We start from the raw sequence: 57,397 nt of genomic DNA on the forward strand, positions 1-57,397 counted from the left end.
TATGCCCATGGGTAGATTATGGCTTCATTTCCTGTAGTGGCATCTCACCAGATGAAACCAAAGAAAAAATAAATAAGCTTTACCAATACGGTTGTCGACATATTATTGCAACCTGCGGGCATGAACGTGTTTATTATTTTTCCGCTGGTGGTTTTCTTGACTGGACGCCGAAATATATTGAGCCAGTAGATACCCTGGGGGCAGGTGATGCGTTTTTAACCGGATTTATGCTCTCCATTATCCAATCAGGTACAGCTGAGCCCGATCGAGAAAGGGTGCTGTGCGCCATGCAGGCTGGTGGTAAATCTGCAGCGAATGTTTTGTCTGATTACGGTGCATTCGGTTTTGGTAAACCGTATTAACCCTGTTAACGCTGTTCCACTCATGTAACCCAACATTCACTCCAGATAAGCCAGGAGGAAGTATGTTTTGGACGGAATTGTGTTTTATTCTTTTAGCCTTAATGGTTGGCGCCAGGATTGGCGGTGTGTTTTTAGGCATGGTCGGGGGACTCGGTGTTGGCGTCATGGTATTTGTTTTTGGCCTGACCCCATCCACACCGCCGATTGACGTTATTCTTATTATTCTTTCGGTTGTTTTAGCTGCCTCATCATTACAAGCCGCCGGTGGTCTGGATTTACTGGTTAAACTGGCAGAGAAAATTCTGCGCCGTCATCCTCGTTATATTACGCTGCTGGCGCCTTTTATTTGCTATATCTTCACTTTTATGTCCGGAACGGGGCATGTTGTTTATAGTTTATTACCGGTTATTTCTGAAGTCGCCCGTGATTCGGGGATCCGTCCTGAGCGGCCATTATCCATTTCTGTTATTGCATCGCAGCAGGCTATCACAGCCAGTCCAATATCGGCGGCGATGGCGGCAATGATTGGTTTAATGGCCCCGTTAGGGATATCCATTTCTACAATTATGATGATCTGCGTTCCCGCTACGTTAGTGGGTGTCGCGATGGGGGCCTTAGCGACCTTTAATAAAGGCAAAGAGCTAAAAGATGACCCAGAGTATCAACGCAGGCTTGCGGAGGGTTTAATAAAGCCTGCTCAGAAACAACACGATAAAACTGAAGTTACCTTTCGCGCTAAGCTCTCTGTCGTACTGTTTTTGATGAGTGCCGTGGTGATTGTGCTCTTAGGGATTATTCCTCAATTACGACCGGTAGTGGAAACGGCAAAAGGGCTGCAACCGTTATCGATGTCGGCAGCGATCCAGATAACAATGCTCTCTTTTGCCTGTCTGATAGTCTTGATATGCCGACCTCCGGTGGACCAAATTATCAGCGGGACTGTGTTTCGCGCGGGGGCACTGGCGATTGTCTGCGCCTTTGGCCTTGCCTGGATGAGCGAAACCTTCGTCAATGGGCATATTGATCTGATTAAGGCAGAGGTTCAGACGCTATTACAGCAACATACCTGGTTAATTGCCATCATGATGTTTTTTGTCTCTGCGATGGTCAGTAGCCAGGCGGCAACAACGCTCATTCTTCTACCGTTGGGGCTGGCATTAGGCTTACCTGCATATGCGCTCATTGGTGCATGGCCTGCGGTGAATGGATATTTCTTCATTCCGGTGGCGGGTCAATGTCTGGCTGCGCTTGCTTTTGATGACACGGGAACTACGCGCATAGGCAAATATGTATTTAACCATAGTTTTATGCGGCCTGGTTTAGTGAATGTTATTGTTGCTGTCGTCGTTGGCCTTATTATCGGGAAAATAATCCTGGCTTGATTTTTTTGAAGCATTTCCTGTATCCCTAATTAATTAAATTCAGAGGATGAAAATGAATATTAAAATATTCATCGCGGCGGCGATGTTATTTATCAGTTCAAACGTTTTTAGTGCGATAACGCAACCTCACATAATAATTCTGGCGACGGGAGGAACCATCGCTGGTACCGCTGAAAATAACACCCAAATATCGGGATATAAATCTGGTGAAATAGGTGTTCAGACATTAATTAAAGCGGTGCCTGAAATTAATAAGATTGCCAGTGTTGATGGTCAGCAAATATCTAATATCGGCAGCGAAAACATGACCAGTGACATTATTTTAAAGCTATCTAAGCAGGTGAATGCGCTGCTCGCGCGTGATGACGTTGACGGTATCGTTATTACCCACGGAACCGACACGCTTGATGAAACGGCCTACTTTCTCAATCTGACGGTTAAGAGCGATAAACCCGTGGTGTTCACTGCGGCGATGAGACCCGCGACGGCCATTAGCGCAGACGGTGCAATGAATCTGCTGGAAGCGGTCACGGTGGCCGCCGATCCGAATGCAAGGGGTCGGGGGGTTATGGTGGTTTTAAATGATCGCATAGGTTCTGCAAGGTTTGTGACCAAGACAAACGCGACCACGCTGGATACCTTCAAAGCCCCTGAGCAGGGGTATTTAGGGGTTATCGTCAATGGCAAACCAGAGTTTGAAACTCGCATTGAAAAGACGCATACCCTGCGTTCCGTTTTTGATGTAAGAAATCTTAAAAAGCTGCCGCAGGTAGCGATTATTTATGGTTACCAGGACGATCCTGAATATATGTATGATGCTGCAATTGCGCATCATGTAGATGGGATTGTCTATGCCGGAACCGGTGCCGGGTCGGTTTCTGTCAGAAGTGAAGCTGGAATTAAAAAAGCAGAGAAAGCGGGAATCATTGTGGTGCGTGCATCCCGAACGGGTAACGGCATTGTTCCACAGGATAAAGGGCAGCCGGGATTGGTGTCTGATTCATTAAATCCTGCGAAAGCCCGGGTTTTGCTGATGACAGCCCTGACAAAAACGAAAAATCCTGAGCTCATTCAGCATTATTTTAATACCTACTAAGATCGGTTGTTTAACGCGCTCGTTTGTATGCAAAATGGGCGCGTTTCCTCCCATCCGGATATTTTGTTACCTCTGCTCGCCCACGAATATTTCCCACAATTCTTCTACCGCTCTGGACATTCTGCCCGCAGGCCGAAACAGTCGGATATCAATGGGTATCCATAATCCGCTCTTCTGTGGGGCCGCCGCGGCAATCGTCCCGGCCTGAACATCCGGAGCCGCCAGACTTTCCGGCAGCCAGGCAATGCCGTCCCCGGCTTTGACCATCGCCAGCAGCGTGGCGGCCAGATCGGCGGTGAAGGCGATGTCCATACCGCGTCGGGCATGATTCACCGGTGACGTGTTCGAGAGGATCCTCCCCAGACCGGATTCTGCAGAGAAGGAGAGGAACGGAAATTTTTTGCCCCCCGTAGCCTGCCAGAGCGGCTGATGAGAGCCGGGATCACATTTGGAGTAGGGTAATAACGTTTCTTGTCCAAGGCGAACGCTGAGATATTTCGTCTGATCAAGATTGATGTGCATGTGAGGGTGGTAATAACACAGCAGAAACTGCGCATCCCCATTTTCAATCATCCTTTCACAGGCGCTGAGCGTGTCTGACAGCAGGCGAAATGAGCCGAAACGGGCGATTTTTTCGTTATTACGCATCAGCGCCGGAAAAAATGAGAACGACAGGGAGTGCGTTGCGGAGAAAATAACATCCGGTCGTGTATTTCCCGCCGCTTCAATGGTTTCATTTCTCAGGGTATATAGCGCCCGGATCAGTTCGGGCACTTGAGCGACGAAAACTTCCCCCGCACGAGTCAGGCTAACGCCACGGCGGTTACGCTCAAAAATCGGCGTTCCCAGCCACTCTTCCAGCGAGACAATGCGCCGACTGAATGCGGGCTGCGTCACATATCGGGAAGCGGCTGCGCGAGAGAAATTGAGTGACTGCGCCAGCGCAACGCAGTCTTCAAGCCAGGTGAGTTCCAGGTGATGCCGATTTTGCATTACAGTCAGCCTCTTTGGCATTAGATCAGCAGATGAGCACTGCTTAAGATGGAGAAATAGAGGACGATGGCGTCCTTAAATGCTGCCTGGATGCATTATGCCAATAATAAACCGGCATGAGTTATCACTTTTTACAGGCGTGTAAGTGCGAGCATAACTGACTAAGAACCCGCCGGAGAAAACATGCGTATCCTCGATGTTGTAGAAATTACCAAACCCATCGCTTCCCCTATTCGTAACGCCTATATCGATTTCAGCAAGATGACGACCAGTCTGGTGGCCGTTGTGACTGACGTTGAGATAGAGGGTCGTCGCGTGGTGGGATACGGATTTAACTCTAATGGTCGTTACGGCCAGGGGGGGTTGATCCGCGAACGCTTCCGTAACCGCATTCTGGACGCTGACCCGGAAAGTCTGCTGAATGCCGAAGACGATAACCTGGATCCGCATAAAATCTGGGACGTCATGATGAGTAATGAAAAGCCGGGGGGCCATGGTGAGCGCTCGGTGGCTGTTGGTACGCTGGATATGGCTATCTGGGATGCGGTTGCCAAAATTGCCAACAAGCCGTTGTTCCGTCTGCTGGCTGAGATGAAGGGCGTTGAGGCGAATCCACGCGTCTTTGTCTACGCGGCGGGGGGTTACTATTATCCGGGTAAAGACCTGAGCGCGCTGCGTCAGGAAATGCGAGGCTACCTGAACCGCGGCTACAACGTAGTTAAAATGAAAATCGGCGGCGCATCGTTGGAAGAGGACCGTCGCCGTATCGAAGCGGTATTGACTGAAATTGGCGACGAAGCGCGTCTTGCCGTCGATGCCAATGGTCGCTTTGATCTGGAAACCAGTATTGCCTATGCCAAAATGCTACGGGATTATCCATTGTTTTGGTACGAAGAAGCCGGCGACCCGCTGGATTATTCTCTCCAGGCCGCGCTGTCAGAATTTTACCCAGGCGCGATGGCGACAGGTGAAAACCTCTTTTCTCATCAGGATGCGCGCAACCTGCTGCGCTACGGCGGCATGCGCCCGGATCGCGACTACCTGCAATTTGACTGTGCGCTTTCCTACGGTCTGGTCGAATATCTGCGTACCCTGGACGTACTGGCGCAGTTTGGCTGGTCTCCATCACGCTGCATACCGCATGGCGGTCACCAGATGTCGCTGAACATTGCGGCGGGTCTTGGCCTCGGTGGGAATGAAAGTTACCCGGATCTGTTTCAGCCGTACGGCGGTTTCCCGGATTCAGTGAAGGTGGAAGAGGGTCATATCGTCATGCCAGAACTGCCGGGCATCGGTTTTGAAGGGAAATCTGATCTGATTAAAGAGATGCGTGCGTTGGCCGAATAGCGCGGGCGGAGGTGACATAACACCCCTCCGGTTGCCGGAGGGGTGTGACTTGAGCGTGTAGTGAATAGCGTCTACACCTGTGCAATTAGCGCATAGTGACGAATTCTTCTGCCGCCGTTGGGTGAATCGCAACGGTGTTATCGAAGTCTTTCTTCGTCGCGCCCATTTTCAGCGCCACCGCGAAGCCTTGCAGCATTTCGTCCATGCCAAAACCGATGCCGTGAATACCAACAATCTTCTCTTCCGGACCCACGCAAACCAGTTTCATGCGGCACGGCTGGCGGTGTGAAGTCACGGCAGTGTACATCGCGGTAAACGAGGATTTATACACTTTCACCTGGTCATCGCCGTGCTGTTCGCGAGCCTGCTGCTCGGTTAAGCCCACGGTGCCAATTGGCGGGTGGCTGAAGACCACGGTCGGGATGTTGTTGTAGTCCAGATGCTCGTCCGGTTTGTTATTAAACAGACGCTCGGACAGGCGACGGCCCGCGGCAACGGCAACCGGCGTCAGCTCAACGGCGCCGGTGTTATCGCCAACGGCATAAATCCCCGGCACGCTGGTGTTCTGGTATTTATCAACGACGATGTAGCCTTTTTCGTTGGTTTTCACGCCAGTAACGGCCAGGTTAAAGTTATCCGTGGCTGGTTCACGACCGATCGCCCAAATCAGGCAATCCACCGTTTCGCTACGGCCATCTTCCAGTTGCAGGGTCAGACTGCCGTCGGCGTTTTTAATGACCGCTTGCGGAATTGCGTGAGTATGCAGAGTCGGACCTTCGGTGTTCATCACCTCGACCAGCGTCTCGACGATCATCGGATCGAAGCTGCGCAGCGGCGCGTGTTTACGCACGAACAGGTGAGTTTCTGCGCCCAGGCCGTTAATCACGCCCGCCAGTTCAACGGCGATGTAGCCTGCGCCAACAACGGCTACACGTTTTGGCAGCGCTGGCAGCTCAAAGAAGCCATCGGAGTCGATACCGTATTCCACGCCTGGAATGTTCGGATGGCTCGGGCGCCCGCCGGTGGCGATCAAAATATGATCGGCAGTAATGGTTTCACCGTTCACTTCAATGGTTTTGGCATCAACGAAGCGGGCAAAGCCTCTAATCACATCAACGTTATTTTTACCCAGCACGTTGTCGTACGAGGTATGAATGCGATCGATATAGGCGGTACGGCTGGCGATCAGTTTATCCCAGTCGAACTTATTAATGGTGGTATCGAAACCGTAATCCGGGCCGTACATATGAATCGCTTCACGGATTTGTGCGGCATGCCACATCACTTTCTTCGGTACGCAGCCAACATTAACGCAGGTGCCGCCTAGCTCTTTGGCTTCAATCAGTGCGCATTTCTGGCCGTACATTGCCGCACGGTTAATGGAGGCAATACCGCCGCTGCCGCCGCCAATAGCGATGTAATCATAGTGCTTGGTCATGACCGCTCCTTCATGTTCATTGTAGGGCGGAGAAGCGTTACGCCATCCGCCAAAATATTCGCGATTGTATACCTGAAATTAAAAGGTTCCACCGATGGCTGCGATTACTCCGGCACGATCCAGCTTACGGAAGTGTGTCCGGTTCCTGCGGGAACCAGCTTGCTATGTAGCCACGGCAGGACATTGTTCATCTGCTGCTCAAGCTTCCACGGCGGGTTAATCACAATCATGCCGGACGCCGTCATGCCGCGCTGATCGCTGTCCGGGCGCACCGCCAGCTCAATTTGCAGAATTTTGCGGATACCGGTGTCTTCCAGATCGTGGATCATGCGCTTGATTTGCTGGCGCAGGACCACCGGATACCACAGCGCATAGGTGCCCGTTGCGAAGCGTTTGTAGCCTTCATTAATGCCGGTCACTACCGCCTGGTAGTCGGTTTTGATTTCGTATGGCGGATCGATAAGGATCAGCCCGCGGCGGGAAACCGGCGGTAATTTTGCTTTTAGCTGTTGATAACCGTCAGCCTTGGCCACACGTGCGCGTTCATCTTTCTGAAATTCGCCGCGCAGCAAAGGAAAGTCGCTTGGGTGCAGCTCGGTTAATTGCAGGCTGTCCTGTTCGCGCAGCAACTGACGAGCAATTAACGGAGAGCCCGGGTAGTAGCGCAACTGGCCGCTACGGTTGAAATGCTGCACCACGGAAATATAGGGTTCAAGTTCGGCAGGCAAATCGTCCTGCTGCCAGATACGGGCGATACCTTCCAGGTATTCACCGGTACGTTCGGCATGCTCACTGCTCAGCTGATAACGGCCAGCGCCAGCGTGGGTGTCCAGATAGAGAAACGGTTTTTCTTTCTCTTTGAGTGATTCAATGATCAGGCTCTGAACGGTGTGTTTAAGGACGTCGGCGTGGTTGCCTGCGTGATAACTGTGGCGATAACTGAGCATGGGTAATGAAATTCCGCTGAAATGACGATTTGCCACAGTTTACAGCAGATCGGCACAGATTACCCGCAGGCCCGGTAAGCGCAGCGCCACCGGGCGTCTTTCCGTCACGGTTAGCATTGAAATCCTCTACACTTAACCCCATTGTACAAATTAATATGCACAGCGCCGGATACGCGCTTCATTCACTCTTTTCAACAGGACCGCGCTAATGACCAATCCATTGCTGACTCCCTTCGAACTGCCGCCATTTTCTAAAATTCAGCCCGAACATGTTGTGCCTGCCGTTACTAAGGCGCTGAACGATTGTCGCGAAAACGTTGAGCGAGTCGTTGCGCAGGGCGCGCCGTACACCTGGGAAAATCTCTGCCAGAGGCTTGCGGAAGTGGACGATGTGCTGGGGCGTATTTTCTCTCCGGTCAGCCACTTGAACTCGGTGAAAAACAGCCCGGAACTGCGTGAAGCCTACGAGCAAACACTGCCGCTGCTCTCCGAGTACAGCACCTGGGTTGGGCAACATGAAGGTCTGTACAAAGCGTACCGCGACCTGCGTGATGGCGACCATTACGCCACCCTGAACACTGCACAGAAAAAAGCGGTCGATAACGCGCTGCGTGATTTTGAACTGTCCGGTATCGGCCTGCCGAAAGAGAAACAGCAGCGCTACGGCGAAATCGCCACCCGTTTGTCCGAACTGGGTAACCAGTACAGCAACAACGTGCTCGACGCCACCATGGGCTGGAGCAAGCTGGTGACCGACGAAGCTGAACTCTCCGGCATGCCGGAAAGCGCCCTGGCGGCGGCGAAAGCGCAGGCCGAAGCCAAAGAGCAGGAAGGCTACCTGCTAACCCTGGATATCCCAAGCTACCTGCCGGTCATGACCTACTGCGACAACCAGGCGCTGCGTGAAGAGCTGTATCGCGCCTACTCCACCCGCGCCTCCGATCAGGGGCCGAACGCGGGCAAGTGGGACAACACCCCGGTGATGGAAGAGATCCTCGCACTGCGTCACGAGCTGGCGCAACTGTTGGGCTTCGAAAGCTACGCCTTTAAATCTCTGGCCACCAAAATGGCGGAAAACCCGCAGCAGGTGCTCGACTTCCTGACCGATCTGGCGAAACGCGCCCGTCCGCAGGGGGAAAAAGAGCTGGCCCAGCTGCGCGCCTTCGCCAAAGCCGAATGTGGCGTTGAAGAGCTGCAGCCGTGGGATATCGCGTACTACAGCGAGAAACAAAAACAGCATCTGTACAGCATCAGCGATGAACAACTGCGTCCGTACTTCCCGGAAAACAAAGCCGTTAACGGCCTGTTTGAAGTGGTAAAACGTATTTACGGTATCACCGCGAAAGAGCGTACCGATGTTGACGTGTGGAATCCGGAAGTGCGCTTCTTCGAACTGTATGACGAAAGCAACGAACTGCGCGGCAGCTTCTACCTCGACCTGTACGCCCGCGAACACAAACGCGGCGGGGCGTGGATGGACGACTGCGTCGGCCAGATGCGTAAATCAGACGGCACGCTGCAAAAACCGGTTGCCTATCTGACCTGTAACTTCAACCGCCCGGTGAACGGCAAACCGGCGCTGTTTACCCATGACGAAGTGATCACTCTGTTCCACGAATTTGGTCATGGCCTGCATCACATGCTGACCCGCATCGAAACTGCCGGTGTTTCCGGTATTAACGGCGTGCCGTGGGATGCGGTCGAACTGCCAAGCCAGTTTATGGAAAACTGGTGCTGGGAGCCGGAAGCGCTGGCGTTTATCTCCGGCCATTATGAAACCGGCGAACCGCTGCCGAAGGAACTGCTGGATAAAATGCTGGCGGCGAAAAACTATCAGGCAGCGCTGTTTATTCTGCGTCAGTTGGAGTTCGGCTTGTTCGACTTCCGCCTGCACGCGGAGTTTAACCCAGAGCAGGGGGCGAAAGTCCTTGAGACGCTGGCCGAAATTAAGAAACAGGTCGCCGTGGTGCCGGGCCCAACCTGGGGCCGCTTCCCGCACGCCTTCAGCCACATTTTTGCTGGCGGCTACGCAGCGGGTTACTACAGTTACCTGTGGGCCGACGTGCTGGCGGCGGACGCATTTTCCCGCTTTGAAGAAGAGGGCATCTTCAACCGTGAAACCGGTCAGTCGTTCCTCGATAGCATCCTGACTCGCGGTGGTTCGGAAGAGCCGATGACGCTGTTCAAACGCTTCCGTGGCCGCGAACCTCAGCTCGACGCCATGCTGGCGCATTACGGCATCAAGGGCTGATTGTTCGCGTGAAAATTTGTTTACTGGATGAAACGGGCGCCGGAGACGGCGCCTTATCTGTTCTGGCCGCCCGCTGGGGGCTGGAGCATGATGAAGACAGCCTGATGGCGCTGGTGATGACGCCGGAACATCTGGAATTGCGTAAGCGAGACGAACCGAAACTCGGCGGCATCTTCGTCGATTTTGTCGGCGGGGCAATGGCGCACCGGCGCAAGTTTGGTGGCGGTCGCGGCGAAGCGGTGGCGAAAGCCGTCGGCATTAAAGGCGATTATTTGCCGGACGTGGTCGATGCCACTGCCGGGCTGGGGCGCGATGCGTTTGTGCTGGCCTCCGTCGGCTGCCGTGTGCGGATGCTGGAACGCAATCCGGTGGTCGCCGCGTTACTCGATGACGGCCTGGCGCGCGGCTATGCCGATGCGGAAATTGGCGGCTGGCTTCAGGAACGTTTACAGCTGATTCATGCCTCGAGTCTGACAGCGTTAACCGATATTACCCCACGCCCGCAGGTGGTGTACCTCGATCCGATGTTCCCGCATAAGCAAAAAAGCGCGCTGGTAAAGAAAGAGATGCGCGTGTTTCAGTCGCTGGTGGGGCCGGATCTCGACGCTGACGGCTTGCTGGAACCGGCGCGTCAGCTAGCGACTAAACGTGTGGTAGTGAAACGCCCGGACTACGCGCCGCCGCTGGCTGACGTGGCCACGCCTAACGCGGTGGTGACCAAAGGGCATCGGTTTGATATTTATGCCGGAACCCCTCTGACGGAGTAACGGATTGCCCGATGGCGCTACGCTTATCGGGCCTACGATTCTCAATTATTTGTAGGCCGGATAAGGCGGTTGCCGCACCCGGCATTACGGCTTAAACAAACGGCGCCAGCGGGTCCGCAATCTCAAACGCCGCTTCGCGCTCCGCCTTCGGCGGGTAAATCAGCTCGCTGACAATCGATAACTTCAGCTTTTTCGCCTCTTCACGCGTCAGTTTCACCTGCTGATCCCATCCTTCGGTGTATACCGCCCCCCACGCGCCGAGATCCAGACAGGTGACATACATCTCCTGACGATACGGCAGCGGCGCGACGTTCAGCAGACTCGCCGCCGCGTTATTACCGGCAAATTTCCCCAGCAGAATGGCGTGCTGGCATGTCATCAGCGCATGATTGCCTTTGTCATCGGTAGCCGCATAGGCGACGTCGCCGGTGGCGTAGATATCCTCATGACCCAGTACCTGGAGGTTCTTGTTCACATGCAGGCGTCCCTGACGATCGCGTGGGGCGTTAATCTGTGCGGTCAGGTCGCTCGCCTGGACGCCGACGGTCCAGATCACCGTTTGTGAAGCGATAACCTGCCCATCTTTCAGCGTTACGCCAGCCGCGTCGACGCTCTCTACTTCCGCGTTGACCAGCCACTCCACGCCCAGCTCGGCGGAAGCGTCGATAATCACATCGCGCAGCGCCTGACTCCAGCGTCCGCCCGGTTGTGCACTGCGTTCAACTACGACTACTCTGGTCTTAGCATCAGCCCCTAAAATTTCGCGCAGACGGCCGGGTAATTCCAGCGCCATCTCAATTCCGGTAAAGCCGCCGCCGCAAACTACCACGGTATTGCGGGCCTCACTCTCCGGCTGTAAGGCCAGATCTTTAATGTGCTGCTCAAGCACCGCGGCGCTCTCCAGTTGGTCGAGATCAAAGGCGTGTTCGGCGGCACCGGAAACGGCGTCGCGGTTAACGTGGCTACCGCTGGCCAGTACCAGGCGGTCATAGCGATGCAGATGGTTTTCTCCGTTGGTATCTTGCCAGCTAACTTCGCGGGATCCTGGCAGAATCTGTTCTACATGCCCTTGTAAAAAGTGTATGCCAGTGACCTCGAACAGCGGCTGTAGCGGAGCGACCAACGTTTGAACGGCATTTTCATAAAAGCGTGGACGCACGCGCAGCTCGGGCTGCGGTGCAATCACAGTGATATCAATATGTTGCTGATTTTTATCCGCTAAACGCGCGGCGCTCAGCGCTGCCCACATCCCGGCAAAGCCGGCGCCCACGATCAGAATTTGTTTTTGCATGATGCTTATCTCACTGGTGACTCCGATTTATTTACTCGGATTTTATTGGTCGTAGTTATAGATTGCAATGAGATTTCAGTCCTGTCGCGGATTGAGTCCGGCACTTTGTTATTATCTTTATGATAAATATAGTTTTTAATTTTAATCTATTTGCAGGTGTTATCCGGTATCTGGAATGCGTGATGCGAAAAAGCTACAATATACTCAGATTCTTTTTGGCTGAGATAAGAGCATGGCATTTTACAGTTCCGGGGTTGAGTACGGCATCCATAGCCTGATGTGTATGGTGGACAGCAAAGGCGACGCACGTGATATGAGCGTGCGCGAAATCGCCGAGCTGCAGCGCGTACCGTATGACTATCTGGCCAAAATCTTTACCCGTCTGTCGAAGGCCGGGCTGGTACGGAGCAGCGAAGGGAAGGGCGGCGGTTTCCAACTGGCGAAACCGGCGGAGGAGATCACCGTGCTGGACGTGGCCAACGCCATTGACGGCGATAAACGCATCTTTGAGTGCCGCGAGATCCGTCAGCGGCTGGCGGTATTTGAGGAGCATCCACCGCAGTGGGCCTGTGAAGGCATTTGCGGTGTGCGTTCGGTGATGGATATGGCGCAGCAGCGAATGGAAGAAGCGCTCGGCCAGCATACGATTCTGGACCTGGCGCGCAAAATGTACCGCAAAGCACCGGACACCTTTGTGGTGGAAGTGCAGGAGTGGATAGACGCGCGCAAAGGGTAGTGAGTGAAAATGCCCTATAGCGCGAGGTAATCGGGCTTGTTGAATGTAGGCCGGATAAGGCGGTAGCCGCATCCGGCACTGAGTATTACTGTTCGGTACTTGGCGTATTAATCATTCGGTTCAGCCATGGCACCATAATCGCCATCACTACCGTTACCGCCAGCGTCACCAGGCCTATCTTACTGAAGACATTGGTATAGATAGGCAGCGTTTGCAGTGGGTCGGTGATGTTTTCCGGTACTGCGGTGAACGTCGCGACATAACCTCCCATCAGGAAAGCGGCGGCCTGGGTCAGGAACCACATCCCAAGAATGAAGCCCATCAGGTGCTGCGGTACCAGCGCGGCGACCATCGCCAGTCCCAGGGCGCTAATCAGCAGTTCACCCAGACTCTGGAACAGATACACCAGCACGATAAACCACGGCGACGTCAGTCCCTGCGCATCGGCAAACCACATTCCGGCAGCAGCGGCGGTCAGGAAACCCAGCGAGCACAGGAACATACCGAGCGTAAACTTCATCGGCATGGTCAGATCTTTGCCTTTGTTTCCCAGACGGGTATAAATTGCGGCCAGTACCGGGCTTGCCACTACCACCCAGAACGGGTTCAGCGCCTGGAAGCTTACCGGGTTGATGGCGAAACCAAGAATTTCATGGTGTACGTTATTGATAGCAAAGAAGTTAAGTGACGTTGGCATCTGTGCGTACAGCACATAGAACACTACCGCTTCCAGCATCAGGATAAAAGCCACGAACATTTTGTTGCGCCCGGTTTTATCCAGTTTGAAGGCCTGGCGGAAGAAGATGATCGTCACGGCAATCGACAGGACAATCAGCACCAGGTTGGCAATCTTCACGTTATGCATCAGCCAGGCGCAGATAAATATCGTCACTACCGTACCGGCCAGCACGCAGAATAGATTACGGAAATTCAGCGGCTTATGATCTGGCTCAGAACCGATATTCTTCACCATCCCACGGCAGGCAAAGTAGACCAGCAGCGCGACGATAAGCCCGGCCCCGCACAGGTTGTAGGTCACCGCGTAGCCAAACTTATCGGCAATCACCGGCGCCAGCGACAGCGACAGCAGCGAACCGATGTTAATCGACATATAAAACAGGGTGAAAGCGCCATCCAGTCGGGCGTCTTTCGGTGGATAGCATTTTGACAGCAGGCTTGCCGGGTTGGCTTTAAATAACCCGTTACCCACGGCAATGGTACCCAAAGCAATAAAGATCAGATCGGGCTTGAGCAGCGACATCCCGGTCATGAAGTAGCCGATCGCCAGCACAATCGCACCGAGTACCAGCGTGCGCTTGGTCCCTAACAGGTGGTCGCCGACGTAGCCGCCGATCGAGATCAGGCCGTAGACCAGTGCGGCAAAAGCACCAAAGGTGACGAATGCCTGTTCCTGAGAAAAACCGAGTTGCTTAACAAAAAATACCGCCAGGATGCCCTGAACGCCGTAATAGCCAAATCGTTCCCATAATTCCACAAAGAAGATCATGAAGAACGGACGAGGTTGCTGCAGCAAGCCCGTAGGTGCAGTTTTATTCATATTCCATCGCCTTTCAAAGCCATCCCGAAAAGTATGAACGCGTATACTTAAACGCGCCGAAAAAGTCTTATTTTGTTATAGACTGCGGCGATTAGCCGTGCGGGTAGAGTATTATACAGATAGTTTTCGATCCAATTAGTTGATCACACTAATTATGATTTATTTGTTGGGTTGATGTACTAATTGTGTCCGAATGATAAAAACAAAAACGCCCGCGCGGGCGGGCGTTTACAGGCTTTACTGTTTGCTGCGGGACGGGTTATCTCCCGGCGGCAAGCATTTTATGCTTCTTCGTCGTCACGCAACGGAACAATCAGCATGTCGACGTGGACGGTGTTGATCAGTTGACGTGCGGAGGACATCAGTTTGCTCCAGAAATCCTGGTGGTGACCACAAACGACCAGATCCATGTCGTATTTTTTGATGGCATCAACCAGAACCTGGCCCAGGTCGCCGCTACCGCTCAGGGTTTCGGTGATAGGGTAGCCTGCATTGGTGGACAGCTCGGTTAACGCGTGGTGGGTTTCTTCAGAAATACGTTTCTGCATGTCGCCCAGATTCACGTCGATTAGCCCGGTGTACAGGTCGGAATAGTTTACGTCAACGTGGATAAGGGAGACTTTAGCATTGTAAGGCCGCGCCATAGAGACCGCTTTTTCAACCAGAACTTTGCTTTCCGGAGAAAGATCAACCGCGATAAGAATGTGTTTATAAGCCATAGTGTTACTCCTTCCATAAGTTGTCGATGACTAGCCTGCTGGCGTTTATTTGCCGCCGCGTCATTCGCGTCCTGCGAACCTTATGCGCGGGGCTAGCCCAGTCGTAAAAACGTACCATATAAGGACTATCCTTACATTATAGCGACCAGGATAATCCGTCAATCCGCCTTGCTTGCCAAGCAGTTAAACAAATTTTTTAGTTAATTGCATTGATAGCGATTAACCTTCTGGCAAAAAAATTAACTAATCTCCTACACTATTTAGAGAGGCGCTCGGATGCTTGATACTAACACGAGCGGTTTCGGTAGCACTCTTCACTGAATGATTGGTAGGGTATCGGGGAGCGGTAGTCCCGGAAAGGAGTTCCGTGGGCGGGTCGCCGGGGAGGAGATATGATAAGCACCATTGCGTTGTTCTGGGCTTTGTGTGTCGTTTGCATTGTTAATATGGCGCGCTATTTTTCTTCGTTACGCGCACTGTTAGTGGTACTTCGTGGTTGCGATCCATTACTTTACCAGTATGTCGATGGTGGGGGATTTTTTACCTCGCATGGGCAACCCAACAAGCAGATGCGTCTGGTGTGGTATATCTACGCTCAGCGTTACCGCGATCACCATGATGATGAATTTATTCGCCGCTGTGAGCGGGTTCGCGGCCAGTTCATTCTTACCAGCGCGTTATGCGGACTGGTGCTAATCAGCATGGTTGCGCTGATTATCTGGCACTGATTACCAACGACAGATACAAAAAAAGCGGGTCAGTTTCCTGACCCGCTTTTTTACCGTGCATCCGCTTAGATAAGCTTCAGGGAGAGCCAGTACAGCACCCCGGAAAGAATAATCGCCGCCGGCAGGGTGAAGACCCAGGCCATCAGAATGCTGGTTACCGTCTTACGCTGTAAACCGCCACCATCAACAACCATCGTTCCCGCAACGGAAGAGGAGAGAACGTGAGTGGTGGAAACGGGCATACCGGTGTAGCTGGCAAGACCGATAGAGACTGCGGCGGTCATCTGCGCCGACATCCCCTGGGCATAGGTCATGCCTTTCTTACCGATTTTCTCACCAATGGTGGTGGCTACGCGACGCCAGCCAATCATCGTACCAATACCCAGCGCCAGTGCGACGGCCATAATGATCCAGATAGGCGCGTACTCAATGGTGCTCAGCATGTCAGCTTTCAGTTTTTTCAGCAGACGTTGATCGTCAGCGCTTACGCCAGGCAATTTCACCACTTTATCCGTGGTATCAGAGATACACAGCATAATACGGCGCAGCTGGCCACGCTGTTCAACGCTTAACTTGTCGTAGGTTTCCAGATTCGCCAGCATACCTTTCGCACGCTCAAGCGCGTTGATGGTATTCGCTGGGTGGCAATGGAACTCTGTCGATGCCGTTGTGACCGTTTCCGTCGGGGACGGAATCAACTGGTCTACGCCAGTCGCCTGTTTGAGCAGGTCTGGGCGTTGCTGGAAGAAGACTTCGACGTTATTGATAGCATCGCGGGTACGGGTAATTTCGTAACCGGAAGCATTCATATTCACCACGAAGCCTGCAGGCGCTACGCCAATCAGCACCAGCATCACCAGACCAATGCCTTTCTGGCCATCGTTCGCGCCGTGAGAAAACGCCACGCCGATAGCGGAGAGGATCAGTGCGATACGCGTCCAGAACGGCGGCTTTTTCTTGCCATCTTTCTTTTCACGTTCTGCCGGTGTCAGGTGGATACGGGCACGTTTTTTCGTACCACTCCAGTAGCGACGCAGAATGAATATAAGGCCGCCAGCAACCACCAGACCGACAATCGGCGAGATGATTAGCGAGGCAAAAATACCCATCACTTTCGGGATGTTAAGTGCGTCCACCACCGAGGTGCCGTTCATCAACGCATTGGTTAAACCAATACCGATAATCGCGCCAATCAGCGTGTGGGAGCTGGATGCAGGTAAACCAAAGTACCAGGTACCCAGGTTCCAGATAATTGCCGCCAACAGCATGGAGAACACCATGGCGAGGCCATGTGACGATCCCATATTTAGCAGCAGATCCGTTGGCAGCATATGCACGATGGCATACGCTACGCTGAGACCACCCAGCAAAACACCAAAGAAGTTGAACAACGCAGCCATGACCACCGCCAATTGCGAACGCATTGCACGGGTATAGATCACGGTTGCGACAGCATTGGCTGTGTCATGGAAGCCGTTAATTGCTTCATAGAACAGCACGAAAGCCAGAGCAAGCAATAGTAAAAGCCCGGTATGTAAATCCAGGCCAGCAAACAAATGTAGCATAGGACGTTACGCCATTTTGAGGACATGAACGCGGCGCATTATCAGTGACTTTGGCGGCGCGGGCAAAGTGAAATATAGAGTTTTTTTGATTTGTCTCCTGCTTTGTTTTACACCACTAAAGAATTATCCTATATATTTCAGATAAATACCCTTTATCGGTAGTTTGGTGCTGGTGCGACCACTGAGGAATCTTTACAATTCACCCCCGCTTTTTAGAGAGGATCGCAACGTGGAAAGGTTTGATACCGTTATTATAGGCGCTGGCGCAGCGGGTATGTTTTGTGCCGCGCAGGCAGGACAAGCAGGTAGCCGGGTACTGCTGATTGATAATGGTAAAAAGCCGGGACGCAAGATCCTCATGTCTGGCGGGGGACGCTGCAACTTTACCAACCTTTATGTCGAACCTGCCGCGTATTTGAGTCAAAACCCGCATTTTTGCAAATCGGCGCTGGCGCGTTATACGCAGTGGGATTTTATCGATCTGGTGGGCAAGCACGGCATCGCCTGGCACGAAAAAACGTTGGGTCAGCTGTTCTGCGACGATTCCGCCCAGCAAATTGTCGATATGCTGGTGGACGAGTGTGAAAAAGGTCACGTAACTATGCGGTTACGTAGCGAAGTCCTCAGCGTTGAGCGCGAGGGGGAAGATTTCATCCTGGCGCTGAACGGCATGACGGTCGGCACGAAAAAGCTGGTTATCGCCTCTGGTGGTCTTTCGATGCCGGGTCTGGGCGCGACGCCGTTTGGCTATAAAATTGCCGAACAATTCGGTCTGAACGTGTTGCCGACGCGCGCAGGTCTGGTGCCTTTCACCTTACACAAGCCGCTGCTGGAGCAGCTTCAGGTGCTCTCTGGCGTATCCGTTTCCTCCGTTATCACCGCCGAGGACGGCACCGTATTTCGTGAAAACCTGCTCTTTACGCACCGCGGGCTTTCTGGTCCGGCCGTGCTGCAGATTTCCAGTTTTTGGCAGCCAGGTGAATTTGTCAGCATTAATTTGTTGCCGGATGTTGACCTTGCGAACTTCCTGGATGAACAGCGCAGCGCCCACCCTAATCAGAGCTTAAAGAATACGCTTGCTATGCAGTTGCCAAAACGCCTGGTGGAATGTTTACAGCAGTTAGGGCAAATCCCGGATGTCTCGCTGAAACAGCTTAACGTGCGCGATCAGCAAACGCTGGTGGAGACCCTGACCGAGTGGCGGGTGCAGCCGAACGGTACGGAAGGGTATCGTACTGCTGAAGTCACGCTGGGCGGCGTGGATACCAACGAGCTGTCATCGCGCACGATGGAAGCCCGTAAAGTGCCAGGACTCTATTTTATTGGTGAAGTGATGGACGTCACCGGCTGGCTGGGTGGATACAACTTCCAGTGGGCATGGTCGAGCGCCTGGGCGTGCGCGCAGGATTTGGTCTCTGGTGAGTGAATTTGTTTACCGCTGTTACAAGGAACTGACTCAGGCATGCGTTTCTTAACTCCGGGAATGATAAGATAATCAGTTAAAAATCGCACAGATAAGAGAACGGGAGGCACATGGTTATTCCTGAGGTAAAACAGGAGCGGCTCTATCAAAAGATAGCCAATCTCATCATTAAGCTCATCAACGATAGTATTTTTCCGCCAGGAAGCTTCTTGCCCCCTGAACGTGAACTGGCGAAGCAACTTGGCGTGAGTCGCGCATCGCTCAGAGAAGCGCTGATTGTGCTGGAGATCTCAGGATGGATCACCATCCAGTCCGGTAATGGCGTTATTGTTACTGATAAAAAGCATTCCGCCAGTGATTATACGGTTGAAGAAATACTCTATTCGCGAGAGTTGGTTGACAGTCATTGCGCGCGTCTTGCTGCAGAAGCAGGCAAAGATGAACTTATTAGTCAGCTTGAAGCGCTGCAACTCAGCATGGAAAAAGCCATTAGTGAAAACAATGTCCATGGCTTTTACTCCCTCGATAAGCAGTTCCATTTAACGGTATCTGAAGCCAGCCAGAACCGCGTACTGCTTGATATGTCGCGAATGCTGTGGGAACAACGCGTTAACATCCCGTATGCCGGACTGGACAAGCGTTCCGGCAATCGGGATGTATTAACCAGCATGAATACTCAGCATAAAGCGATTGTGGATGCGATCCGCCAGGCTGATGCTGACGGTGCTTACCAAAAATCACTGGAACATCTGGCTTATGTCAGACAGATCGTGGGTCTTTGAAGTAAAATATTTAATGATTTAGAGCGGCTACCGCTGCACGTGCTCCTACGCTGTGCAATTGCTGACAGGCAGCGGTTACGCGTTTGATAAAGTCTGTGTTATCGCTCAAATCCGTCCCAAAAATGGTGTCGATTGTCAGCAGCGCCCGCACACGTTCTTCAGGTGACAGATATTGCTGATTTATCGCCTGATACCGTGCCGCCAGAGGGTCCACCACATCAATCGGATTGTTTTTTTCATCCACACCGCTGACGTAGCGCATCCAGGCTGCGACACCCAGAGCCAGATGACGGTAATCTTCCCCTCGTGCCAGATGCAGCCGAATGGGATCCAGCAAACGCTGCGGTAATTTCTGGCTGCCATCCATCGCAATTTGCCAGGTTCGGTGCTTCAGTGCTGGATTAGTAAAGCGCGCGATAAGCAATTCCGCATAACCTGCCAGGTCTGTACCTTCAGGCATCGACAGCGTTGGGGCCTGTTCGTCAAGCATTAACGCCAGCGCAGCGTTGCGATACGCCGGGTTTGTCATCGTATCGGCAATCGTCTCATAGCCGCCCAGATAACCGAGGTAGGCGAGGAATGAGTGACTGCCGTTGAGCATACGCAGTTTCATCATTTCAAACGGCACCACATCTTCCACAAACTGTGCGCCCGCGCGATCCCAGTCCGGACGTCCATTAACAAAGTTATCTTCGATAACCCACTGGCGGAATGGCTCGCAGGCAATGGCACAGGGATCGTAAACGCCAAGCTGTTCGGCGATTTGCCCTAACGTCTCTTCTGTTGCTGCTGGAACGATGCGGTCTACCATTGTGCATGGGAACGTTGCCTGTTCGGCAATCCACTCAGCCAGGTGCGGATCGCGCTCGGCGGCCAAACCCAGGACAGCGGTTTTTGCGACATGGCCATTTTCCCGCACGTTATCGCAGGACAGCACAGTAAAAGCGTTCAATCCCTGCTGGCGGCGTAGCGCGAGGGCTTCAACGATATAACCAATTGCTGATTTGGGGGACTGTGGGTGGGCAATGTCGTGCTGGATAAACGGATGATTCAGATCCAGCTCGCCGCTGGCGGCATCTGTGCAATATCCTTTTTCGGTGATGGTCAGCGAAACGATGGCAGTTTCTGGACGTGCCATTGCGTGGATAATGGCTTCACAACCGTCAAATTCAGGATGCAGCGCTTCTTTCATCGAGCCAATGATTTTAAGCTCTGTCGTTTGTGCGCCGCGTTCGGCAACGGTGTACAGCAGATCCTGCGCCTTCAGGTTTTGAATCAGTGTGGCATCGTTTCCGGGCATCAGGTTGACCTCACATATGCCCCAGTCGCTGTCACTGCTTTCCAGCAAATGATGTGTATAGAGTGCCTGATGGGCGCGGTGAAAAGCGCCGCAACCAAGATGCACGATGCGCGAAACGAGGCGTGAACGATCCCTGCGTGGGCGTGGGGTGGAAATCTGTGCAGTGGCGAGATTATTGTCCATGACAAACTCCTGTCATTGATGATCTTCTTTGATAATGCGCTATCAAAGACTGGTGCTGACTGAAAGTGAAAACCGCATGGCGGGGATACCATGCGGCAATGTGGTTACTGACTGAAGAAGGCGCGCTGGATAGCCAGTTCAACGCCGCGTACTTCAGCCAGGCCCTTAAGGCGACCAATAGCGGAATACCCTGGGTTAGTTTTCTTTTTCAGGTCATCAAGCATTTGATGACCATGGTCGGGTCGCATGGGGATAAGTGAGGCGTTGCCTTCAGCTTTACGCCGCTGTTCTTCTTCGACTATCGCTTTCACTACGCTGTACATATCGACATCACCGGAGAGATGCGCTGCCTCATGGAAGGTTTTGGGATTCTCTTCGCGTTGTGTGGAACGCAGGTGCGTAAAGTAAATTCGCGGACCGAACTGTTTGATCATCTCAACCAGATCGTTGTCTGCGCGGACGCCGTAAGATCCGGTACACATCGTAAAGCCGTTGGCCGCACTGTTTACGGTATCCACCATCCACTGCATATCTTCTATAGTAGAAACGATGCGCGGCAGGCCAAGAATCGGGCGCGGTGGATCGTCAGGATGAACCGCCATTCGTACTCCTACCTCTTCAGCGACTGGGATAATGGCTTTCAGGAACCAGGCGAAATTTTCCCGTAGGACCGCTTTGTCGATATCTTTATAGGTTGCAAGGTGGCTACGGAATTGGTCCAGCGTATATCCTTCCTCGGCACCTGGCAGACCGGCAATGATATTGCGCGTCAGCCGGGCTTTGTCCTCTTCGCTCATATCCGCAAAACGCTGGTGAGCCTGGGCAATTTCCTCCGCGTTGTAGTCCGCTTCCGCACCAGGGCGCTTGAGGATATGCAATTCAAATGCGGCAAACTCAATCTGGTCAAAGCGCAGAGCCTTTGAACCGTCGGGTAGCACATACTCCAGGTCGGTACGGGTCCAGTCCAGAACCGGCATGAAGTTGTAGCACACAGTAAAGATGCCGCATTGGGCGAGATTGCGCAGCGTCTGCTGGTAATTCTTGATCCACAGATCGTACTGGCCCGTGTGGGTCTTGATGTCTTCATGGATCGGCACGCTTTCCACGACCGACCAGACCAGACCGGCTTTTTCTACGATCTCTTTGCGTTTGAGAATTTCTTCTACGGACCAGACTTCACCGTTTGGAATATGGTGCAGCGCAGTTACCACACCCGTTGCACCAGCTTGACGAACATCGGACAACGATACGGGATCGTTTGGGCCATACCAACGCCAGGTTTGTTCCATCGCTTTATCTCCTGGAAAAATTAATGAAAGGTCGCATTGATCTTCAGATAGCGTTCCGGGTATTGATCAAGTTCCTTCACGGCGTCAGGCACATCATCAATATTCACTACCTTGCTGACGACATCCGCGGGATTAATGTTCAGCGTGGCCAGCATTTGTAACGCCTCTTCGAATTCACCTGCACTGGTACGCGATCCGCGCAGATCCAGTTCCTTAAACGTGATCAGGTTAGTGGGTAACGATGTCTCCTGTTTTGGCCAGCCGGTGAAAGCAATACGACCTGCAAATGACGCAAGATCCAGAGTTTCGCGAATTGCACTGTTGGCGCCAGATGCTTCGACTACAACCTGCGCCATCGTCCCCTGCGTGATCTCTTTGATCGCCTCAATTACCCGGATGTTCGACGGATTGATGACGTAAGGCACTCCCAGTGATTTTGCGTACTGAAGTCGTTCGTCCACGATATCGATCAGAATGGGTGTCGCACCGTAGCGCAATGCGCTCAGTGCCGCCATCAGGCCAATCGCACCGGCACCAATAATGGCGATATGCTCTCCGGCCGTCAGTTTGGCGCGATGTAGCGCATGCAGTGCGATAGTCAGTGGTTCAGCTAACGGAGCCATCTCTGAGGCGACATCATCAGGGATTTTGTGAATTAAATGTGCGGGGTGAGCAACCACCTCCTGCATTGCGCCATCAATATGCACACCAATTACTTTTAGATTTTCACAACAATTTGTTCTGCCTACTGAGCAAGGGTAGCAATGACCACAATAAATATAAGGATCAACAATAACGCGATCACCTTCTTTAATATTTGCTGGCATGCCCTTGCCTTGTTGAATAACAATGCCTGTGACTTCATGTCCAATAATACGTGGATAGGTTACTAATGGGTTAGTACCACGAAATGCACCAATATCAGAGCCACATATCCCAGCAGCATCAACTTTTATTAGTACTTCATTATCTTTCTTTTCCGGATAATCAACCCAACGGGTTTCAATTTCACCAGGTTTATTGATGTAAACAGCTTTGACTTTCATTTGTTTTTAATCCTTTATTTTTGACAAATACGAATACCAGACAGCTGGAAACAATCGCAATAGCCCCAGCCAGATAGAATGCGTAATCATATTTACCGCTAAACTGGACAATAAACCCGGTGACCAGAGGGCCAATAATTCCGGATATATTTGCCAGTCCATGCATGGCACCACCGACGCTGCCCACTTTATCTTTGTGCACGACATCCTGAATAACTGCCCAATATATAGGTCCAGTCAAATACAGCAGGAATAACGAGACTGACATCAGTCCAACGGCACTGCCGATAGTCGTAACCGTTCCTGAAACCGCCACACAGATCGCCGCGCCAGCCAGGCAAACACCGAGAATAAGACGGCGAGAAAGTAGGGCATTTCCTGTAATGCGATAGATAAAATCAGAACATACTCCGCCCAATACCATACCGATCGCGCCAATTACCCACGGGATGACGGTTGCAATACTAATTTCTTTAATATCAAGGTGTAGAGAGTGGTTAAGATAGCTTGGAAACCAGGTCAGAAAGAAAAAGAGTATGTAGTTATAACTGAAGAAGGCCAGTGTCGTTGCCCACACCATAGGCTGCTTCATGTAGTAACCGAGAGAAGGCATCGCTTTACCGTCATCCGCTAAAATGATGTCATCATGGTTTTCAAAATCGACACGTTCTTCCGGGGCGAGGTGTTTACTTTTTGAAGGTTTATCACTGGCAGTGAAATACCATAGTAATACCCAGACTAAACCGAACAGGAAAATGATACCGAATGCCGGACGCCAGCCTAATGAAAGCGCCAGCATGCCAACTACCGGACCAGAAATCGCGCCACCTAACGGTGAACCTGCGCTAAAAATACCAATCGCAGTTGCAGATTCCTTGCGTGAAATCCAGTTATTGATGATTTTATTTCCGGCCGCGCTGACCGGTCCTTCAGCCATGCCGAATAACACGCGAACAGCCAGCATAGTCCATAAGCCAGTAACCAGACTGGTCATCCCACAAAATAATGACCAGAGTAACGCGGCGACCAGAAATACTGTCTTGGGGCCAAATCTGTCACTGGCCCAGCCACCGATAAAGTTAAATAGAGCATAACCAACAAAGAATGCGCTGAATATCATACCCATCTCAGCAGCATTGAATCCTAATTCCTTTTCGATGAGTGGAGCGGTGATCGACAATGCTGAACGATCCATATAGTTAAGCATGTAAACTATAAAAAGAAGAAAAACGATAAGCCATCCCATTGTTTTTCTTTTCATGATATATCCTCTTATTGTGGTCTAGCGGCCTGACCACAATATTTAAAACCTATTTTAAGATCACCATTCTTTTGATGTTAATGTGATCAACATAACGAAAAATAAGTTTTTTAAATGATTAATATCAAATGTTTTTGCGGTTATCTATATGAATCTTAATGCTTTTATTTTTGGTGGTGGAGTTTAGAGTAAAAGCGGATTTCGTATTCAACACCCATTTTTGATGAATATTGAAATAACGTTGCACAGGAAGATCTGCGATCGTTCAGCGTAAATCAGCCACCAGCGCATCGACTACGTACACTCACAGCGGCGCTCCCATCCGCTGAGAACGGAAAAATGGCTCATGGCGACCTGTTTTTGTAATGATTTATTAACATGTGTGCTACAAGTCACAGAATCAACGATGAGGCAAAAAGTCGCTTTGACACGCTTTCCCTTACCTTCTAGAGTGGAAAAATACAGATTTTAGATAAGAGACTATCTGTGAAATTAAGATGGTCTCTTATTGCATTTTTTTAGCTAATGGCGACCTTCTTCCGAATATTATGAAGGGGAAAGCCATGTCCGCATGCTCATTCTCAAATCCGATAAAAATCCGTGGCGTTGATGATGTTATCAATTGCATCGACTCTCGCGGAAAAATCAGTGGCAGAGCCGGTGTTATTTGGTGGTTGGCATTAGGTGGCCTGTTCCTTGATGCTTTTTCAAATTCAGCTCTTAGTGCTGGATTAAATCCAATGACCCGCAATTTAAATCTGAGCGCAACTGAAGTTGCGTTACTTACCTCATTTTCATCGTGGGTTGCTATATTATTTAATCCCATTGGCGGCTGGATTGCCGATCGCTGGGGACGTGTACCACCGCTGATAATCGCCAAAATAATGGCGGTGATTGGTGCGCTGTTAGTGATGTCATCCTCCAGTTTCAGCACCATAATCGTGGGCCGCTTCTTTGTTGGCGTGTCTTACGGGATGGATTTTGCCGTGGCCATGGCGATGCTTGCAGAGTTCACGCCAGTGAAACTAAAAAGCCGTTTAAACACCTGGCAAGGGGTCTGGTATGTTGCGGTTTGTTTAAATCTGGCATTAGCGCTGATGTTTTATTCCTGGGATGTTGGGGATGCTATCTGGCGTTATTCTATTGCCGTGACAGCGTTATGTGGACTCATCGTACTTTTTTTCCAGTTCCGTTATTTAGTAGAAAGTCCGGTATGGTTGGCGAGAAAATCACGGCTTTCTGATGCTGTGATCGCTATGAATAAAATATACGGTGATAATTTTATTCTGGCGTCAAAAGCGGAGCAAAAACCTGTTATTGGGCAAGCAGAAAAAGGGGCGAGAAATGTACTGCTAATATTCCGTGGCGTATATTTACCGCGTACGATTCTGGCTTCTACGGTTCAGGTCTGCCAGTCAATCCAGTATTTTGGCGTCGGCTGGTATTTGCCGGTTATTAGTGCCGCGATGTTCGGTAAAAACTTTGTGTACGCAACCTTGTGTTCACTATTTTTTAACGTATTTGGTATTGTTGGTGGTTTCTTGTCTCCTGCAATCGGTCGTCGTCTTGGCTTGCGCCGCTCTTCGGCGATCGGTTTTGCCGTGGCTTTTCTCGTACTGCTCACGCTGGGACTGTTCAGCGACAGTATGCCGCTGTGGGCCTCTTTGCTGGTTCCCGCGTTGTTTATTCTTTGTCACTCAGGTGGACCCGGTGCAAACGGGAAAAGCCTTTCATCCCTCTCTTTTCGCAGTGAACTGCGGGCAGGCGCAAATGGCGTGGTCGGTGCGCTCGGGGCAATAGGTGCGGCGCTCGGTCTGTTTATCTTCCCCGTTTTCCGTGATCTCTACGGCTTGCAAACGACCTTCCTGATCATGTCCGCCGTGCCGTTGTTCGCCAGCATCGTCTGCTTTGTGATCCCATGGGATCCCACTCGCACCACGATTCAGCCGGATAACGAGCCTGGCGCCCCGCAGTTCGAATCACCCCATTCACACTATCCCGAGTCGATGGCCCCGGAATCAAACAGGAGTACGAAATGATTGAATATGAAGATGTCATTCTGGCTATTGATGAAGGTACATCAGGTACGCGTGCGGCAGTGGTGGGGCGAAATAGCCAGGTCCACTGTCTTGAATACCAGCCGCTTCAGGTCAGTAGCCAGCGCCATGGCGTTGTTGAACAAGATGCTGATGAAATTTTGCAGGCCACTATTACGGTGTGTCGTACAGCGATTGCCAATGCGCAGCACAGCAAGATGCGTATTGTGGCGCTGGCGATTGCGACGCAACGTTCAACGGCGGTGCTCTGGGATGCAATCACTGGCAAGGCGCTGGCGCCTGCGATGGTCTGGCAGGATGCGCGTTTTACGGATGAGCTGGCGCGACTTGCCCCCGAATGGGATGCGAAACTGCTGCCAGTAATTGGACGACCGGTTGGGATACGTTCACCTTACCTCTGGGCGTCATACCATATCGCCAATACACCGGCAGTGAAGAGGGCGCACCAGGCTGGAACCCTGGTTTTTGGCACCGTTGACAGTTGGTTGCTCTGGCATCTGGCGGAAGAAAAAAAATGTGTCACCACCCCCACCAACGCCACCTCTGCGGGCGCGTATTGCCTCAACGAGCATCAGTACCATTTGCCATGGCTGCAGACTCTGAAGTTCCCGACGTCATTGCTGCCTGAATTGCACGATGATACCGATGATTTTGGCTCTACGCGTGAAGATATCCTCGGGATCAGCGTCCCGATCCGGGCGTGTGCCGGGGATCAGTTTGCGGGGGCCATTGGGCTGGGTTGCACTGAGCGCGGGCAGGCGTTGTGTATGCATGGGACCGGCAGCTTTGTTGATTTAATGATGGGGCCGACGGTGCCGACATTGAAAAAAAGCTGTGAAAGTACGCTCTCCATGACCGCGCGCCGACAAAAAGGACGCTCGCACTTCTCTGTAGAAACATTCGTCCCGACGACCGGTTCGGCCCTGAACTGGGTGTGCGAAAAGCTGCGCTGGTTCGACTCACCCGAGCAAATCAGCGAGCTGGCTGCACAGGCTAATGATTCTGGCGGCGTGAGTTTCATTCCAGCATTAACGGGGCTGCGTGTTCCTCATTTGCAGCCGCATGCCCGCGCCTCGCTTAACGGTATTTCAATCTCGACCACACGTCCGCAGGTGGCCTACGCCATTCTGGAAGGCATTGCGCATTCGGTAGCCGCCTGTATGCGCGCCAATGAAGCGGCAACCGGCATCGCAACGCAAGAGCTGGTGGTAGGCGGCGGGTTGTCCAATAGCGACACGTTATTGCAAATCCAGGCCGATGTTAGCGGGATCCCCGTACGGCGGATGGCCGAAACGGCGAGGGCCAGCTTACGCGGCGCGGCGTTTCTGGCGGGAGCCGATGGGCTGCTGTGGGATTCGTTGTCTGATGCCTGCGCCACGCTGAAAACGGCGCGTCTGTTTGAACCCAAAATCAGTCATGACCTTCGCGAACAAAAAATCAACCGCTGGGAGATGCGTATTGCGCTCGAAATGGAAACCGCCAGCAGCCTCACTACCGCTAATCAGGAGCACGCCGACTCATGAAGTTTTTCCCTTCGCGAAAGCCAAACAAAACACGCAGTGATATGTACGGCGCCGAACCGTTGCGTCTTCAGCGTCCTGAGCAACTGGACCGACTGGAAAGCGAAACCTACGACATTCTGATTGTCGGCGGCGGAGTGACGGGGGCCTATGCGGCGCTGGATGCCAGCTTGCGCGGCTATCGGGTCGCGTTAATTGAGAAGAGTGATTTTGCCTCGGGGACGTCATCCAAGTCATCAAAAATGGTGCACGGCGGCCTGCGTTACATCGAGCAAGGGAACCTCGGACTGGTACGTCATTCTTTGCTCGAGCGCCAGCGCATGCGCCGCAATGCTCGCCATCTGGTGCAGCGGCTGCCCTTTTTATTTCCGGTACTCGATAAGAATGGCGTGTTTGATAAACGCATGTCCTCTGCGTTTGAAAGTCTGCTCTGGACCTACGATCTCGCCGGGGGATGGCGGGAAGGTATTCTTCACCAAAAATTAACCCCGGCGGAAGTGTTATCGCACTGCCCAACGCTGAAAGAAGAGCAACTCTCCGGCGGCTTTATGTATTTCGATGCCCGTGTTGATGACGCCAGGTTAACGCTGGCCCTGGTGCGGACGGCGGCGTTTCATGGAGCGACGGTAACAAACCATGCCGAAGTCATCGAAACCACACGCGACCAGCATGGCAAGGTCAATGGGGGCATCGTGTATGCCGATGGCAGGGAAATCCGGGTCAAAGCGCGGGTGGTCATTATGGCGACGGGTGTCTGGTTGCGTGACTGGAGTGGGCTGAAAAAAGGGGAATCATCGCCGCTGAATATCCGTCCGGCGAAGGGGGTTCATGTCGCCATCCCGTGGATGAAAATTCGCAATGATTGCACGGTGACCATTCCGGTGGCCGGACGCAGTCGGCGCGCGACCATTACGCGCTGGGGCAACGTCTCCTATCTGGGCACTACGGATGAAGACTATCAGGGCGATTTGAACGATGTTCACTGCAATCGCACTGAACTGGACTTTCTGCTGGAAGGCGCAAACTCGGCGCTGAAAACGGATCTGCGCCCGGAAGATGTGGTGGGAAGTATCGCTGGTTGCCGCCCGCTTGTCGGTACCGCGGGCGGCAAAACCGTTGAGATGAAGCGTAACCATGAGATCAGGGTTGCAGCGGACGGACTGATTACCATTGTCGGCGGCAAACTGACGACATCGCGCCACATGGCGGAAGAAACCATTGATGCGGCCAGCAAAATACTGGGCCGTAAAAAAGCCTGCTCAACGAAAACTGCGTATTTGCTGGGCGCGGCTGGCTATGACCCACAGGCCATTCTGGCCTCTGGCGGCCTGTCTGCGCATCTGGGCGAGCGCTATGGCACCGAAGCGCATTTTGTCAGTGACATTATTCAGGCCGATCCCTCGCGGGTTAAACCTATCGTGGAAGGGCTTCCCTACACCGAAGCGGAAGTGGTGTATGCCGTACGCCATGAGCTTGCCAGCACCGTTGATGATGTGCTGTCGCGTCGAATTCGCGCGCGCCTGATGGCACGCGATGCGTCAGCCACTGCCGCAGAACGCGTTGGGGAAATACTGCAACAAGAACTCCGGTTACAGCCTGAACAGGTGGCAAAACAGGTAGCCAGCTATCAGGCCGCGATTAAACATGAAAAATCAATGCTTATGGGGACATCAGAATGATCAGTAAAGAAGCGATTAAACGTGGTTATAACCGTGGAAACTATACCATTGGCGCACATACTCGCCCCGCATGGGCAACAGAGATCACCAGCAGCAATGGCGCAAGAGGAATGCAGGTAGATCCCGTTGCGATTAGCGAAGCGACGTTTGACCGGCTGCGGGTGATTGCTGATGAGGTGCTGACGTCGGAGTCCGATGTGATTACCTGGACCCGCGACTGGTGGGCCGGTTCAATGATTGCGGAAACCCAGGGCGCGCCTGCCACCTCAAAAGGCGTGATTGTACGCGTTTCTACCGTAGAACAGATTCAGGACGTAATGCGCCTCGCCAGTGAATCCGCTATTCCGGTTACAGTTTCTGCCGGGCGAAGTAACGTTACCGGAGCCGCATTGCCGCTGCGCGGAGGGATTGTGCTCGACGTTTGCGAACTCAACAAATTGCTCGATTTTGACCCACAAAGCCAGATTGTTGAGGTAGAAGCCGGCATGTTTGGCGATATTTTCGAGCAAACTATCCAAAAAGAGTATGGCATGACCATGGGGCACTGGCCGTCATCGTTTGGGATCAGTACCGTCGGCGGTTGGGTCGCCTGTCGCGGTGCGGGACAGCTTTCTACCCGCTACGGAAAAATTGAAGATATGGTTTTTGGCATGGATGTGGTGCTGGCCGATGGGCGCTTAATCACCGTTGGCGGTTATGCACGCAGCGCTATCGGACCTGATTTACAGCAAATGTTTATCGGTTCGGAAGGTACGCTGGGCGTGATAGTACGTGTGCGTTTGAAGCTACATCGTCTGCCGGATTATGGCCGCGCTATCGCCTGGGGTTTTTCCAGCTTCGCCAGTGGGCTGGAGGCGTGTCGCGAAATCTTACAGCATGGCGCTAATCCAGCGGCACTGCGCTTGTACGATAACCTGGAAAGCGGCGTGCAGTTTGGCCTGCCCGAGACCAACGTCCTGTTGATTGCGGATGAGGGAGAACCCGACATTGTCGACGCGGTGCTGGCGATCAGTGAACGTATTTGTCAGCAGAGCGGAGAAGAACTTGACGGTGAATCCATCTTTGAGCGCTGGCTGGATACCCGGTATCTGACGGGAAAAAGCGCCGAAGGCTTTAAGAAAAGCCCCGGCCTGGTGGCGGATACGCTGGAAATGGTGGGGCGTTGGCGCGATCTCAGCGCGGTTTATGATGATGTGGTGGCAGCGATCAACGCCGTACCGGGCACGCTGGCGGGGTCAGCGCATCAGTCCCATGCCTACGTCGACGGCGCATGTCTTTACTTCTCACTGCGTGGCGATGTGCCCGTCGAGCAGCGTGCGGCCTGGTATCGTGCGGCATGGGACGCGGCAAATGCGGTGCTGATTAAACACAAGACTTCCCTTAGCCATCACCATGGCGTCGGGCTGCTCCGTTCCCCCTACATGCAGGCTTCTTTAGGTGAATCGCTGTCGGTTCTGGCTGATATTAAAAAAGCGCTGGATCCGCAAAATATCCTTAACCCGGGCAAGCTGGGCTTAAGCGCTCAGCTTTACGCACATCAGGCAGGTCAATCATGATAAAAAACCTTGGCGTGCTCCTGGCACGCCAGCCCGTCATCATGGCGATTTACGGCATTGAGCAACTGAAAACCGCACTGTCCAGCAAAGCTGAAGTCTGCATCATTGCCAATATCGATCTGATTAAGCTCCAGCCGGTGATCGAACTGCTGTCGAAGGCGGGAAAGTACGTCATCGTGAATATCGACAGTTGTAATGGGCTGTCCCAGGATAAAGGCGGCATTGATTATGTGGCCGAAACGGGGGCGATGGGGTTGCTTTCCACGCGTCTGCAAACCGTACAGCGCGCGAAAAAATGCGGGTTGATCACCATGCAGAAAATCTTCGTCACCGACCGCTCGACCTGGCTACGCAGCCTGAAAGCCGTGGAGCAAAGCGAACCCGATTATGTGCAACTGATGCCTGCGCAGATGCTGCCGTTGCTGCCGCAGGCCGATCGTAATGTGTTGCCGCCGATTGTGGCCTCCGGGTTTGTCTGCAATGAGGAACATGCCCGGACGGCGCTGTTGCACGGCGCGATAGCTGTATCAAGCAGCGACAGCGCGTTATGGGATGTGAATTTGCTACGTTAAACCACCGGGAGCCAAAAATGGAAAACACGCAGCTGTTTGTCGTTGCACATTATTTTGCCCAACCGACGATGGGTCACAAAGTTAACGACGCGCTCAGAATGCTGGCAGAGGCAACGCGTCAGGAGCCTGAAAATATATCGTATGAGTTTTTCCGCTCCACGGAAGACGGCGATCGCTTTGTGATTCTTGAAACCTATCGTTGCGCAGAGGGGCTCGAACTTCATCGGAAAACGGAACATTTTCAACGAATTGGCACTGGCATTATTGCCCCGATGCTGGAGCGTAAAGAGGTGAAAAGCTTTCACATTCCTCCTGATGAACCGCATTGCTAAAAGCTGTCCATTTTTACTGCAAGGAATACCTCAATGAAAAATGTCATGAAGGATTTTGCGTTTACGACGGTAGCGGAAATCATCGTCGAGTGGGCGGGTGCGTCACGGTTAGGGGAGATTCTTCAGCAACGGTTTAGCGCACGTCGTGTATTGCTGGTGACCGATCCCGGTCTGGTCAAGGCTGGGGTTTTGCCACCGGTTCTGCACAGTCTGTACAACGCAGGGTTTCAGGTGACGCTGTATGATCGGGTCCAACCCGATCCACACGAGCGCCTCGTTCGCGAAGCTTTACAGGTTGCCCGCGATGGTAACTGCGAAATGGTTATTGGTCTGGGCGGCGGCTCTTCGCTCGATGTCGCAAAGCTGGTGGCTGTATTAATCAACTCTGAACAAGACCTGCCGGAGCTTTACGGCATCGACAAGGTCGCCGGGAAACGTCTACCGCTGGTTAACATTCCCACCACCGCCGGCACCGGGTCTGAAGTCACCAATATTGCAATTTTGACGACCAACGATGACAGCAAAATGGGCATTGTCTCCCCGCAACTGTATGGCGATTTGGTGCTATTGGATGCGCAACTGACCCTGGGACTTCCTCCTGTCCATACTGCCGCCGCCGGGATAGATGCGATGGTGCATGCGATTGAGGCCTATACCGGCAAGCATAAGAAAAACCCACTCTCGGACGCGCTGGCCCGCGAAGCGTTACGTTTAATCAGTCGCCAACTGGTGACCGCATGCCGTGACGGGCACAACCGTGAAGCGCGAGAAAATGTGCTGCTGGGCGCGATGCTGGCGGGACAGGCTTTTGCTAACTCTCCGGTGGCGGCGGTGCATGCACTGGCTTATCCCTTGGGTGCCAGACACCATATCCCGCACGGCTTGTCGAATGCGCTAATGTTGGTTCCGGTGCTGCAGTTTAACGTGGCGGTAACGGCCCCACTTTATGCCGAGCTGGCTCCCGTCATTGGGGCACAGGTGACAGGAAACGTGGATATCGATGCCCAGTCGTTTATTGCCGGGATGGTAAGCATTATTGCGGCAACCGGGGCGCCCAACAGGCTGCGTGACGTTGGTGTTCCCGCAGACGGTCTGGCGATATTGGCGCAGGATGCCATGCAGCAGACCCGCTTGCTGGGCAATAATCCCGTTACACTTAATGAAGATGATGCGTTGCGGCTTTACCAGCAGGCTTATTAAACCCAGAACGTGTCCGGTGAGCGGATCACTGGACATGCTTGGTCGGCGGCGATATCCCCACTACAACCGAATAGACATCTTGAATCCAGGTGTTAGTATTCAATAGACAGCAGTTATGAGTATGCGTGTTTCATTTCCGGCCAGGAACGCTGATGATGACAACATTACTACCCGATTTCACAGCATTTTCGTCATTCACTTCCTTCGCGGCGCGCGTTGCCTTAACGCCTGCTCGCTCAATGGCCATTGTTTTTCATTCCTTCTCATACCGGATGGAATCTCCCGCTGAATAGCTGTTCAGTGGGCTTTGTGACACGCAACGTTTGATAACAGGGATTACGGCGGGTCGAATATGGATAAGTTTAAGCGTCATCTGATGTGGTGGGGAGCGGGTGTTCTTGTGGTGGTGGCTGCGATAGCCTGGTGGACGCTGCGCCCTGCGGGAATACCGGAGGGGTTTGCAGCCAGCAACGGCAGAATTGAAGCCACCGAAGTGGATATTGCCACTAAGATTGCCGGGCGTATTGATACCATCCTCGTTTCGGAAGGGCAGTTTGTCCGTCAGGGCGAGGTGCTGGCGAAAATGGATACCCGCGTGCTGCAGGAACAGCGGCTGGAGGCGATCGCGCAAATCAAAGAAGCCGAAAGCGCGGTGGCGGCGGCGCGGGCGTTGCTGGAACAGCGGCAAAGTGAAATGCGCGCCGCGCAGTCGGTGGTAAAACAGCGTGAGGCGGAACTGCAGTCGGTCTCTAAACGTCACGTGCGTTCCCGTTCGCTATCCCAGCGAGGGGCGGTGTCCGAGCAACAACTGGATGACGATCGGGCCGCGGCAGAAAGCGCACGCGCCGCGCTGGAGTCGGCAAAGGCGCAGGTCTCTGCGGCCAAAGCGGCGATTGAAGCCGCTCGTACCAGCATCATTCAGGCGCAGACCCGCGTAGAAGCCGCGCAGGCTACCGAACGTCGCATTGCCGCTGATATTGATGACAGCGAGCTGAAAGCTCCGCGCGATGGTCGCGTACAGTATCGCGTAGCCGAACCGGGCGAAGTGCTTTCCGCGGGTGGGCGCGTGCTGAATATGGTCGATCTCAGCGATGTCTACATGACGTTCTTCTTACCTACCGAACAGGCTGGCTTACTGAAGATTGGCGGCGAAGCGCGACTGGTGCTGGATGCCGCGCCGGATCTGCGCATTCCGGCGACCATCAGCTTTGTGGCCAGCGTCGCGCAGTTCACGCCGAAAACGGTGGAAACCAGCGATGAACGGCTGAAGCTGATGTTCCGCGTCAAAGCGCGTATCCCGCCAGAGCTGTTGCAGCAGCATCTCGAGTACGTGAAAACCGGTCTGCCGGGCATGGCGTGGGTGCGTGTCGATGAAAATCGCGCCTGGCCTGACGACCTGATGGTGAGGTTGCCGCAATGACGCATCTGGCGCTGGTTCCTGTTCCTCCCGTGGCGCACCTTGACGGCGTGAGTCAGCATTACGGGAAAACGGTCGCGCTGAACAATATCACGCTGGATATTCCTGCCCGTTGCATGGTGGGGTTGATTGGCCCGGATGGCGTGGGGAAATCGAGCTTGTTGTCGCTCATCTCCGGCGCGCGGGTCATTGAACACGGTAACGTGATGGTGCTGGGCGGCGATATGCGCGACCCGCAGCACCGCCGGGATGTCTGCCCGCGCATTGCCTGGATGCCGCAGGGGCTGGGGAAAAACCTGTACCACACGCTGTCGGTATATGAGAACGTCGATTTCTTTGCCCGCCTGTTTGGTCATGATAAAGCGGAGCGCGAAGCGCGGATTACCGAGCTACTGAACAGTACCGGCCTGGCGCCGTTTCGCGATCGTCCTGCCGGGAAACTCTCGGGGGGGATGAAACAAAAACTGGGGCTGTGCTGCGCGTTGATCCACGACCCGGAGCTATTAATTCTCGATGAACCCACCACCGGGGTCGACCCCCTGTCCCGCGCTCAGTTCTGGGATCTGATTGACAGTATTCGCCAGCGCCAGACCAACATGAGCGTGCTGGTTGCGACCGCCTACATGGAAGAAGCCGAGCGCTTTGACTGGCTGGTGGCGATGAACGCCGGGGAAGTGTTAGCCACCGGGAGCGCGCAGCAGCTACGGGAACAAACCGCCAGCGACACGCTGGAGCAGGCGTTTATCGCGCTGTTACCCGAAGCCCAGCGTCAGGCGCACAAACCGGTGGTGATCCCGCCGTATCACGCTGAGCGGGAAGAGATTGCCATTGAGGCGAAAGATTTGACTATGCGCTTCGGCAAGTTCGTCGCCGTTGACCACGTTAACTTTCGCATTCCGCGCGGGGAAATCTTCGGTTTTCTCGGCTCCAATGGCTGCGGCAAATCTACCACCATGAAGATGCTCACCGGACTGCTGCCCGCAAGCGAAGGCGAGGCATGGCTGTTTGGGCAAGCGGTTGATCCGAAGAATATCGATACCCGCCGCCGGGTAGGCTATATGTCACAGGCGTTCTCGCTCTACAGCGAGCTGACCGTGCGGCAAAACCTCGAACTACACGCGCGGCTGTTCCATATCCCTGAGGCAGAAATCCCTGAGCGCGTACAAGAGATGAGCGAGCGCTTTAGCCTGACCGATGTCGAAGACGCGTTGCCCGGCGCGCTGCCGTTGGGGATCCGGCAACGCCTGTCGCTGGCGGTGGCGGTGATTCATCGCCCGGAAATGCTCATTCTTGATGAGCCGACCTCCGGGGTCGATCCGGTGGCGAGGGACATGTTCTGGCAATTGATGGTCGATTTGTCGCGGCAGGATAAAGTGACCATTTTTATCTCCACCCACTTTATGAACGAAGCGGAGCGCTGCGATCGCATGTCGCTGATGCACGCCGGAAAAGTGCTGGCCAGCGGCACGCCGCAGGAACTGGTGAAGCAGCGCGGTGCCGCCAGTCTGGAAGAGGCGTTTATCTCCTGGTTACAGGAGGCCGCAGGCCCGGCGCCGGAGACGACGCTTTCGCAAGCGGATGCGCCGGTGGTGCATGAAAATAATCAGCCGCCACGCCAGGGCTTTAGCCTGCGGCGTTTGTTCAGCTACAGCCGGCGTGAAGCGCTGGAGCTGCGACGCGATCCGGTGCGCTCCACGCTGGCGCTGATGGGGACGGTGATCCTGATGCTGATTATGGGCTACGGCATCAGTATGGATGTGGAAAACCTGCGTTTTTCGGTGCTCGATCGTGACCAGACCGTCAGTAGCCAGGCGTGGACGTTGAATCTGGCGGGGTCGCGCTATTTTATCGAGCAGCCGCCGCTCACCAGTTATGACGAACTGGACAAACGGATGCGTTCGGGAGAGGTGGCGGTAGCCATTGAAATCCCGCCCAATTTTGGCCGCGATATCGCGCGTGGAACGCCGGTGAAGATTGGCGTCTGGGTTGATGGGGCGATGCCGAGCCGCGCAGAAACGGTCAGAGGCTATGTACAGGCGATGCACCAGACCTGGCTGCAGGATGTGATGGCGCGTCAGCCCAATGCCAGTGGAAAAAACGGGCTGATGACCATCGAGACGCGCTATCGTTACAACCCGGATGTGAAGAGCCTGCCGGCGATTGTTCCGGCGGTGATCCCGCTGCTGTTGATGATGATTCCCTCCATGCTCAGCGCACTCAGTGTGGTGCGCGAAAAAGAGCTGGGGTCGATTATCAACCTGTACGTTACGCCCACCACCCGCAGCGAGTTTTTGCTCGGCAAACAGTTGCCTTACATCGTGCTGGGAATGCTGAACTTCCTGCTGCTATGTGCGCTGTCGGTGTTTGTCTTCGGCGTCCCACATAAGGGCAGCTTTTTAACGCTGACGCTGGCCGCGCTGCTGTACGTCACCATTGCTACCGGACTGGGCTTGTTAATCTCTACGTTTATGAAAAGCCAGATCGCCGCCATTTTTGGTACGGCGATTATTACGCTGATCCCGGCGACGCAGTTTTCCGGGATGATCGATCCGGTGGCCTCGTTGGAAGGGCCGGGACGCTGGATTGGTGAAATTTATCCGACCAGCCATTTTCTGACCATTGCGCGCGGGACGTTCTCTAAAGCGCTGGATCTGGCGGATCTTTGGCAGCTATTTATCCCGCTGGCAATCGCCATTCCGGTAGTGGTTGGTCTGAGCGTATTACTGCTGAAAAAACAGGAGGGGTGATGCGCCGATTACGCAATATTTATAACCTTGGCATCAAAGAGTTACGCAGTCTGCTGGGTGACAAAGCGATGCTGACGCTGATCGTTTTCGCCTTCACGATTTCGGTTTACTCCTCCGCAACTGTCCTGCCGGGGTCGCTGCATCTGGCGCCGATTGCCATCGCGGATATGGACCAGTCGCAGTTGTCGAACCGGATTGTGAACAGCTTTTATCGCCCGTGGTTTTTGCCGCCGGAGATGATCACCGCCGATGAGATGGATGCCGGGCTGGATGCCGGTCGCTACACCTTCGCCGTGAACATTCCGCCTGATTTTCAGCGTGATGTGCTGGCCGGGCGACAGCCGGATATCCAGGTCAACGTCGATGCCACGCGGATGAGCCAGGCCTTCACCGGCAACAGCTATATCCAGAATATCATTAGCGGTGAAGTGAATAGTTTTGTGGCGCGTTACCGCGACAATAATGAGCCGCCGGTGGCGCTGGAAATGCGCATGCGCTTTAACCCCAATCTGGAGCCAGCCCGCTTTGGCGCGGTAATGGCGATCATCAACAACATCACTATGCTGGCGATTGTGCTTACCGGGTCGGCGCTGATCCGCGAGCGCGAACATGGGACCATTGAGCACCTGCTGGTGATGCCGGTGACACCGTTTGAGATAATGATGGCGAAAATCTGGTCGATGGGACTGGTGGTGCTGGTGGTTTCCGGTCTGTCGCTGATGCTGATGGTAAAAGGCGTGCTCGGGGTGCCAATTGAAGGCTCGATACCGCTGTTTATGCTGGGCGTGGCGCTGAGCCTGTTCGCCACCACCTCGATCGGCATTTTTATGGGTACGCTGGCGCGTTCCATGCCGCAACTGGGGCTGCTGATGATTCTGGTGCTACTGCCGTTACAGATGCTCTCCGGCGGCTCCACGCCGCGTGAAAGCATGCCGCAGGCGGTGCAGGATATTATGCTGACCATGCCGACCACCCACTTTGTCAGCCTCGCGCAGGCGATACTTTATCGCGGGGCGGGGTTTAGCATCGTCTGGCCGCAGTTCCTGACGCTGCTGGCGATTGGCGGTGCGTTCTTCCTGATAGCGCTGCTGCGTTTTCGCAAGACTATTGGCACAATGGCGTAAACGGTTGACTTCATTTCTTGACTGCATTGTGTACTGTTATAATATGACTTCAAAGGATGAAGTCATAAGGACATGCGATGAAGGAAAAGGTGTTGTCTTTACGCAAAAAGCAAAAGAACACGCTGGATCAGCTTTTTAAAGCGCCTACGCCGCAGGGAATCAAGTGGTCGGAAATCGAGTCACTGATTAAGGCATTAGGTGGCGAAATCAAAGAAGGGCGAGGTTCGCGATGTAAATTTCTTTTAAATAAGAGCATTGCGAGTTTTCATCGACCACATCCTTCTCCGGATACAGATAAAGGCGCGGTCGAAAACGTACGTGACTGGTTAACAAGTATAGGGGTAAAACCATGATCAAACCCAAAACGCCAAACTCAATGGAAATCGCTGGGCAACCTGCGGTGATTAATTATGTCCCTGAGCTTAATGCGTTCCGCGGTAAGTTCCTGGGTTTATCAGGCTATTGTGATTTTGTTGCTGACAGCATTCAGGGGCTGCAAAAAGAGGGGGAGATTTCCTTACGCGAGTATCTGGATGATTGCTCTGCCGCAGGGATAGAGCCCTATGCTCACCCGGAAAAGCTGAAGACATTTACGCTACGCTACCCAGAGTCATTCGGAGAACGTTTAAGTTTTGCGGCAGCGGAAGAACAGGTATCAGTGAATACCTGGATTATCGAAACGCTTAGTAAAAGCCTGAAACAGGCATAGCTGCTGGCTGATTCAACGATTATTGCCGGATGGCGGCTATGTCTTATCCGGCCTACAAACGAGAACGGGTGTAGGCCGGGCAAGCGCAGCGCCTCCGGCAACGAAACAGGCAATCACTCTTCTTTCGGCAGGCACTGCAAATGACCGTGGCGTACGCCGCGCTGGGAAATGACGTCATCGGCAAAATGCTGTACATCGCCCATGTCGCCTTTCAGCACGGCGATTTCCAGGCAGTCGTCATGGTTGATATGCACATGTAATGTGGCGACCGATAAATCATGGTGGTGGTGCTGGGTGGAAACAATACGGCTCGCCAGGTCGCGCTTCTCATGCTCATAAACATACGAGAGTACCGCGAAGCCCTGGGTGCCGTGCTCCTGGGTGGTTTCTTGCGCCAGCGCCCCGCGCAGAATATCGCGGATCGCTTCGGAACGGTTGTTGTAGCCACGGCGCTGGCTCAGGCCGTCGAGCGTTTCCAGTAAATCGTCATCGAGGGTAATGGTGACTCGTTGCATCTGCAATTAACCTTTCATGTGGCGCGTTGACGCACAGAGAATGCGGGAATTAGCGTATTTTGTAACACACGTTCGGCCTCTGGGGAAAAGGTTAATGCTCCCGCAATAAACGCAGTAGCGTGCTCACCTGCTCATCCAGCGGCGCGAGAGTATCTTTAACGATCAGATGCAGCGGCGTGGCGCGGCGAGCGCCATGGCTTAACGGCAGCGGACGTAAAAGCCCCTGGGCCAATTGCGTCTGAATACGCTCCTCAGGCAGCCAGCCGTAACCGACTTGATACATCACTGCATCAATCGCGGCATCAATGGTAGAGAAGGTCCAGGCATCGCGAACCGGTTGCTGCGGGTTGTCGCGATCGGCAATGCGAATCAGTGGCCACGCGCGTAATGCCTCTTCATCCAGCGGCGCATTCAGCGTGCAGAGTGGGTGATCGCGATGGGCAACGGCCACGAAGTCAATGTTCATCAGCCATTCACCACGCCCGGTCACATCCTGACGCCGGGTCAGGACCATTACGTCCGCATCGGCATGCGCTGCCAGCCTGTCGTCTGCATTTTCCAGTACCTCGGTCAGCCGCACCTGCGTTTGCGGCCACGCCTGCTGAAACTGTTTGAGGATTGCGAACAGGCGTCTGCGTGGGAAGATGCTATCGACCAGCAAATCCAGCCGTGTTCGTGTGCCGTTTTGCAGCGTTGCTGCCCGGGTCTCCACCCATAAAAAGGCCTTCAGTAACGGTTTGACCTGAGCTAGCAACAGCTCGCCCGCCGGGGTCAACACCGCCCTGCGGCCTTCCGGCGTCAGCAGCGTCACGCCGAGTCGCTCCTGCAATAGCGCCAGATTGTAGCTTACCGATGACTGGCTACGGTTGGTCTCTTCCGCGGCTTTCGCAAAGCTGCCCAGTTCCACCACTTTCTCCAACAGGGCCCATTGCTCAAGGGTTGTTTTGTGCATAACTCATCTAAAAATTGAATGAATATGATGTAAACATAGCGTTATTAATCCAATTTTTGAAGCGTTAAGATCCTCGCATCAAGTAAGAGGAGAACGAATATGAGCGCTTTTGATAAACATGATTTGAGCGGATTTGTCGGCAAACATCTGGTCTATACCTACGATAATGGCTGGAATTACGAGATTTACGTAAAAAATGAGACCACGCTGGATTACCGCATCCACAGCGGTATTGTGGGTAATCGTTGGGTGAAAGATCAGCGGGCATATATTGTGCGGGTAGGGGCGAGTGTTTATAAAATTTCCTGGACCGAACCGACCGGGACCGACGTCAGCCTGATCGTAAACCTGGGTGACAAACTCTTTCACGGCACCATCTTTTTCCCGCGCTGGGTGATCAACAATCCGGAAAAAACGGTGTGCTTCCAGAATGATCATATTCCGCTGATGATGTCGTATCGCGATGCGGGTCCGGCGTATCCAACCGAGGTGATTGATGAGTTCGCGACCATCACCTTCGTGCGCGACTGCGGGGCAGATAATGACGACGTGATTGCCTGCGCGGCGAGTGAGTTGCCGAAAAACTTCCCGGAAAATTTACGCTAAGGCTTCCAGACGCTGCACGGCGTCGGCGGTCAGGGTAAATGGCGTGGGGGTGCACACCGCCAGGCTCAGGGTATCGATCTGGCACTGGCTGACGGAGAGTGAGGAGGTCAGCGCGGTGCTATCGACGCTGACGATTTGCCAGGCGCTGCCGCCACGCTGTTTTACTATGGCTTCTTTGCGCGTCCAGATGCGCCAGAACGCCGCCAGCTGTTGCTCCGGGCGTTCGGCTTCAACTTCAGCATGTTCCCCAAGACTGAATACCGTATTTGCCAGCGACTGCCAGTTATCGCGGGGGCGAATAACTTCAATATCGCAGCCGACTTCCCCTTCGTCACTGAGCAGCAGGACGATGTCATCGCCGCTATGGCTGAGATTGAACCACAGCGGCGTATCAGCGGGAAAAGCGGGTTTTCCTTGCTCGCCGTAGACAATGTCCGGCAATGGCGAAAGGGCATGGGAAAGCAGCACACGGCCAGCCAGCCAGCGTGCCCGGCGAGCACCTTGCGGCGCTTGCTCTTTCATCGCGGCAGGCAGTTCGCCAGCGCTTAAAACAGAAACTTTCCCAAGAACGAGCTGATACATATCAGGACTAACCTTTAGTAATAATGGGGTTGTGTATCATTCTTCACGCGCCATTTGCAAGTTTATCCCGGTAATCGACTTTTGGGCCTGCCAGGTCCGAGCAAAATTGCCAGTTTGCTGCCGCCTTTGGTGGTTTCCATCCAGATTTTACACACGCTGGTTAATGGCACGGAGAGTAACATGCCGACCGGGCCGAGCAGCCATCCCCATACCAACAGGGAGAGAAAGACGATCAGCGTCGATAATCCCAGGCGGTGCCCCATCATACGGGGTTCGAGAATATTACCAATCACCATATGCACGACCAGAAACAGCGCGCCAACCAGCACGCATTCGTAAATGCCGTTGAACAGCAGCGCCTGAATCATGGGCGGGACGGCGGAAATGACCGAGCCAATGTTGGGCACGTAGTTTAGCAGGAATGCCAGCACGCCCCACATCAGAGCAAACTGAATCCCCATCAACGCCAGCCCCAGCCAGACAATGGCGCCGGTCCATAAGCTGAGCAACGTTTTCAGCGCCAGATAGTGTGAAACGCCTTTCAGCGCCCGATGCAGCCCCGCAATATGAATTTGCGGATTGTTTAACGCGAAGCGCAGCTTATAGGGAACGTGGCGCACTTCAAACAGCATAAAGACGACCGTCATTACCAACAGGACGACGCTGGCCATGGCGCCGGAAAGACTCGTCATTAGCGTGGTGGTGAAGGTCATCAGTTTGTCGGAGTCCATACGCTGCAACATGCGCTCCGGGGACATATGCAGGTTCAGAAAGGGGACCATTTCTTGCAGATACAGAACTTTGCGCGTCAGTTCCTTATTGTATTTTGGCAGCATGGCCATGAACTCAGTGATCGACGATGCCAGCACGCCAACCAGCGCCGTAAGAACAATCAGCATTACCACGACCACTAACGTAATGGCTACCGGGCGACGCACCCCTCGGCGAATAAACCAGGTGACCAGCGGGTTCAATACGATGGCAAAAAAGAGCGCCAGCAACAGTTGCACAATGATATCCGCCGCGGCATGGATGCCCGCGAGGATCACCACCAAAGCGGCCAGTTTGAGCAGAATATGCATACCCGTTTTATCGGGCTGAGCGGTTGTCATGTTTTCTTCCTGTTTGCGTTTTTGCATTAAGTGTAGCGGTTGGCTTGCGTCTGTTATTCCTAAACTGGCTGCTGATTTATGGTCTGCAACATGGTAGAAATGAAACACTGTTGTGAAAATGTGGTGACCTTCCATGCCCGAACCCGTCGCTGAACCGACGTTAAGCGGTTTGCGCCTTAATCTGCGCATTGTTTCGGTGGTGATGTTTAACTTCGCCAGCTATCTGACCATCGGCCTGCCGCTCGCGGTATTACCCGGCTATGTCCATGATGTGATGGGATTTAGCGCCTTCTGGGCGGGACTGGTCATCAGCCTGCAATATTTCGCCACGCTGCTGAGCCGCCCTCATGCCGGTCGCTATGCCGATCTGCTGGGGCCGAAAAAAATCGTGGTATTCGGACTGTGCGGCTGCTTTTTAAGTGGCCTGGGTTACCTGCTGGCAGGCTCAACCCAAGGTTGGCCGCTGGTAAGTTTGTTGCTGTTATGCATCGGGCGGGTGATTCTGGGCATCGGGCAAAGCTTTGCCGGCACCGGCTCTACGCTATGGGGCGTGGGAGTTGTTGGCTCAATGCATATCGGACGGGTGATTTCGTGGAACGGCATCGTGACCTATGGCGCGATGGCGATAGGTGCCCCGCTGGGCGTATTGTGTTACGCCTGGGGTGGCTTACAGGGACTGGCGCTGACCGTGATGGGCGTGGCGCTGCTGGCGATACTTTTGGCGCTCCCTCGACCGGCGGTGAAGGCCAGCAAAGGCAAGCCGTTACCGTTTCGCGCTGTGCTTGGGCGCGTTTGGTTGTACGGGATGGCGCTGGCGCTGGCCTCCGCCGGATTTGGCGTGATCGCCACCTTTATCACGCTGTTTTATGATGCTAAAGGCTGGGACGGCGCAGCTTTTGCGCTGACGCTTTTTAGCTGTACATTTGTGGGTACTCGCTTGTTATTCCCAAATGGTATCAACCGGTTAGGTGGGCTCAATGTCGCGATGATCTGCTTTAGCGTCGAGATTGTTGGACTGCTGCTGGTGGGCATGGCCTCCATGCCGTGGATGGCTAAAATCGGCGTTCTGCTGGCAGGTGCCGGGTTCTCGTTGGTCTTCCCGGCGCTGGGCGTGGTGGCGGTAAAAGCCGTCCCGCAGCAAAATCAGGGTGCCGCGCTGGCGACCTATACGGTGTTTATGGATTTATCGCTGGGCGTTACCGGGCCGCTGGCCGGGCTGGTCATGACGTGGGCGGGCGTACCGATTATCTACCTGGCGGCGGCCGGGCTGGTGGCGGTGGCGTTATTGCTGACCTGGCGGCTAAAAAAACGGCCTCAGGTGGCGTCACCGGAGGCCGAGTCATCGTCTTAACCGTTACTGGATAACCAGCGTGTTAATGATGTTTTCTGCGGTCGTTTGCGCTTTTTGCTGATCGTCAGCAGGCAGCGTAATTTGCAGCGTCAGCAGTTGGTTGTCCACTTTACCCAGCACCACGGAAGAGTAAGCGGTCTGGCCTTTGGCCGAGATGATGCTGTCTAACTGTTGCAGCGTGTGGCCTTTCAGCTCAATAGATTTATTGGTGACGACCTGCAACTGCGGGTCGCGGCTACGCTGCTGATCTTCCAGACGTTTTGCCAGTACGGCAAGATCTTCGTTGGTATTGTCGCCGACAATCACAATCACCGCTTTCTGGCCGGTTGCGTCAGAATATACGTGCATATTGTTTGCCTGGGTACCCAGCTTGCCGCTCTGATCGGTCATATCCGCTGGCAGGGAAAAACTGAGTTTGCCGTCCAGCAGGCTGACCGGTTGTCCGGTGGCGCTACTCTCTGCGGCAGCACCTTCTGCTGGCGCTTTTGTATCGCTATTATCACAGGCCGCAAGCCCCATAACCAGCAGGCCAATACCGACATATTTAACCAGATTGCGCATTGACTTCTTCCTTTCGATAAACGGCCATAACGGCTCATTCGACCATCTTATCACAACTCGGAAAATGAACCTTTAACTCGTCTGCAATGCAGATATTTCAGATTTATCTGCCAACCTTTTCAGTAACATATTCAGCAGCACGCCGTACATCGGCAGGAAGAAAATAATGCTGATCAGTACTTTGAAGCAGTAGTCTACCAGCGCGATTTCCATCCAGTGCTCGGCCATAAAGGCATCCGGGCTGCGCCAGAAAGCGATAAAGAAAAAGGCCAACGTATCGCTGATGTTGCCAAACAGCGTGGAAGCCGTCGGCGCCAGCCACCAGCGACGGCTCTGACGCAGGCGGTTAAAGACATGTACATCCAGAATCTGTCCCAGCGCGTAAGCCATAAAGCTGGCGGCGGCGATACGGGCGACAAACAGGTTAAAGTGCAGCAGCGCGCCGAATCCCTGCCACGATCCCATATAGAACAGTGATGAAACAACATAGGAGATCAGCAGCGCGGGGATCATCACCGCAAAGATGATACGTCGTGCCAACGGCGCGCCAAAAATACGCACGGTCAGGTCGGTCGCGAGGAAAATAAACGGAAAGCTAAAAGCGCCCCATGTGGTATGGAAACCAAAAATGGAGATCGGTAGCTGTACCAGATAGTTGCTGGAGGTGATCACCAGCAGATGAAATAGCGATAGCCAAAACAACGCTTTTACGCGCTGAGATTGTGTAAACGGAGTCATATTGTGACCTTTTTGTTGGATGGGGTGAGGGAACCCAATAAAAAACCGTCGCATGATACTGCTTTAAGAGCACATTGCAATGGTTGTTTTTCACGCAATCGTTAACCTGATTGGCTTACGCCACAACAGAGCGTAAAATAACGCCGTTTTTGCATGAATGAGACTACGATGAGCGATCTGTTTACCTCTCCCGACCATACGCTTGATGCCCAGGGACTACGCTGCCCGGAACCTGTAATGATGGTGCGTAAAACCGTGCGCGGTATGCAGGCGGGTGAAACGCTGCTGATTGTCGCCGACGATCCGGCGACAACCCGCGACATTCCCGGCTTCTGTACCTTTATGGAGCATGAACTGGTAGCCAAAGAGACCGACTCGCTGCCGTACCGCTATTTAGTGCGCAAAGGTCATTAAGCGAAGCGCCATCCGGCCTACAAAGACGGTGTAACCTGTAGGCCGGATAAGGCAACGCCGCATCCGGCACACTCATTATCCTTTACGCAACAACCGCAGCGCGTTCGCGGTCACCAGCACCGTCGCCCCCGTATCAGCCAGCACCGCCAGCCACAGTCCGGTTATACCGAGCAGCGTGGTGATGAGGAAAATCCCCTTCAAACCCAGCGCAATCGCAATGTTCTGGCGAATATTGGCGTGGGTGGCGCGCGCCAGTTGAATCATTTGCACCAGACCACTCAGACGGTTGTGGGTCAGGGCGGCATCGGCGGTTTCCAGCGCGACGTCGGTTCCGCTACCCATGGCAATGCCGATGGTCGCCGCTTTCATCGCCGGGGCGTCGTTGATGCCGTCGCCGACCATTGCCAGCGGCGACTGTTGGTTGAGAGAGGTAACGGCTCGCACCTTATCCTCCGGCAATAACCCCGCTTTGAATTCCAGACCCAGCTCCCCGGCAATGGCTGCTGCCGCGCGTGGGTTATCGCCGGTCAGGATCACGCCTTTCACGCCGATCTGATTGAGCTCGCTGATGGCAGTGCGGGCGTCGTCGCGCAACGTATCCTGTAGGCCCAGTACACCGAGAACGGTATCGTTACGTAGCACCAGCACCACCGTCTGGCCCGCGCTTTCCAGCTCGCTTATCTGTCCGGTAAAGGCATCGGCAGGCTGCTTACCGGCGGCGCAAATCAGCACGCGCTCGCCGTTGACCAGCGCTTCTATTCCGGAACCAACCAGCGCCCGCTGTTCTTTCGCGACAGGAATAGTCAGCTCGCGCGTTTGCGCTTCCCGAACAATCGCCTGCGCCAGTGGGTGCGTCGCGCCTTGCTCTACCGCCGCTGCCAGCGCCAGCAGTTCAGCCTCATTTATACCGCTTGCCGGATGAATCACCGTCACGCGCGGTTTACCGATGGTCAGGGTGCCGGTTTTATCAAACGCCACCTGCGTGACTCTGCCCAACTGTTCCAGCGCGGCGCCGCCTTTGATTAATGCGCCACGACGCGCCGCGGCGGCAAGACCAGAGGTAATCGCTGCGGGAGTTGAGATAACCAGCGCGCACGGGCAGCCAATCAGCAACAGCGTCAGTCCTTTATAAATCCACTCCTGCCAGGAGCCGGCAAACAGCAGCGGCGGGACGAGGGTAACCAGCAGCGCAACCGCCATAATAGCGGGGGTATAAATTCGGCTGAAACGGTCAATAAAGCGCTCAATGGGGGCGCGGCGTTCTTCCGCTTCTTCAATCAGCTTCAGAATGCGATCGATAGCGCTGGCGCCCGGCTCGGAGAGCACTTCCAGCGTAACCAGACGATCCACGCTGGTGGCCCCCGCCGGGACTTTCTCGCCGGTGGCGCGTTCAACCGGGATCGATTCGCCGGTCAGGGCGCTTTCATCAAAGCTGGCAAAACCGGAGACCAGCTTACCGTCGGCGGGTAAACGTCCACCGGCGGCAACTTCAATAACATCGCCAGGCCGGAGCGTATTGATTGCGACCTCTTCGCGTTCGCCATTACGCAGGCGCGTGGCGGTTTCTGGCTTGAGTGCCATCAATGCGCTGACACCTTTGCGGGCGCGGCTGGCGGCCCACCCTTCCAGGCGCTCGCCAATTAAAAACAGCAGTAGCACCATGGCGGCTTCCGCCGTCGCGCCGATAAACAGTGCGCCAATCGCGGCCACGCTCATCAACGTTTCAATGGCGAAGTAGCTGCCGGTTTTCATCAGACGCAGGGCCTGGCGGGCAATGGGATACAGGCCGACCAGCGTGGTGGCGATAAACGCTATCTGACCGAAAGGATGATTGAACTGTTCCAGCCCCCAGCTAATCGCCATCATGATTATCAGCGAAATCAGCGGCAGGTTCTCTTTCAGCCGTGATTCGGGGGCGGCTTCCGGCGCTTGTTCATCGCGCAGGGTATAACCTGCCTTTTGTACCGCGCTTTCAACTTGCTGACGGATATCAGAACCCGCGTCGACGACCAGTTTTTCGGTGGCGAACAGCACCTGGACCTGGTTGACGCCGCTCACCTGGCGGACCGCATTTTCCACTTTTCGGGCGCAGGCGGCACAGTCCATTCCTGCCACTTTCCAGGAATAACGGGTGCCCATTACGCTTTCGGATACGGTGGTTGGGGTGGAGCAACTTCCTTCGCAGCAGCAGTCGTCCGCCTTTTTTGGGGCTGGCGCTGGCTTGAATGAAGAAAATTGTGGGGCTTTTTTGCCAGGGGCATCGGGCGTCGACATGGCATCCTCCGGTTAATAATCATTTCGTATTAACCGAAGGATACACTCTGGAGTCGACTCCAGAGTCAAGCGATATTAGAGATACAACGAACGAACAATCAGGAAATGTCCGGCGAAGTAGCAGGCGGCGGCAATGGCGTTATCGGCGCGGAAGCGGCGGCGATAATGGCTACCCAGCCAGACAAAATTGCCGATGAACAATAATGAGGCGCCGAGGAATGCCGACAGCGCGGGGCCAGTGGGACGGAAGAACCACAGTTCGCCCGCCATCCAGACCATCATCAGCGTGATGCCGATAAAAGTACAGATGGCTAAACGCAGCTCTTCCAGCCGTGTCCAGATGATGGCGATCAGCAACGCCCCCAGCACCACCAATACCAATGGCAAAGGCCAGAAGAACGACAGCGTCATTTGGCTGGCGAAGTAGATGGTATACAGCAGGTGCGAGAGGAAAAACGCCCCCACGGCGTAGAGCAGACGTTGGCGCGGCAACAGCGTCAGCGCATCGCCCAGCAGTGAGGCAAGCAGCCCTGCCAGCACCAGATAGCTGATGGCGTTAAACATTGGCGCCTGCCAGGCCAGCAGCGCCAGCAGGAGTAAAGTGAGGGGTTTAAAGACCCAGCGTTGCCAGGCGGGCCCACGATAGGAAGCATCCACGAACAACCATGCGGAAAGGCAGACAGCGATAAACGACCAAAGCATCTTAGTTCCTTGAATTCGTTATTTTTTCGTAAGCGGGGTGCTTACGGCTCTATTGTTCAGTGTAGAGGTCGACACTGCCAGATGACAACACCATAACAGGCAATGTATGCTTATTTCCGCATTTTCTGATGGGTTAATACTATGAGCAAACCGCCACTTTTTTTCATTGTTATCATTGTCTTAATTGTTGTCGCCGCATCGTTTCGCTTTGTCCAGCAGCGGCGTGAAAAAGCGGATAACGATGCAGCACCGCTGGTGCAAAAGCAGGTGGTAGTGAGTAATAAGCGGGAAAAACCACTTAACGATCGGCGATCCCGTCAACAGGAAGTGAGCCCGGCAGGAACCAGCATGCGCTATGAAGCCAGCTTTAAGCCGCAAAGCGGCGGTCTGGAGCAGACGTTTCGCCTGGATGCCCGGCAGTACCATGCGCTAACGGTCGGAGACAAGGGCACGCTGAGTTACAAAGGTTCGCGTTTTATTGATTTTACGGCTGAACGCTAAGGTTTCATCTGACTGATGCCGGATGGCGGTTACGCCTTATCCGGCCTACAAATTTTGTCGCCCCGGCTCGCAACGCGCCGCCGGGCGAAAACATCCCAGTTACTTCTTCAACTGGTCCTTAATCTTCTTCTGCCAGACCAGCAGCTCAAAGACGCCGAACAGGAAAATGCGGATTTTCTCCCCGCTGGTCATCTGCGGGCCATCTTTTGGCATGGTGCTTTTTAGCAGCGCCAATTGCATGCCGTGCATCAGCACCATAAAGATCAGCGCGACGTTAACGAAGATGTTAAGCGGGCGTGGGAAGGGTTGGAAAATATTCAGTAATAAAAATGCCCAGACGCACAGCATCAACAGACGTCCCAGATTAATTAGCATCGTGCTCTCCTTGTGCTTCACGTTGATACAGGCGGTAGGCGACCTGTCCTGCCACTTTTTCACGGTATAGCGACCAGTTTACCGGAACCGGCGGCAGGCCGTTTTCGACTTCGCTCTCAACGTAAATATACGCTTCATCTGCCAGCCAACCATGGGTTTCCAGAAGCGTTAAAGTTTCTTCCAGTAATCCTTTGCGAAACGGCGGATCAACGAACACCACGTTATGCGGCGTACCAGGTTGGGCCAGAAACGCCAGCGTATTGGTGTTGACGACGCGGGCATGATTTGCCTTCAGCGTAGCAAGATTCTTTTGCAACTGCTGCGATACCGCGCGATCCATCTCCAGAAGCGTCGCATTTGCCGCATAGCGAGAGAGCGCTTCCAGCCCCAACGCGCCGCTGCCGGCGAAGCAGTCCAGGCACTGTGAATCGACCATTATCGGGGCCAACCAGTTAAATAAGGTTTCGCGTACGCGGTCAGTGGTCGGGCGCAGGCCGGGGCTGTCCGGAACCGGGAGTTTACGGCCACGCCATTGCCCGCCAATAATGCGGATCTGGCCGCTACCAGAGTGATTCGGTTTTTTCATTTCTATTATTGCTCAATCCGCCTATAGCATGTCATTCCAGGCGGTGATGTGAGTTAAGTTAATCCTTCGCCTTTCAAGTTACCTCTTCGTTGGCTGCACTTACTCACCCGAATCACTTACTAAAAGTAAGCTCATCGGGATTCGTGCGCTTGCCGCCTTGACGTAACTCGAAATTCATTGGGTATAAGTGATAGACTATTTCATCATTTTTTTAGCTGCTATGTACATAGCGTTGACGCTGTGCCATGAAGCAACAGCGGGGGAGTGTAGTCGCAAATGGCGAAAGAGAAAAAACGTGGCTTTTTTTCCTGGCTGGGCTTTGGTCAAAAAGAGCAGGCACCGGAAAACGAGACAGAACTAAAAAACGAAGAACAACAACCGGTTGCTGAAGAAACTACCGTCGTTGACGAACAGCCGCGCGCCGAGGAAACCCGTAGCGAGGCACAAACACAAGCCTTTGCTGCTGAAGTTGTTGAAGTCACGGAACAAGTTGCTGAAATCGAAAAACTGCAGCCGGAAGCAGCGCCTGTTGCCGGGCAACCGCAGCCGGAGGCTGAGGCGGTTGCTGAATCCACTGTTGAACCTGAAGTGGAAACCCCTGCGGCGGCAGTTATCGAACGCGAAGAATTGCCGCTGCCGGAAGAGGTGAAAACCGCAGATGTTTCTGCCGAAGAGTGGCAGGCTGAAGCGGAAACTGTCGAAATCGTCGAGGCGGTTGAAGAAGAAGCCGAAAACGAACCGCAACTGACTGACGAAGAACTGGAAGCGCAGGCCCTGGCTGCCGAGGCGGCGGAAGAAGCCGTCATGGTGGTGCCGGTTGAAGAACTTTCCGTTGAAAAACCGGTAGAAGAAGAGGCGGTCCAGGAGCAGGAAAAACCAACTAAAGAAGGTTTCTTTGCGCGTCTGAAACGCAGTCTGCTGAAAACAAAAGAAAACCTCGGTTCCGGATTTATCAGTCTGTTCCGCGGTAAAAAGATCGACGATGATCTGTTTGAAGAGCTGGAAGAGCAGTTGCTGATTGCGGATGTGGGCGTAGAAACGACCCGTAAGATTATTGCGAATCTGACGGAAGGTGCCAGCCGCAAGCAGCTCAAAGATGCAGAAGCGCTGTATGGCCTGCTGAAAGATGAGATGGGCGAGATCCTGGCGAAGGTTGATGAGCCGCTGAACGTCGAGGGTAAAACGCCATTTGTTATCTTAATGGTTGGCGTAAACGGCGTGGGTAAAACGACTACCATTGGTAAGCTGGCGCGTCAGTTTGAGCAGCAGGGTAAAACGGTGATGCTGGCGGCAGGCGATACCTTCCGTGCGGCAGCGGTAGAGCAGTTGCAGGTCTGGGGTCAGCGTAACAATATCCCGGTGATTGCGCAGCATACCGGTGCGGATTCCGCCTCCGTTATCTTTGATGCCATCCAGGCCGCGAAGGCACGTAACGTAGACGTGCTGATCGCTGATACCGCAGGGCGTTTGCAGAACAAATCGCACCTGATGGAAGAACTGAAAAAAATCGTTCGCGTTATGAAGAAGCTCGACGAAGAGGCGCCGCATGAAGTTATGCTGACTATCGACGCCAGTACCGGGCAGAATGCGATAAGCCAGGCCAAACTGTTCCATGAAGCGGTGGGCTTAACCGGTATCACCCTGACCAAGCTGGACGGTACAGCGAAGGGTGGGGTCATCTTCTCGGTTGCCGATCAGTTTGGCATCCCTATCCGCTATATTGGTGTGGGCGAACGTATCGAGGATTTACGTCCGTTTAAAGCGGACGATTTTATAGAGGCACTTTTTGCCCGAGAGGATTAACAATGATTCGCTTTGAACATGTCAGCAAGGCCTATCTCGGTGGGAGACAAGCGCTGCAGGGAGTGACCTTCCATATGCAGCCTGGCGAGATGGCGTTTCTGACCGGCCACTCTGGTGCGGGTAAAAGTACCCTGCTGAAGCTGATCTGTGGAATTGAACGGCCCAGCGCCGGGAAAATCTACTTCAGCGGGCATGACATCAGCCGTTTGAAAAACCGTGAAGTGCCGTTTCTGCGTCGTCAGATTGGCATGATTTTTCAGGATCACCACCTGTTGATGGACAGAACCGTATTTGACAACGTGGCAATCCCGCTGATCATCGCGGGCGCCAGCGGGGACGATATTCGTCGTCGCGTGTCAGCGGCACTGGATAAGGTCGGGCTGTTGGACAAAGCGAAAAACTTCCCGATTCAGCTCTCTGGCGGTGAACAACAGCGCGTGGGTATCGCCCGCGCGGTGGTGAATAAACCTGCGGTACTGCTGGCGGATGAACCGACGGGGAACCTGGATGACGCGCTGTCGGAAGGGATCCTGCGCCTGTTCGAAGAGTTTAACCGCGTCGGGGTCACGGTATTAATGGCCACGCATGACATTGGACTGATCTCCCGTCGCTCCTACCGCCAGCTGGTCCTGAGTGATGGACACCTGCATGGAGGCCTGGCGCATGAATAGACGTGACGCTATCAATCAAATCAAACAGTTCGGTGGCCGACTGGATCGTTTTCGTAAATCAGGCGGCGCGCCGGGTGACGGTGGTCGCAATGCGCCAAAACGAGCGAAAGCCGCGCCAAAACCGAACTCACGTAAAACCAACGTTTTTAACGAGCAGGTGCGCTATGCGTTCCATGGCGCGTTGCAGGACTTGAAAAGTAAGCCGTTGGCGACGTTCCTCACGGTAATGGTGATCGCCATCTCCCTGACGCTGCCAAGCGTGTGCTACATGGTTTATAAAAACGTAAACCAGGCGGCAAGCCAGTATTATCCTTCGCCGCAAATCACCGTCTATCTGCAAAAAACGCTGGATGATGACGCGGCGGCGCGGGTGGTTGGTCAGTTGCAGGCCGAACAGGGCGTTGAGAAAGTAAATTATCTTTCCCGCGAAGATGCGCTGGGCGAATTCCGTAACTGGTCCGGTTTTGGCGGCGCGCTGGACATGCTGGAAGAGAACCCGCTTCCTGCCGTAGCGGTAGTTATCCCGAAACTGGACTTCCAGGGGACGGAGTCGCTGAACACCCTGCGCGACCGTATTGCACAAATCAACGGTATTGATGAAGTGCGAATGGATGACAGCTGGTTTGCTCGTCTGGCGGCGCTGACGGGACTCGTGGGGCGCGTATCCGCGATGATTGGCGTGCTGATGGTGGCGGCGGTCTTCCTCGTCATTGGTAACAGCGTGCGCCTGAGTATTTTTGCGCGTCGCGATACCATTAACGTGCAGAAGCTGATTGGCGCAACCGACGGATTTATCCTGCGCCCATTCCTTTACGGCGGCGCGCTGCTCGGTTTTTCCGGTGCATTTCTTTCACTGATTTTGTCAGAAATTTTGGTGATGCGTCTGTCGTCAGCGGTGACTGAAGTGGCGCAGGTATTTGGAACTAAGTTTGATATCAATGGTTTATCATTCGACGAGTGCCTGTTGTTACTGCTGGTGTGCTCAATGATCGGCTGGGTGGCAGCCTGGCTTGCCACGGTTCAACATTTACGCCACTTTACCCCCGATTAAAAAATCTCTGGTATAATCTTTCCCTGCACTGAGTAGTTCGCTCTGCAGGGAAAGAGTCCCTGTTATCTCTTCCCGGCGTATTCATTGTGATGTCACATTTTGTGCGTAATCTATACACATTACGACATGGAACTTGTGGATAAAATCACTGTCTGATAAAAGATTGAATGATATTCTCGTTGCTCATAAGCTCTGGCATGGTTGTTGCTACTGGTTTTTGTTAATTAGTTTTTGCCAACGCGCCAGATGAAAAGATTGAGAGGATTTGAATGACCAAAGAAATGCAAAATTTAGCTTTAGCCCCTGTTGGTAACCTGGAGTCTTACATCCGGGCTGCGAACGCGTGGCCGATGTTGTCGGCTGACGAGGAGCGGGCGCTGGCTGAAAAGCTGCATTACCAGGGCGATCTGGAAGCAGCTAAAACGCTGATCCTGTCTCACCTGCGCTTTGTTGTTCATATTGCTCGTAACTACGCGGGCTATGGCCTGCCGCAGGCGGATCTGATTCAGGAAGGTAATATCGGCCTGATGAAAGCCGTGCGCCGTTTCAACCCGGAAGTGGGTGTGCGCTTGGTTTCTTTCGCCGTGCACTGGATCAAAGCTGAGATCCATGAATACGTTCTGCGTAACTGGCGTATCGTGAAAGTCGCGACCACTAAAGCACAGCGTAAGCTGTTCTTTAACTTGCGTAAAACCAAGCAGCGTCTGGGTTGGTTCAACCAGGACGAAGTTGAAATGGTGGCTCGTGAGCTGGGTGTTTCCAGCAAAGACGTGCGCGAAATGGAATCCCGTATGGCGGCGCAGGACATGACGTTTGATATGTCTTCAGACGACGAGTCTGACAGCCAGCCGATGGCGCCGGTTCTGTATCTGCAGGATAAATCCTCTAACTTTGCCGATGGCATTGAAGAAGATAACTGGGAAGATCAGGCCGCGAACAAACTGACTCACGCAATGGAAGGTCTGGACGAACGTAGCCAGGATATCATCCGCGCCCGTTGGCTGGACGAAGACAACAAGTCGACGTTGCAGGAACTGGCCGATCGCTACGGCGTTTCCGCTGAACGTGTTCGTCAGCTTGAAAAGAACGCCATGAAAAAACTGCGCGCGGCGATCGAAGCGTAATCTTCGCGCATTGCCAATGAACCCTCGAATGTGAATTCGGGGGTTTTGTTTTTTGTAGGCCGGATAAGGCGTTTACGCTGCCATCCGGCAACACCTTTGCCCGATGGCGCTTTGCTTATCGGGCCTACGACCTTTCCTCCCCTCCCCAGACACGAATTTGTTATCTGGATGTAAATTTAGCTATTCCAAAATAATAAAAATCGGGTATGTTTTAGCAGAGTATGCTGCTAAAGCACGGGTGGCTATCCAATAATCGAAATAAAGTGCTGAACAACAACATCACAACACACGTAATAACCACAATAATGGGGATTGTCAGGATGAATATGAAGGGTAAAGCGTTATTGGCAGGATGTATCGCCCTGTCTTTGAGCAATATGGCGTTTGCTAAGGATATTAAAGTGGCCGTTGTCGGCGCAATGTCCGGTCCGGTAGCGCAGTATGGCGATCAGGAGTTTACTGGCGCAGAGCAGGCGATTGCGGATATCAACGCCAAGGGCGGGGTGAAAGGTGACAAACTGGTCGTGGTGAAATATGACGATGCCTGTGACCCGAAACAAGCGGTAGCGGTCGCGAACAAAGTGGTCAACGACGGGATTAAATACGTTATCGGCCATCTGTGCTCATCGTCTACCCAGCCCGCGTCAGATATCTATGAAGATGAAGGCATTCTGATGATCACCCCGGCAGCGACGGCGCCGGAGCTGACCGCGCGTGGTTATAAGCTGGTGATGCGCACCACCGGCCTGGATTCCGATCAGGGGCCAACTGCCGCCAAATACATTCTGGAAAAAGTGAAGCCGCAACGCATTGCCATCATTCACGATAAGCAGCAGTACGGCGAAGGTCTGGCGCGTGCGGTGCAGGACGGCCTGAAGAAAGGCAACGCCAACGTGGTGTTCTTTGACGGGATTACCGCCGGTGAAAAAGACTTCTCGACGCTGGTAGCACGCCTGAAGAAAGAGAATATCGATTTCGTTTACTACGGTGGTTATCACCCGGAAATGGGGCAGATCCTGCGTCAGTCTCGTGCCGCAGGTCTGAAAACCCAGTTTATGGGTCCGGAAGGGGTAGCGAACGTGTCGCTGTCTAACATTGCGGGTGAGTCTGCGGAAGGCTTACTGGTAACCAAGCCGAAGAACTACGACCAGGTGCCAGCGAACAAACCGATTGTGGATGCTATCAAGGCCAAGAAACAGGATCCGAGTGGCGCATTCGTGTGGACCACTTACGCCGCGCTGCAATCCTTGCAGGCCGGTCTGAACCAGTCTGACGATCCGGCTGAAATTGCCAAGTACCTGAAAGCAAACTCAGTAGAAACCGTAATGGGGCCGCTGTCCTGGGACGAGAAGGGCGATCTGAAAGGCTTCGAATTCGGCGTGTTTGACTGGCATGCTAATGGTACGGCGACCGACGCCAAGTAATTGAGTGCCGGGTGGCGGCTTCGCCTTACCCGGCCTACATACCTGGAAAATTGCGAGGTGGTTTTTTATTGTTTGCTCCCAGCATGTAGGCCGGATAAGCGTCAGCGCCATCCGGCTTTTTTATCTTTTTTCCCAGCCATCTGCCTGGGCTGTAAAGCCTAACGCCTGCATAAACGCGGCCATCACGCTGCGGTCTTCAACGCCTACATCTGCCATCCACCATGAACTCACACTTGGGTTTTCACGGATCACCTCTTCGATCAAATACTGCCCGACGCCGCGACGACGGGTGATTTCACGTACGCGCAACGAATCCAGAGCACCTTGTGTGCCGCTCAGGGTGACACGTACTGCGCCTAACAGACGCTCGTTAAAACGCGCGGCGTAGATCCGGTGCGTTTCATCTACGCTTAATGATGAGGCGGAATATTCCGGCCAGATTTTGCCCAGATCAATCAGATCCTGGGCGCTAAAGTTGTTTAAACGAACGATGGTCAGCTTCATTAGCAGCATGTCCAAATCACAAAAGATGAGATCAGTGTACCGAAATAATTCGCCCGGATGCTTTCTCTTTTTTATGCGATTAACCAGGTTAATAGTTTTGCGACAACGGTAATGACAGTTTGAAACATTAGAGATTGAAAAACAGGCAGGATAATACCCTGGAATGCAGCATTT

General features: G+C 53.6%; 53 protein-coding genes (1 of these 53 only partly in view). 31 read left to right on the forward strand and 22 right to left on the reverse strand.

Translation table 11 applies throughout. The features are described 5' to 3' along the window. The 3 genes from OOJ59_RS07255 to fraE all read left to right on the forward strand — a co-directional run. Positions 1–362: the end of a fructoselysine 6-kinase gene (locus OOJ59_RS07255; protein WP_038635106.1), read on the forward strand. 478 nt of this gene lie to the left of the window's left edge; only the last 362 of its 840 coding nucleotides appear in the window; its start codon lies beyond the left edge, outside the window; its stop codon occupies positions 360–362. 62 nt (positions 363–424) lie between these two features. Continuing rightward, positions 425–1,744, forward strand: a complete 1,320-nt coding sequence (locus OOJ59_RS07260) for an anaerobic C4-dicarboxylate transporter family protein (protein ID WP_038635104.1) — start codon at positions 425–427, stop codon at positions 1,742–1,744. A gap of 52 nt (positions 1,745–1,796) precedes the next feature. Beyond that, the gene (gene fraE, locus OOJ59_RS07265; protein WP_268063367.1) at positions 1,797–2,840 is read left to right on the forward strand and encodes a fructose-asparagine asparaginase; all 1,044 of its coding nucleotides are present in this window, start codon (positions 1,797–1,799) and stop codon (positions 2,838–2,840) included. Positions 2,841–2,906: 66 nt separating this feature from the next. On the opposite strand, the gene OOJ59_RS07270 is transcribed toward fraE, so the two are convergent. Next, positions 2,907–3,833 carry a LysR family transcriptional regulator gene (locus tag OOJ59_RS07270; RefSeq protein ID WP_087857175.1) on the reverse strand — a complete coding sequence of 309 codons (927 nt, stop codon included), beginning with the start codon at positions 3,831–3,833 and terminating at the stop codon, positions 2,907–2,909. A 183-nt stretch (positions 3,834–4,016) separates the two neighbouring features. Here OOJ59_RS07270 and OOJ59_RS07275 point away from each other — a divergent pair, with 183 nt between their 5' ends. After that, a complete protein-coding gene (locus OOJ59_RS07275; RefSeq protein ID WP_160955352.1) occupies positions 4,017–5,180 on the forward strand; it encodes a mandelate racemase/muconate lactonizing enzyme family protein in 1,164 nt (387 codons plus the stop codon). A gap of 85 nt (positions 5,181–5,265) precedes the next feature. Here the strand turns inward: OOJ59_RS07275 and gorA are convergent, their stop codons facing one another. Together gorA and OOJ59_RS07285 are read right to left on the reverse strand one after the other, a co-directional pair. Then, the gene (gorA, locus tag OOJ59_RS07280; protein WP_160955351.1) at positions 5,266–6,618 is read right to left on the reverse strand and encodes a glutathione-disulfide reductase; all 1,353 of its coding nucleotides are present in this window, start codon (positions 6,616–6,618) and stop codon (positions 5,266–5,268) included. 104 nt (positions 6,619–6,722) lie between these two features. Next, positions 6,723–7,565, reverse strand: a complete 843-nt coding sequence (locus OOJ59_RS07285; protein WP_038635089.1) for a 23S rRNA (adenine(2030)-N(6))-methyltransferase RlmJ — start codon at positions 7,563–7,565, stop codon at positions 6,723–6,725. A 208-nt stretch (positions 7,566–7,773) separates the two neighbouring features. Between OOJ59_RS07285 and prlC the strand changes: the two genes are divergently transcribed. Continuing rightward, entirely contained in the window at positions 7,774–9,816 is a 2,043-nt protein-coding gene (gene prlC / locus OOJ59_RS07290) for an oligopeptidase A (protein WP_087857173.1), read from the forward strand. 8 nt (positions 9,817–9,824) lie between these two features. Then, positions 9,825–10,583: a 16S rRNA (guanine(1516)-N(2))-methyltransferase RsmJ gene (gene rsmJ, locus OOJ59_RS07295; RefSeq protein ID WP_110496579.1), complete on the forward strand. Its 759-nt coding sequence runs from the start codon at positions 9,825–9,827 to the stop codon at positions 10,581–10,583. Between the two features lie 91 nt (positions 10,584–10,674). Here rsmJ and OOJ59_RS07300 read toward each other — a convergent pair whose 3' ends face one another. Continuing rightward, positions 10,675–11,874 carry an NAD(P)/FAD-dependent oxidoreductase gene (locus OOJ59_RS07300; RefSeq protein WP_087857172.1) on the reverse strand — a complete coding sequence of 400 codons (1,200 nt, stop codon included), beginning with the start codon at positions 11,872–11,874 and terminating at the stop codon, positions 10,675–10,677. Between the two features lie 232 nt (positions 11,875–12,106). Here OOJ59_RS07300 and OOJ59_RS07305 point away from each other — a divergent pair, with 232 nt between their 5' ends. Beyond that, positions 12,107–12,610 (forward strand): RrF2 family transcriptional regulator, encoded by a 504-nt coding sequence (locus OOJ59_RS07305; RefSeq protein ID WP_087857171.1) that lies wholly within the window; start codon positions 12,107–12,109, stop codon positions 12,608–12,610. 85 nt (positions 12,611–12,695) lie between these two features. Here OOJ59_RS07305 and dtpB read toward each other — a convergent pair whose 3' ends face one another. Together dtpB and uspA are read right to left on the reverse strand one after the other, a co-directional pair. Continuing rightward, the gene (gene dtpB, locus OOJ59_RS07310; protein WP_038635084.1) at positions 12,696–14,168 is read right to left on the reverse strand and encodes a dipeptide/tripeptide permease DtpB; all 1,473 of its coding nucleotides are present in this window, start codon (positions 14,166–14,168) and stop codon (positions 12,696–12,698) included. A gap of 281 nt (positions 14,169–14,449) precedes the next feature. After that, positions 14,450–14,887 (reverse strand): universal stress protein UspA, encoded by a 438-nt coding sequence (uspA, locus tag OOJ59_RS07315; RefSeq protein WP_003023368.1) that lies wholly within the window; start codon positions 14,885–14,887, stop codon positions 14,450–14,452. A 392-nt stretch (positions 14,888–15,279) separates the two neighbouring features. Between uspA and uspB the strand changes: the two genes are divergently transcribed. Continuing rightward, positions 15,280–15,615, forward strand: coding sequence for a universal stress protein UspB (gene uspB / locus OOJ59_RS07320; protein ID WP_003023371.1), 336 nt, complete (start codon positions 15,280–15,282; stop codon positions 15,613–15,615). 65 nt (positions 15,616–15,680) lie between these two features. On the opposite strand, the gene pitA is transcribed toward uspB, so the two are convergent. Next, positions 15,681–17,180 carry an inorganic phosphate transporter PitA gene (pitA, locus tag OOJ59_RS07325; RefSeq protein WP_038635082.1) on the reverse strand — a complete coding sequence of 500 codons (1,500 nt, stop codon included), beginning with the start codon at positions 17,178–17,180 and terminating at the stop codon, positions 15,681–15,683. A 229-nt stretch (positions 17,181–17,409) separates the two neighbouring features. Between pitA and OOJ59_RS07330 the strand changes: the two genes are divergently transcribed. Together OOJ59_RS07330 and OOJ59_RS07335 are read left to right on the forward strand one after the other, a co-directional pair. Continuing rightward, complete coding sequence (locus tag OOJ59_RS07330) at positions 17,410–18,606, forward strand: NAD(P)/FAD-dependent oxidoreductase (protein WP_160955349.1); 1,197 nt, start codon at positions 17,410–17,412, stop codon at positions 18,604–18,606. A 107-nt stretch (positions 18,607–18,713) separates the two neighbouring features. Beyond that, positions 18,714–19,385 carry a FadR/GntR family transcriptional regulator gene (locus tag OOJ59_RS07335; RefSeq protein ID WP_160955348.1) on the forward strand — a complete coding sequence of 224 codons (672 nt, stop codon included), beginning with the start codon at positions 18,714–18,716 and terminating at the stop codon, positions 19,383–19,385. 10 nt (positions 19,386–19,395) lie between these two features. On the opposite strand, the gene OOJ59_RS07340 is transcribed toward OOJ59_RS07335, so the two are convergent. The 4 genes from OOJ59_RS07340 to OOJ59_RS07355 all read right to left on the reverse strand — a co-directional run bounded on the left by OOJ59_RS07340 (position 19,396) and on the right by OOJ59_RS07355 (position 24,464). After that, positions 19,396–20,868, reverse strand: a complete 1,473-nt coding sequence (locus tag OOJ59_RS07340; protein WP_159121641.1) for a fructuronate reductase — start codon at positions 20,866–20,868, stop codon at positions 19,396–19,398. Between the two features lie 104 nt (positions 20,869–20,972). Further along, positions 20,973–22,157, reverse strand: a complete 1,185-nt coding sequence (uxuA, locus tag OOJ59_RS07345; protein ID WP_150345531.1) for a mannonate dehydratase — start codon at positions 22,155–22,157, stop codon at positions 20,973–20,975. 20 nt (positions 22,158–22,177) lie between these two features. Continuing rightward, positions 22,178–23,203, reverse strand: a complete 1,026-nt coding sequence (locus OOJ59_RS07350) for a zinc-binding dehydrogenase (RefSeq protein ID WP_038635069.1) — start codon at positions 23,201–23,203, stop codon at positions 22,178–22,180. Further along, complete coding sequence (locus tag OOJ59_RS07355; RefSeq protein ID WP_038635066.1) at positions 23,175–24,464, reverse strand: MFS transporter; 1,290 nt, start codon at positions 24,462–24,464, stop codon at positions 23,175–23,177. Before OOJ59_RS07355 ends, OOJ59_RS07350 begins: the two co-directional genes overlap by 29 nt. Positions 24,465–25,027: 563 nt before the next feature. Here OOJ59_RS07355 and OOJ59_RS07360 point away from each other — a divergent pair. From OOJ59_RS07360 to OOJ59_RS07415, 12 genes are all read left to right on the forward strand, one after another. Next, a complete protein-coding gene (locus tag OOJ59_RS07360) occupies positions 25,028–26,503 on the forward strand; it encodes an MFS transporter (protein WP_160955347.1) in 1,476 nt (491 codons plus the stop codon). Continuing rightward, the gene (locus tag OOJ59_RS07365) at positions 26,500–28,044 is read left to right on the forward strand and encodes an FGGY family carbohydrate kinase (protein ID WP_160955346.1); all 1,545 of its coding nucleotides are present in this window, start codon (positions 26,500–26,502) and stop codon (positions 28,042–28,044) included. The genes OOJ59_RS07360 and OOJ59_RS07365 overlap by 4 nt, the downstream gene beginning before the upstream one ends. Beyond that, positions 28,041–29,720: a glycerol-3-phosphate dehydrogenase/oxidase gene (locus tag OOJ59_RS07370; RefSeq protein WP_160955345.1), complete on the forward strand. Its 1,680-nt coding sequence runs from the start codon at positions 28,041–28,043 to the stop codon at positions 29,718–29,720. Before OOJ59_RS07365 ends, OOJ59_RS07370 begins: the two co-directional genes overlap by 4 nt. Further along, positions 29,717–31,276: an FAD-binding oxidoreductase gene (locus OOJ59_RS07375; RefSeq protein ID WP_121529662.1), complete on the forward strand. Its 1,560-nt coding sequence runs from the start codon at positions 29,717–29,719 to the stop codon at positions 31,274–31,276. Before OOJ59_RS07370 ends, OOJ59_RS07375 begins: the two co-directional genes overlap by 4 nt. Further along, positions 31,273–31,848 (forward strand): glycerol-3-phosphate responsive antiterminator, encoded by a 576-nt coding sequence (locus tag OOJ59_RS07380; RefSeq protein ID WP_042311797.1) that lies wholly within the window; start codon positions 31,273–31,275, stop codon positions 31,846–31,848. Before OOJ59_RS07375 ends, OOJ59_RS07380 begins: the two co-directional genes overlap by 4 nt. Before the next feature lie 17 nt (positions 31,849–31,865). After that, entirely contained in the window at positions 31,866–32,180 is a 315-nt protein-coding gene (locus tag OOJ59_RS07385; RefSeq protein WP_038635050.1) for a putative quinol monooxygenase, read from the forward strand. A 33-nt stretch (positions 32,181–32,213) separates the two neighbouring features. Continuing rightward, positions 32,214–33,380, forward strand: a complete 1,167-nt coding sequence (locus OOJ59_RS07390) for an iron-containing alcohol dehydrogenase (RefSeq protein ID WP_160955344.1) — start codon at positions 32,214–32,216, stop codon at positions 33,378–33,380. A 352-nt stretch (positions 33,381–33,732) separates the two neighbouring features. After that, entirely contained in the window at positions 33,733–34,800 is a 1,068-nt protein-coding gene (locus OOJ59_RS07395; protein WP_069323767.1) for an HlyD family secretion protein, read from the forward strand. Further along, the gene (gene rbbA, locus OOJ59_RS07400) at positions 34,797–37,544 is read left to right on the forward strand and encodes a ribosome-associated ATPase/putative transporter RbbA (protein ID WP_160955343.1); all 2,748 of its coding nucleotides are present in this window, start codon (positions 34,797–34,799) and stop codon (positions 37,542–37,544) included. Before OOJ59_RS07395 ends, rbbA begins: the two co-directional genes overlap by 4 nt. After that, positions 37,544–38,668 (forward strand): ABC transporter permease, encoded by a 1,125-nt coding sequence (locus tag OOJ59_RS07405; protein ID WP_038635040.1) that lies wholly within the window; start codon positions 37,544–37,546, stop codon positions 38,666–38,668. The genes rbbA and OOJ59_RS07405 overlap by 1 nt, the downstream gene beginning before the upstream one ends. 77 nt (positions 38,669–38,745) lie before the next feature. Beyond that, positions 38,746–39,021, forward strand: a complete 276-nt coding sequence (locus tag OOJ59_RS07410; protein ID WP_003837806.1) for a type II toxin-antitoxin system HicA family toxin — start codon at positions 38,746–38,748, stop codon at positions 39,019–39,021. Next, positions 39,018–39,377, forward strand: coding sequence for a type II toxin-antitoxin system HicB family antitoxin (locus OOJ59_RS07415; RefSeq protein WP_087856264.1), 360 nt, complete (start codon positions 39,018–39,020; stop codon positions 39,375–39,377). The genes OOJ59_RS07410 and OOJ59_RS07415 overlap by 4 nt, the downstream gene beginning before the upstream one ends. A gap of 113 nt (positions 39,378–39,490) precedes the next feature. On the opposite strand, the gene nikR is transcribed toward OOJ59_RS07415, so the two are convergent. Both nikR and OOJ59_RS07430 read right to left on the reverse strand, forming a co-directional pair. Next, positions 39,491–39,892 carry a nickel-responsive transcriptional regulator NikR gene (gene nikR, locus OOJ59_RS07420; protein ID WP_006687486.1) on the reverse strand — a complete coding sequence of 134 codons (402 nt, stop codon included), beginning with the start codon at positions 39,890–39,892 and terminating at the stop codon, positions 39,491–39,493. Positions 39,893–39,983: 91 nt separating this feature from the next. After that, positions 39,984–40,844, reverse strand: coding sequence for a LysR family transcriptional regulator (locus OOJ59_RS07430; protein ID WP_160955342.1), 861 nt, complete (start codon positions 40,842–40,844; stop codon positions 39,984–39,986). Between the two features lie 99 nt (positions 40,845–40,943). On the opposite strand from OOJ59_RS07430, the gene OOJ59_RS07435 reads away from it, so the two are divergent. Beyond that, positions 40,944–41,450: a phenolic acid decarboxylase gene (locus OOJ59_RS07435; RefSeq protein WP_038635035.1), complete on the forward strand. Its 507-nt coding sequence runs from the start codon at positions 40,944–40,946 to the stop codon at positions 41,448–41,450. On the opposite strand, the gene acpT is transcribed toward OOJ59_RS07435, so the two are convergent. Both acpT and OOJ59_RS07445 read right to left on the reverse strand, forming a co-directional pair. Continuing rightward, positions 41,442–42,032: a 4'-phosphopantetheinyl transferase AcpT gene (acpT, locus tag OOJ59_RS07440; protein ID WP_038635032.1), complete on the reverse strand. Its 591-nt coding sequence runs from the start codon at positions 42,030–42,032 to the stop codon at positions 41,442–41,444. The genes OOJ59_RS07435 and acpT overlap by 9 nt on opposite strands. A gap of 62 nt (positions 42,033–42,094) precedes the next feature. Next, complete coding sequence (locus tag OOJ59_RS07445; RefSeq protein ID WP_032940622.1) at positions 42,095–43,144, reverse strand: AI-2E family transporter; 1,050 nt, start codon at positions 43,142–43,144, stop codon at positions 42,095–42,097. A gap of 133 nt (positions 43,145–43,277) precedes the next feature. On the opposite strand from OOJ59_RS07445, the gene OOJ59_RS07450 reads away from it, so the two are divergent. Then, entirely contained in the window at positions 43,278–44,495 is a 1,218-nt protein-coding gene (locus tag OOJ59_RS07450) for an MFS transporter (RefSeq protein WP_159121647.1), read from the forward strand. A 3-nt stretch (positions 44,496–44,498) separates the two neighbouring features. Here the strand turns inward: OOJ59_RS07450 and OOJ59_RS07455 are convergent, their stop codons facing one another. Continuing rightward, positions 44,499–45,056: a DcrB family lipoprotein gene (locus OOJ59_RS07455; RefSeq protein ID WP_016154847.1), complete on the reverse strand. Its 558-nt coding sequence runs from the start codon at positions 45,054–45,056 to the stop codon at positions 44,499–44,501. 72 nt (positions 45,057–45,128) lie between these two features. Continuing rightward, complete coding sequence (locus tag OOJ59_RS07460; protein ID WP_038635023.1) at positions 45,129–45,794, reverse strand: 7-cyano-7-deazaguanine/7-aminomethyl-7-deazaguanine transporter; 666 nt, start codon at positions 45,792–45,794, stop codon at positions 45,129–45,131. Between the two features lie 168 nt (positions 45,795–45,962). Between OOJ59_RS07460 and tusA the strand changes: the two genes are divergently transcribed. Beyond that, positions 45,963–46,208: a sulfurtransferase TusA gene (gene tusA / locus OOJ59_RS07465; protein WP_038635021.1), complete on the forward strand. Its 246-nt coding sequence runs from the start codon at positions 45,963–45,965 to the stop codon at positions 46,206–46,208. Positions 46,209–46,283: 75 nt separating this feature from the next. On the opposite strand, the gene zntA is transcribed toward tusA, so the two are convergent. Together zntA and OOJ59_RS07475 are read right to left on the reverse strand one after the other, a co-directional pair. After that, on the reverse strand, positions 46,284–48,482 hold the full coding sequence (gene zntA, locus OOJ59_RS07470; protein WP_160955341.1) for a Zn(II)/Cd(II)/Pb(II) translocating P-type ATPase ZntA: 2,199 nt from the start codon (positions 48,480–48,482) through the stop codon (positions 46,284–46,286). A gap of 75 nt (positions 48,483–48,557) precedes the next feature. Beyond that, positions 48,558–49,184 carry a lysoplasmalogenase gene (locus OOJ59_RS07475; protein ID WP_038635015.1) on the reverse strand — a complete coding sequence of 209 codons (627 nt, stop codon included), beginning with the start codon at positions 49,182–49,184 and terminating at the stop codon, positions 48,558–48,560. A gap of 141 nt (positions 49,185–49,325) precedes the next feature. Between OOJ59_RS07475 and OOJ59_RS07480 the strand changes: the two genes are divergently transcribed. Beyond that, positions 49,326–49,685 carry a DUF2500 domain-containing protein gene (locus OOJ59_RS07480; protein ID WP_038635012.1) on the forward strand — a complete coding sequence of 120 codons (360 nt, stop codon included), beginning with the start codon at positions 49,326–49,328 and terminating at the stop codon, positions 49,683–49,685. A 99-nt stretch (positions 49,686–49,784) separates the two neighbouring features. Here the strand turns inward: OOJ59_RS07480 and OOJ59_RS07485 are convergent, their stop codons facing one another. Further along, positions 49,785–50,060, reverse strand: a complete 276-nt coding sequence (locus tag OOJ59_RS07485) for a DUF1145 family protein (RefSeq protein ID WP_042311836.1) — start codon at positions 50,058–50,060, stop codon at positions 49,785–49,787. After that, positions 50,050–50,646 (reverse strand): 16S rRNA (guanine(966)-N(2))-methyltransferase, encoded by a 597-nt coding sequence (rsmD, locus tag OOJ59_RS07490; protein WP_160955340.1) that lies wholly within the window; start codon positions 50,644–50,646, stop codon positions 50,050–50,052. The genes OOJ59_RS07485 and rsmD overlap by 11 nt, the downstream gene beginning before the upstream one ends. A 276-nt stretch (positions 50,647–50,922) precedes the next feature. Between rsmD and ftsY the strand changes: the two genes are divergently transcribed. From ftsY to livJ, 5 genes are all read left to right on the forward strand, one after another. After that, the gene (gene ftsY, locus OOJ59_RS07495) at positions 50,923–52,449 is read left to right on the forward strand and encodes a signal recognition particle-docking protein FtsY (protein ID WP_160955339.1); all 1,527 of its coding nucleotides are present in this window, start codon (positions 50,923–50,925) and stop codon (positions 52,447–52,449) included. 2 nt (positions 52,450–52,451) lie between these two features. Further along, the gene (gene ftsE / locus OOJ59_RS07500) at positions 52,452–53,120 is read left to right on the forward strand and encodes a cell division ATP-binding protein FtsE (protein WP_006687468.1); all 669 of its coding nucleotides are present in this window, start codon (positions 52,452–52,454) and stop codon (positions 53,118–53,120) included. Further along, on the forward strand, positions 53,113–54,171 hold the full coding sequence (gene ftsX, locus OOJ59_RS07505) for a permease-like cell division protein FtsX (protein ID WP_038635001.1): 1,059 nt from the start codon (positions 53,113–53,115) through the stop codon (positions 54,169–54,171). The genes ftsE and ftsX overlap by 8 nt, the downstream gene beginning before the upstream one ends. A 269-nt stretch (positions 54,172–54,440) precedes the next feature. Continuing rightward, positions 54,441–55,295, forward strand: a complete 855-nt coding sequence (gene rpoH, locus OOJ59_RS07510; protein WP_038634997.1) for an RNA polymerase sigma factor RpoH — start codon at positions 54,441–54,443, stop codon at positions 55,293–55,295. Positions 55,296–55,615: 320 nt separating this feature from the next. Further along, a complete protein-coding gene (livJ, locus tag OOJ59_RS07515; RefSeq protein WP_139815584.1) occupies positions 55,616–56,719 on the forward strand; it encodes a branched chain amino acid ABC transporter substrate-binding protein LivJ in 1,104 nt (367 codons plus the stop codon). Positions 56,720–56,839: 120 nt separating this feature from the next. Here livJ and panM read toward each other — a convergent pair whose 3' ends face one another. After that, positions 56,840–57,223 carry an aspartate 1-decarboxylase autocleavage activator PanM gene (panM, locus tag OOJ59_RS07520; RefSeq protein ID WP_038634992.1) on the reverse strand — a complete coding sequence of 128 codons (384 nt, stop codon included), beginning with the start codon at positions 57,221–57,223 and terminating at the stop codon, positions 56,840–56,842. Positions 57,224–57,397: the final 174 nt, after the last annotated feature.

It is taken from the genome of Citrobacter sp. W9, assembly GCF_026719375.1.
Taxonomy (GTDB): Bacteria; Pseudomonadota; Gammaproteobacteria; order Enterobacterales; family Enterobacteriaceae; genus Citrobacter; species Citrobacter werkmanii.

Bases quoted from the DNA above. Each gene is read 5' to 3' on its own strand.
- OOJ59_RS07260 (WP_038635104.1), top strand. From the start codon at position 425: ATGTTTTGGACGGAATTGTGTTTTATTCTTTTAGCCTTAATGGTTGGC.
- fraE (WP_268063367.1), top strand. From the start codon at position 1,797: ATGAATATTAAAATATTCATCGCGGCGGCGATGTTATTTATCAGTTCA.
- OOJ59_RS07270 (WP_087857175.1), bottom strand. From the start codon at position 3,833: ATGCAAAATCGGCATCACCTGGAACTCACCTGGCTTGAAGACTGCGTT.
- OOJ59_RS07275 (WP_160955352.1), top strand. From the start codon at position 4,017: ATGCGTATCCTCGATGTTGTAGAAATTACCAAACCCATCGCTTCCCCT.
- gorA (WP_160955351.1), bottom strand. From the start codon at position 6,618: ATGACCAAGCACTATGATTACATCGCTATTGGCGGCGGCAGCGGCGGT.
- OOJ59_RS07285 (WP_038635089.1), bottom strand. From the start codon at position 7,565: ATGCTCAGTTATCGCCACAGTTATCACGCAGGCAACCACGCCGACGTC.
- prlC (WP_087857173.1), top strand. From the start codon at position 7,774: ATGACCAATCCATTGCTGACTCCCTTCGAACTGCCGCCATTTTCTAAA.
- OOJ59_RS07300 (WP_087857172.1), bottom strand. From the start codon at position 11,874: ATGCAAAAACAAATTCTGATCGTGGGCGCCGGCTTTGCCGGGATGTGG.
- OOJ59_RS07305 (WP_087857171.1), top strand. From the start codon at position 12,107: ATGGCATTTTACAGTTCCGGGGTTGAGTACGGCATCCATAGCCTGATG.
- dtpB (WP_038635084.1), bottom strand. From the start codon at position 14,168: ATGAATAAAACTGCACCTACGGGCTTGCTGCAGCAACCTCGTCCGTTC.
- uspA (WP_003023368.1), bottom strand. From the start codon at position 14,887: ATGGCTTATAAACACATTCTTATCGCGGTTGATCTTTCTCCGGAAAGC.
- uspB (WP_003023371.1), top strand. From the start codon at position 15,280: ATGATAAGCACCATTGCGTTGTTCTGGGCTTTGTGTGTCGTTTGCATT.
- pitA (WP_038635082.1), bottom strand. From the start codon at position 17,180: ATGCTACATTTGTTTGCTGGCCTGGATTTACATACCGGGCTTTTACTA.
- OOJ59_RS07335 (WP_160955348.1), top strand. From the start codon at position 18,714: ATGGTTATTCCTGAGGTAAAACAGGAGCGGCTCTATCAAAAGATAGCC.
- OOJ59_RS07340 (WP_159121641.1), bottom strand. From the start codon at position 20,868: ATGGACAATAATCTCGCCACTGCACAGATTTCCACCCCACGCCCACGC.
- uxuA (WP_150345531.1), bottom strand. From the start codon at position 22,157: ATGGAACAAACCTGGCGTTGGTATGGCCCAAACGATCCCGTATCGTTG.
- OOJ59_RS07350 (WP_038635069.1), bottom strand. From the start codon at position 23,203: ATGAAAGTCAAAGCTGTTTACATCAATAAACCTGGTGAAATTGAAACC.
- OOJ59_RS07355 (WP_038635066.1), bottom strand. From the start codon at position 24,464: ATGAAAAGAAAAACAATGGGATGGCTTATCGTTTTTCTTCTTTTTATA.
- OOJ59_RS07360 (WP_160955347.1), top strand. From the start codon at position 25,028: ATGTCCGCATGCTCATTCTCAAATCCGATAAAAATCCGTGGCGTTGAT.
- OOJ59_RS07365 (WP_160955346.1), top strand. From the start codon at position 26,500: ATGATTGAATATGAAGATGTCATTCTGGCTATTGATGAAGGTACATCA.
- OOJ59_RS07370 (WP_160955345.1), top strand. From the start codon at position 28,041: ATGAAGTTTTTCCCTTCGCGAAAGCCAAACAAAACACGCAGTGATATG.
- OOJ59_RS07375 (WP_121529662.1), top strand. From the start codon at position 29,717: ATGATCAGTAAAGAAGCGATTAAACGTGGTTATAACCGTGGAAACTAT.
- OOJ59_RS07380 (WP_042311797.1), top strand. From the start codon at position 31,273: ATGATAAAAAACCTTGGCGTGCTCCTGGCACGCCAGCCCGTCATCATG.
- OOJ59_RS07385 (WP_038635050.1), top strand. From the start codon at position 31,866: ATGGAAAACACGCAGCTGTTTGTCGTTGCACATTATTTTGCCCAACCG.
- OOJ59_RS07390 (WP_160955344.1), top strand. From the start codon at position 32,214: ATGAAAAATGTCATGAAGGATTTTGCGTTTACGACGGTAGCGGAAATC.
- OOJ59_RS07395 (WP_069323767.1), top strand. From the start codon at position 33,733: ATGGATAAGTTTAAGCGTCATCTGATGTGGTGGGGAGCGGGTGTTCTT.
- rbbA (WP_160955343.1), top strand. From the start codon at position 34,797: ATGACGCATCTGGCGCTGGTTCCTGTTCCTCCCGTGGCGCACCTTGAC.
- OOJ59_RS07405 (WP_038635040.1), top strand. From the start codon at position 37,544: ATGCGCCGATTACGCAATATTTATAACCTTGGCATCAAAGAGTTACGC.
- OOJ59_RS07410 (WP_003837806.1), top strand. From the start codon at position 38,746: ATGAAGGAAAAGGTGTTGTCTTTACGCAAAAAGCAAAAGAACACGCTG.
- OOJ59_RS07415 (WP_087856264.1), top strand. From the start codon at position 39,018: ATGATCAAACCCAAAACGCCAAACTCAATGGAAATCGCTGGGCAACCT.
- nikR (WP_006687486.1), bottom strand. From the start codon at position 39,892: ATGCAACGAGTCACCATTACCCTCGATGACGATTTACTGGAAACGCTC.
- OOJ59_RS07430 (WP_160955342.1), bottom strand. From the start codon at position 40,844: ATGCACAAAACAACCCTTGAGCAATGGGCCCTGTTGGAGAAAGTGGTG.
- OOJ59_RS07435 (WP_038635035.1), top strand. From the start codon at position 40,944: ATGAGCGCTTTTGATAAACATGATTTGAGCGGATTTGTCGGCAAACAT.
- acpT (WP_038635032.1), bottom strand. From the start codon at position 42,032: ATGTATCAGCTCGTTCTTGGGAAAGTTTCTGTTTTAAGCGCTGGCGAA.
- OOJ59_RS07445 (WP_032940622.1), bottom strand. From the start codon at position 43,144: ATGACAACCGCTCAGCCCGATAAAACGGGTATGCATATTCTGCTCAAA.
- OOJ59_RS07450 (WP_159121647.1), top strand. From the start codon at position 43,278: ATGCCCGAACCCGTCGCTGAACCGACGTTAAGCGGTTTGCGCCTTAAT.
- OOJ59_RS07455 (WP_016154847.1), bottom strand. From the start codon at position 45,056: ATGCGCAATCTGGTTAAATATGTCGGTATTGGCCTGCTGGTTATGGGG.
- OOJ59_RS07460 (WP_038635023.1), bottom strand. From the start codon at position 45,794: ATGACTCCGTTTACACAATCTCAGCGCGTAAAAGCGTTGTTTTGGCTA.
- tusA (WP_038635021.1), top strand. From the start codon at position 45,963: ATGAGCGATCTGTTTACCTCTCCCGACCATACGCTTGATGCCCAGGGA.
- zntA (WP_160955341.1), bottom strand. From the start codon at position 48,482: ATGTCGACGCCCGATGCCCCTGGCAAAAAAGCCCCACAATTTTCTTCA.
- OOJ59_RS07475 (WP_038635015.1), bottom strand. From the start codon at position 49,184: ATGCTTTGGTCGTTTATCGCTGTCTGCCTTTCCGCATGGTTGTTCGTG.
- OOJ59_RS07480 (WP_038635012.1), top strand. From the start codon at position 49,326: ATGAGCAAACCGCCACTTTTTTTCATTGTTATCATTGTCTTAATTGTT.
- OOJ59_RS07485 (WP_042311836.1), bottom strand. From the start codon at position 50,060: ATGCTAATTAATCTGGGACGTCTGTTGATGCTGTGCGTCTGGGCATTT.
- rsmD (WP_160955340.1), bottom strand. From the start codon at position 50,646: ATGAAAAAACCGAATCACTCTGGTAGCGGCCAGATCCGCATTATTGGC.
- ftsY (WP_160955339.1), top strand. From the start codon at position 50,923: ATGGCGAAAGAGAAAAAACGTGGCTTTTTTTCCTGGCTGGGCTTTGGT.
- ftsE (WP_006687468.1), top strand. From the start codon at position 52,452: ATGATTCGCTTTGAACATGTCAGCAAGGCCTATCTCGGTGGGAGACAA.
- ftsX (WP_038635001.1), top strand. From the start codon at position 53,113: ATGAATAGACGTGACGCTATCAATCAAATCAAACAGTTCGGTGGCCGA.
- rpoH (WP_038634997.1), top strand. From the start codon at position 54,441: ATGACCAAAGAAATGCAAAATTTAGCTTTAGCCCCTGTTGGTAACCTG.
- livJ (WP_139815584.1), top strand. From the start codon at position 55,616: ATGAATATGAAGGGTAAAGCGTTATTGGCAGGATGTATCGCCCTGTCT.
- panM (WP_038634992.1), bottom strand. From the start codon at position 57,223: ATGAAGCTGACCATCGTTCGTTTAAACAACTTTAGCGCCCAGGATCTG.